The 55,321-nt window shown below is 65.9% G+C and carries 58 protein-coding genes (2 of these 58 running past the window's edge); 24 read left to right on the top strand and 34 right to left on the bottom strand.

What is annotated here, in order from left to right:
- From AB0J47_RS10135 to AB0J47_RS10105, 7 genes are all read left to right on the top strand, one after another.
- Positions 1-209: the 3' end of an SDR family NAD(P)-dependent oxidoreductase gene (locus AB0J47_RS10135; protein ID WP_364342934.1), read on the top strand. The gene continues 559 nt to the left of window position 1, outside the view; the window shows 209 of its 768 coding nt (coding positions 560-768); the start codon falls outside the window, past its left edge; its stop codon occupies positions 207-209.
- Complete coding sequence (locus AB0J47_RS10130) at positions 209-1,447, top strand: CaiB/BaiF CoA-transferase family protein (protein WP_364342931.1); 1,239 nt, start codon at positions 209-211, stop codon at positions 1,445-1,447. Before AB0J47_RS10135 ends, AB0J47_RS10130 begins: the two co-directional genes overlap by 1 nt.
- Positions 1,441-2,274: an enoyl-CoA hydratase-related protein gene (locus AB0J47_RS10125; RefSeq protein ID WP_364342928.1), complete on the top strand. Its 834-nt coding sequence runs from the start codon at positions 1,441-1,443 to the stop codon at positions 2,272-2,274. The genes AB0J47_RS10130 and AB0J47_RS10125 overlap by 7 nt, the downstream gene beginning before the upstream one ends.
- The gene (locus tag AB0J47_RS10120; protein WP_364342925.1) at positions 2,267-3,412 is read left to right on the top strand and encodes a thiolase family protein; all 1,146 of its coding nucleotides are present in this window, start codon (positions 2,267-2,269) and stop codon (positions 3,410-3,412) included. Before AB0J47_RS10125 ends, AB0J47_RS10120 begins: the two co-directional genes overlap by 8 nt.
- Before the next feature lie 11 nt (positions 3,413-3,423).
- Positions 3,424-4,572, top strand: coding sequence for an acyl-CoA dehydrogenase family protein (locus AB0J47_RS10115; protein WP_364342922.1), 1,149 nt, complete (start codon positions 3,424-3,426; stop codon positions 4,570-4,572).
- A 93-nt stretch (positions 4,573-4,665) separates the two neighbouring features.
- Complete coding sequence (locus tag AB0J47_RS10110) at positions 4,666-5,286, top strand: TetR family transcriptional regulator (RefSeq protein WP_364342919.1); 621 nt, start codon at positions 4,666-4,668, stop codon at positions 5,284-5,286.
- 77 nt (positions 5,287-5,363) lie between these two features.
- A complete protein-coding gene (locus AB0J47_RS10105) occupies positions 5,364-5,789 on the top strand; it encodes a hypothetical protein (protein ID WP_364342916.1) in 426 nt (141 codons plus the stop codon).
- A 47-nt stretch (positions 5,790-5,836) separates the two neighbouring features.
- On the opposite strand, the gene AB0J47_RS10100 is transcribed toward AB0J47_RS10105, so the two are convergent.
- From AB0J47_RS10100 to AB0J47_RS10080, 5 genes are all read right to left on the bottom strand, one after another.
- Positions 5,837-5,974: a hypothetical protein gene (locus AB0J47_RS10100; protein WP_364342913.1), complete on the bottom strand. Its 138-nt coding sequence runs from the start codon at positions 5,972-5,974 to the stop codon at positions 5,837-5,839.
- A gap of 57 nt (positions 5,975-6,031) precedes the next feature.
- Positions 6,032-7,045 (bottom strand): NADPH:quinone oxidoreductase family protein, encoded by a 1,014-nt coding sequence (locus tag AB0J47_RS10095; protein WP_364342906.1) that lies wholly within the window; start codon positions 7,043-7,045, stop codon positions 6,032-6,034.
- A 1-nt stretch (position 7,046) separates the two neighbouring features.
- The gene (locus AB0J47_RS10090; protein ID WP_364342903.1) at positions 7,047-7,817 is read right to left on the bottom strand and encodes an enoyl-CoA hydratase-related protein; all 771 of its coding nucleotides are present in this window, start codon (positions 7,815-7,817) and stop codon (positions 7,047-7,049) included.
- Between the two features lie 229 nt (positions 7,818-8,046).
- Positions 8,047-9,042 carry a phosphotransferase family protein gene (locus AB0J47_RS10085; RefSeq protein WP_364343108.1) on the bottom strand — a complete coding sequence of 332 codons (996 nt, stop codon included), beginning with the start codon at positions 9,040-9,042 and terminating at the stop codon, positions 8,047-8,049.
- 29 nt (positions 9,043-9,071) lie between these two features.
- The gene (locus AB0J47_RS10080; protein WP_364342900.1) at positions 9,072-10,373 is read right to left on the bottom strand and encodes an acyl-CoA dehydrogenase family protein; all 1,302 of its coding nucleotides are present in this window, start codon (positions 10,371-10,373) and stop codon (positions 9,072-9,074) included.
- A gap of 85 nt (positions 10,374-10,458) precedes the next feature.
- Here AB0J47_RS10080 and AB0J47_RS10075 point away from each other — a divergent pair, with 85 nt between their 5' ends.
- On the top strand, positions 10,459-10,905 hold the full coding sequence (locus AB0J47_RS10075) for a VOC family protein (protein WP_364342897.1): 447 nt from the start codon (positions 10,459-10,461) through the stop codon (positions 10,903-10,905).
- Between the two features lie 10 nt (positions 10,906-10,915).
- On the opposite strand, the gene AB0J47_RS10070 is transcribed toward AB0J47_RS10075, so the two are convergent.
- The 13 genes from AB0J47_RS10070 to AB0J47_RS10010 all read right to left on the bottom strand — a co-directional run bounded on the left by AB0J47_RS10070 (position 10,916) and on the right by AB0J47_RS10010 (position 23,309).
- Positions 10,916-11,770: an ABC transporter permease gene (locus AB0J47_RS10070; RefSeq protein ID WP_364342894.1), complete on the bottom strand. Its 855-nt coding sequence runs from the start codon at positions 11,768-11,770 to the stop codon at positions 10,916-10,918.
- A 1-nt stretch (position 11,771) separates the two neighbouring features.
- Positions 11,772-12,614 (bottom strand): ABC transporter permease, encoded by an 843-nt coding sequence (locus AB0J47_RS10065; RefSeq protein WP_364343105.1) that lies wholly within the window; start codon positions 12,612-12,614, stop codon positions 11,772-11,774.
- A 4-nt stretch (positions 12,615-12,618) separates the two neighbouring features.
- Positions 12,619-13,272 carry a hypothetical protein gene (locus AB0J47_RS10060; protein WP_364342891.1) on the bottom strand — a complete coding sequence of 218 codons (654 nt, stop codon included), beginning with the start codon at positions 13,270-13,272 and terminating at the stop codon, positions 12,619-12,621.
- 30 nt (positions 13,273-13,302) lie between these two features.
- Positions 13,303-14,598 carry an MlaD family protein gene (locus AB0J47_RS10055; RefSeq protein WP_364342888.1) on the bottom strand — a complete coding sequence of 432 codons (1,296 nt, stop codon included), beginning with the start codon at positions 14,596-14,598 and terminating at the stop codon, positions 13,303-13,305.
- On the bottom strand, positions 14,595-15,707 hold the full coding sequence (locus AB0J47_RS10050; protein ID WP_364342884.1) for an MCE family protein: 1,113 nt from the start codon (positions 15,705-15,707) through the stop codon (positions 14,595-14,597). The genes AB0J47_RS10055 and AB0J47_RS10050 overlap by 4 nt, the downstream gene beginning before the upstream one ends.
- On the bottom strand, positions 15,704-16,813 hold the full coding sequence (locus AB0J47_RS10045) for an MlaD family protein (protein WP_364342881.1): 1,110 nt from the start codon (positions 16,811-16,813) through the stop codon (positions 15,704-15,706). Before AB0J47_RS10045 ends, AB0J47_RS10050 begins: the two co-directional genes overlap by 4 nt.
- Complete coding sequence (locus tag AB0J47_RS10040; protein WP_364342878.1) at positions 16,810-17,862, bottom strand: MCE family protein; 1,053 nt, start codon at positions 17,860-17,862, stop codon at positions 16,810-16,812. The genes AB0J47_RS10045 and AB0J47_RS10040 overlap by 4 nt, the downstream gene beginning before the upstream one ends.
- A 5-nt stretch (positions 17,863-17,867) precedes the next feature.
- Positions 17,868-18,905 carry an MlaD family protein gene (locus tag AB0J47_RS10035; protein WP_364342875.1) on the bottom strand — a complete coding sequence of 346 codons (1,038 nt, stop codon included), beginning with the start codon at positions 18,903-18,905 and terminating at the stop codon, positions 17,868-17,870.
- Complete coding sequence (locus AB0J47_RS10030) at positions 18,902-20,203, bottom strand: MCE family protein (RefSeq protein WP_364342872.1); 1,302 nt, start codon at positions 20,201-20,203, stop codon at positions 18,902-18,904. The genes AB0J47_RS10035 and AB0J47_RS10030 overlap by 4 nt, the downstream gene beginning before the upstream one ends.
- Before the next feature lie 18 nt (positions 20,204-20,221).
- The gene (locus AB0J47_RS10025) at positions 20,222-21,517 is read right to left on the bottom strand and encodes a cytochrome P450 (protein ID WP_364342869.1); all 1,296 of its coding nucleotides are present in this window, start codon (positions 21,515-21,517) and stop codon (positions 20,222-20,224) included.
- 22 nt (positions 21,518-21,539) lie between these two features.
- Entirely contained in the window at positions 21,540-21,875 is a 336-nt protein-coding gene (locus tag AB0J47_RS10020) for a 2Fe-2S iron-sulfur cluster-binding protein (RefSeq protein ID WP_364343102.1), read from the bottom strand.
- A gap of 370 nt (positions 21,876-22,245) precedes the next feature.
- A complete protein-coding gene (locus tag AB0J47_RS10015; RefSeq protein WP_364342866.1) occupies positions 22,246-22,962 on the bottom strand; it encodes a TetR family transcriptional regulator in 717 nt (238 codons plus the stop codon).
- Between the two features lie 35 nt (positions 22,963-22,997).
- Complete coding sequence (locus AB0J47_RS10010; RefSeq protein WP_364342863.1) at positions 22,998-23,309, bottom strand: hypothetical protein; 312 nt, start codon at positions 23,307-23,309, stop codon at positions 22,998-23,000.
- 300 nt (positions 23,310-23,609) lie between these two features.
- On the opposite strand from AB0J47_RS10010, the gene AB0J47_RS10005 reads away from it, so the two are divergent.
- The 6 genes from AB0J47_RS10005 to AB0J47_RS09980 are packed head-to-tail and all read left to right on the top strand — an operon-like array spanning position 23,610 to position 30,399.
- Positions 23,610-25,982, top strand: coding sequence for a xanthine dehydrogenase family protein molybdopterin-binding subunit (locus AB0J47_RS10005; RefSeq protein WP_364342860.1), 2,373 nt, complete (start codon positions 23,610-23,612; stop codon positions 25,980-25,982).
- Positions 25,979-26,854 carry an FAD binding domain-containing protein gene (locus tag AB0J47_RS10000; RefSeq protein WP_364342856.1) on the top strand — a complete coding sequence of 292 codons (876 nt, stop codon included), beginning with the start codon at positions 25,979-25,981 and terminating at the stop codon, positions 26,852-26,854. The genes AB0J47_RS10005 and AB0J47_RS10000 overlap by 4 nt, the downstream gene beginning before the upstream one ends.
- The gene (locus tag AB0J47_RS09995) at positions 26,847-27,332 is read left to right on the top strand and encodes a (2Fe-2S)-binding protein (protein WP_364342853.1); all 486 of its coding nucleotides are present in this window, start codon (positions 26,847-26,849) and stop codon (positions 27,330-27,332) included. The genes AB0J47_RS10000 and AB0J47_RS09995 overlap by 8 nt, the downstream gene beginning before the upstream one ends.
- Positions 27,329-27,994, top strand: a complete 666-nt coding sequence (locus tag AB0J47_RS09990) for an SRPBCC family protein (protein ID WP_364342851.1) — start codon at positions 27,329-27,331, stop codon at positions 27,992-27,994. Before AB0J47_RS09995 ends, AB0J47_RS09990 begins: the two co-directional genes overlap by 4 nt.
- A gap of 3 nt (positions 27,995-27,997) precedes the next feature.
- On the top strand, positions 27,998-28,834 hold the full coding sequence (locus tag AB0J47_RS09985) for a mycofactocin-coupled SDR family oxidoreductase (RefSeq protein ID WP_364342848.1): 837 nt from the start codon (positions 27,998-28,000) through the stop codon (positions 28,832-28,834).
- Between the two features lie 8 nt (positions 28,835-28,842).
- Positions 28,843-30,399 (top strand): MFS transporter, encoded by a 1,557-nt coding sequence (locus AB0J47_RS09980; protein ID WP_364342845.1) that lies wholly within the window; start codon positions 28,843-28,845, stop codon positions 30,397-30,399.
- 147 nt (positions 30,400-30,546) lie between these two features.
- Here AB0J47_RS09980 and AB0J47_RS09975 read toward each other — a convergent pair whose 3' ends face one another.
- Positions 30,547-30,930: a DUF427 domain-containing protein gene (locus AB0J47_RS09975; protein WP_364342842.1), complete on the bottom strand. Its 384-nt coding sequence runs from the start codon at positions 30,928-30,930 to the stop codon at positions 30,547-30,549.
- 15 nt (positions 30,931-30,945) lie between these two features.
- Positions 30,946-31,440: a hypothetical protein gene (locus AB0J47_RS09970; RefSeq protein WP_364342839.1), complete on the bottom strand. Its 495-nt coding sequence runs from the start codon at positions 31,438-31,440 to the stop codon at positions 30,946-30,948.
- On the opposite strand from AB0J47_RS09970, the gene AB0J47_RS09965 reads away from it, so the two are divergent.
- Positions 31,404-32,444, top strand: coding sequence for an aromatic ring-hydroxylating dioxygenase subunit alpha (locus tag AB0J47_RS09965; RefSeq protein WP_364342836.1), 1,041 nt, complete (start codon positions 31,404-31,406; stop codon positions 32,442-32,444). The genes AB0J47_RS09970 and AB0J47_RS09965 overlap by 37 nt on opposite strands.
- On the opposite strand, the gene AB0J47_RS09960 is transcribed toward AB0J47_RS09965, so the two are convergent.
- Positions 32,430-33,197 carry a tyrosine-protein phosphatase gene (locus AB0J47_RS09960; RefSeq protein WP_364342833.1) on the bottom strand — a complete coding sequence of 256 codons (768 nt, stop codon included), beginning with the start codon at positions 33,195-33,197 and terminating at the stop codon, positions 32,430-32,432. The genes AB0J47_RS09965 and AB0J47_RS09960 overlap by 15 nt on opposite strands.
- Positions 33,198-33,232: 35 nt before the next feature.
- Between AB0J47_RS09960 and AB0J47_RS09955 the strand changes: the two genes are divergently transcribed.
- Positions 33,233-33,928 carry a TetR/AcrR family transcriptional regulator gene (locus AB0J47_RS09955; RefSeq protein ID WP_364342830.1) on the top strand — a complete coding sequence of 232 codons (696 nt, stop codon included), beginning with the start codon at positions 33,233-33,235 and terminating at the stop codon, positions 33,926-33,928.
- Here AB0J47_RS09955 and AB0J47_RS09950 read toward each other — a convergent pair.
- Genes AB0J47_RS09950 through AB0J47_RS09940 form a run of 3 tightly spaced genes read right to left on the bottom strand, consistent with a single transcriptional unit; the run spans position 33,870 to position 37,069 of the window.
- Positions 33,870-34,715, bottom strand: a complete 846-nt coding sequence (locus AB0J47_RS09950; protein WP_364342827.1) for an SDR family oxidoreductase — start codon at positions 34,713-34,715, stop codon at positions 33,870-33,872. The genes AB0J47_RS09955 and AB0J47_RS09950 overlap by 59 nt on opposite strands.
- On the bottom strand, positions 34,716-35,942 hold the full coding sequence (locus tag AB0J47_RS09945) for an acyl-CoA dehydrogenase family protein (protein WP_364342824.1): 1,227 nt from the start codon (positions 35,940-35,942) through the stop codon (positions 34,716-34,718).
- The gene (locus AB0J47_RS09940) at positions 35,939-37,069 is read right to left on the bottom strand and encodes an acyl-CoA dehydrogenase family protein (protein WP_364342821.1); all 1,131 of its coding nucleotides are present in this window, start codon (positions 37,067-37,069) and stop codon (positions 35,939-35,941) included. Before AB0J47_RS09940 ends, AB0J47_RS09945 begins: the two co-directional genes overlap by 4 nt.
- A 202-nt stretch (positions 37,070-37,271) precedes the next feature.
- On the opposite strand from AB0J47_RS09940, the gene AB0J47_RS09935 reads away from it, so the two are divergent.
- The 3 genes from AB0J47_RS09935 (at position 37,272) to AB0J47_RS09925 (ending at position 40,413) form a co-directional block, all read left to right on the top strand.
- A complete protein-coding gene (locus AB0J47_RS09935; RefSeq protein ID WP_364342818.1) occupies positions 37,272-38,567 on the top strand; it encodes a cytochrome P450 in 1,296 nt (431 codons plus the stop codon).
- The gene (locus AB0J47_RS09930; protein ID WP_364342816.1) at positions 38,564-38,752 is read left to right on the top strand and encodes a ferredoxin; all 189 of its coding nucleotides are present in this window, start codon (positions 38,564-38,566) and stop codon (positions 38,750-38,752) included. Before AB0J47_RS09935 ends, AB0J47_RS09930 begins: the two co-directional genes overlap by 4 nt.
- 116 nt (positions 38,753-38,868) lie before the next feature.
- Positions 38,869-40,413 (top strand): acyl-CoA synthetase, encoded by a 1,545-nt coding sequence (locus AB0J47_RS09925; protein ID WP_364343099.1) that lies wholly within the window; start codon positions 38,869-38,871, stop codon positions 40,411-40,413.
- Between the two features lie 44 nt (positions 40,414-40,457).
- On the opposite strand, the gene AB0J47_RS09920 is transcribed toward AB0J47_RS09925, so the two are convergent.
- Positions 40,458-40,841 carry a MarR family winged helix-turn-helix transcriptional regulator gene (locus AB0J47_RS09920; RefSeq protein WP_364342813.1) on the bottom strand — a complete coding sequence of 128 codons (384 nt, stop codon included), beginning with the start codon at positions 40,839-40,841 and terminating at the stop codon, positions 40,458-40,460.
- Positions 40,842-41,091: 250 nt separating this feature from the next.
- Between AB0J47_RS09920 and AB0J47_RS09915 the strand changes: the two genes are divergently transcribed.
- Complete coding sequence (locus tag AB0J47_RS09915) at positions 41,092-42,537, top strand: MFS transporter (protein WP_364342811.1); 1,446 nt, start codon at positions 41,092-41,094, stop codon at positions 42,535-42,537.
- Positions 42,538-42,675: 138 nt separating this feature from the next.
- Here AB0J47_RS09915 and AB0J47_RS09910 read toward each other — a convergent pair whose 3' ends face one another.
- From AB0J47_RS09910 to fabG, 9 genes are all read right to left on the bottom strand, one after another.
- Complete coding sequence (locus AB0J47_RS09910) at positions 42,676-43,470, bottom strand: NAD(P)-dependent oxidoreductase (protein WP_364342808.1); 795 nt, start codon at positions 43,468-43,470, stop codon at positions 42,676-42,678.
- Positions 43,470-44,288 (bottom strand): NAD(P)-dependent oxidoreductase, encoded by an 819-nt coding sequence (locus AB0J47_RS09905; protein ID WP_364342805.1) that lies wholly within the window; start codon positions 44,286-44,288, stop codon positions 43,470-43,472. The genes AB0J47_RS09910 and AB0J47_RS09905 overlap by 1 nt, the downstream gene beginning before the upstream one ends.
- On the bottom strand, positions 44,288-44,791 hold the full coding sequence (locus tag AB0J47_RS09900; protein ID WP_364342802.1) for a DoxX family protein: 504 nt from the start codon (positions 44,789-44,791) through the stop codon (positions 44,288-44,290). Before AB0J47_RS09900 ends, AB0J47_RS09905 begins: the two co-directional genes overlap by 1 nt.
- A complete protein-coding gene (locus AB0J47_RS09895) occupies positions 44,791-45,765 on the bottom strand; it encodes an alpha/beta fold hydrolase (RefSeq protein ID WP_364342799.1) in 975 nt (324 codons plus the stop codon). Before AB0J47_RS09895 ends, AB0J47_RS09900 begins: the two co-directional genes overlap by 1 nt.
- Positions 45,762-47,420, bottom strand: a complete 1,659-nt coding sequence (locus AB0J47_RS09890) for an OB-fold domain-containing protein (RefSeq protein ID WP_364342796.1) — start codon at positions 47,418-47,420, stop codon at positions 45,762-45,764. Before AB0J47_RS09890 ends, AB0J47_RS09895 begins: the two co-directional genes overlap by 4 nt.
- 20 nt (positions 47,421-47,440) lie before the next feature.
- Positions 47,441-48,796: a cytochrome P450 gene (locus tag AB0J47_RS09885; RefSeq protein WP_364342793.1), complete on the bottom strand. Its 1,356-nt coding sequence runs from the start codon at positions 48,794-48,796 to the stop codon at positions 47,441-47,443.
- An 11-nt stretch (positions 48,797-48,807) separates the two neighbouring features.
- Entirely contained in the window at positions 48,808-49,002 is a 195-nt protein-coding gene (locus tag AB0J47_RS09880; RefSeq protein ID WP_364342790.1) for a ferredoxin, read from the bottom strand.
- 14 nt (positions 49,003-49,016) lie between these two features.
- Positions 49,017-49,877: a mycofactocin-coupled SDR family oxidoreductase gene (locus AB0J47_RS09875; protein WP_364342787.1), complete on the bottom strand. Its 861-nt coding sequence runs from the start codon at positions 49,875-49,877 to the stop codon at positions 49,017-49,019.
- Positions 49,878-49,938: 61 nt separating this feature from the next.
- Entirely contained in the window at positions 49,939-50,646 is a 708-nt protein-coding gene (gene fabG / locus AB0J47_RS09870) for a 3-oxoacyl-ACP reductase FabG (RefSeq protein WP_364342784.1), read from the bottom strand.
- 220 nt (positions 50,647-50,866) lie between these two features.
- Here fabG and AB0J47_RS09865 point away from each other — a divergent pair, with 220 nt between their 5' ends.
- From AB0J47_RS09865 to AB0J47_RS09850, 4 genes are all read left to right on the top strand, one after another.
- Positions 50,867-52,348 carry an aldehyde dehydrogenase family protein gene (locus tag AB0J47_RS09865; protein ID WP_364342781.1) on the top strand — a complete coding sequence of 494 codons (1,482 nt, stop codon included), beginning with the start codon at positions 50,867-50,869 and terminating at the stop codon, positions 52,346-52,348.
- Between the two features lie 76 nt (positions 52,349-52,424).
- On the top strand, positions 52,425-53,633 hold the full coding sequence (locus tag AB0J47_RS09860; RefSeq protein WP_364342778.1) for a CoA transferase: 1,209 nt from the start codon (positions 52,425-52,427) through the stop codon (positions 53,631-53,633).
- Positions 53,634-53,648: 15 nt separating this feature from the next.
- A complete protein-coding gene (locus tag AB0J47_RS09855; protein WP_364342775.1) occupies positions 53,649-54,821 on the top strand; it encodes an OB-fold domain-containing protein in 1,173 nt (390 codons plus the stop codon).
- Positions 54,818-55,321, top strand: the 5' portion of a protein-coding gene (locus AB0J47_RS09850; protein ID WP_364342772.1) for a thiolase family protein. 657 nt of this gene lie beyond the right edge of the window; only the first 504 of its 1,161 coding nucleotides appear in the window; its start codon is at positions 54,818-54,820; its stop codon lies beyond the right edge, outside the window. The genes AB0J47_RS09855 and AB0J47_RS09850 overlap by 4 nt, the downstream gene beginning before the upstream one ends.

The raw sequence follows: 55,321 nt of genomic DNA, 5'->3' as shown, positions 1-55,321 counted from the left end.
TGAACGCGCTCGCGCCGTTGGCTGCCACGCCGATGACCGAGACCATTCGCACCGGCGACAAGTTCGCGGCGCAGATGTTGAACCGAATTCCGTTGCGGCGCTGGGCCGATCCGGCGGAGGTGGCCGGTGCCTTCGTCTTCCTCGCCTCCGATGCCGCCTCGTTCGTCACCGGGCAGGTGCTGCCGGTGGACGGCGGCATGGTGATGTGATGCCGGGTACGGCGCAGGCGGGACCGTTGGCGGGGATTACCGTCGTCGCCCTGGAACAGGCGGTGTCGGCGCCGATGTGCACTCGCACACTCGCCGATTTCGGTGCCCGGGTGATCAAGATCGAAAATCCGGACGGCGGCGACTTCGCCCGGTATTACGACGATGTGGTCGAGGGGCAGGCGGCGCATTTCGTCTGGGTTAACCGCGGCAAGGAATCGGTGACGCTGGATCTGAAAAAGCCTGCGGGCGTGGCGATTCTGCATCGTTTGCTGGATCGTGCCGAGGTACTGGTATCGAATCTGGCGCCGGGTGCGACCGACCGGCTCGGTCTCGCACCGGCGGATCTGGCCGAGCGGCATCCGGATCTGATCGCGGTATCCATCGACGGTTTCGGCTCGGGTGGGCCGCTGTCGCACAAGCGCGCCTACGACCTGCTGGTGCAGGCCGAATCGGGGGTGTGCGCGGTCACCGGGTATCCGGATGCCCCGGCGAAACCGGGCCCGCCGATGGCCGATGTCATCACAGGACAGTATGCGGCGCTGTCGATTCTGGCATCGATGTGCGGACGGCAGCGTCGAGGATCCGATGCGGGCGCGACGATCGCGGTCAGCCTGTTCGACACCATGGCCGACGTGATGGGCTATCACCTCACCTACGCCAGGCACTCCGGAATCGATATGCAACCGCTGGGTATGAGCTCGGCGGCGGTCGCGCCCTATGGCGCCTACCGAACCGCGGACGGACAGACCGTGGTGATTGGCACCACCAACGATCGGGAGTGGCAGCGGCTGGCCCGCGACATCATCGACCGTCCCGACCTGGCCGACGACGAGGGCCTGCGCACCAATCCGGACCGCTGTAAGCGGCGCGACATCCTCGACGAGGCCATCGGATCCTGGTGCGCCCGACACGATCTCGCGCGGATTCAGGAACTCGCCGACGCCGCCGGGATCGGCAACTCCCGCTATAACCTGCCCAGCGAGGTTATCGCCCACCCGCAACTGTCGGCCCGCGATCGCTGGCGCAGCATCGACACCCCATCCGGCCCGATCCCGTCGCTGCTGCCACCGGCCATTGTCGACGGTTTCGATCCGCCCATGGGGGCGGTTCCCGGTCTCGGCGAGCACACCGACGCCGTGCTGTCCGAGATCGGCTGCGGCGGTGCGGAAATCGACGAACTTCGCGCGGCGGGTGCAATCGGTCCGGCATATCGCCAACCCGCGGAGCGGGCATGCTGAGGTCGCTGCTGACCGAGGATCGTGACGGCGTCCGAACCTTGACCCTGAACAGGCCACATCGCAAGAACGCGATCGATGCCGAACTGTGGCAGGCGCTGGCGGATGCGCTGCGGGCCGCCGCGGTCGATCGCTCCGTGCGAGCACTGGTGCTCACCGGGGCCGGTGGTGCTTTCTGTTCCGGCGCGGACATTTCGGTGCCCGATAACGGACATCCGGTCTATCGCATGCGGGCATTGACCGATGTGGCGTTGCTGCTGCACGAACTGCCGATGCCGACGGTCGCGAAGGTGAGCGGTATTGCTGTCGGCGCCGGATGGAATCTGGCGCTCGGCTGCGATCTGGTGGTGGCCACGCCCGAATCCCGTTTCTCGCAGATCTTCGCCCGCCGCGGACTTTCGCTGGATCTGGGCGGCTCATGGCTGCTTCCGAAACTGGTCGGGCTGCAACAGGCCAAGCGGTTGGCATTGCTGGGCGAAATGATCGACGCCGAACAGGCGCGGGAACTGAACCTGGTGACCTGGGTGGTTCCCGCGGACGAAATCGACGTCTACGTCACCGATCTCGCTGCGCGGCTGGCGGTGGGGCCGCCGGTGGCGCTGGCGCAGACCAAGGCGCTGCTCAATACGGGCGCCGATCACACCTTGCGCGAAGCGCTCGCGGGGGAGGCCGCCGCGCAGGGCCTCAATTTCGCGACCTCGGACGCCCTGGAGGCGTTCGCGGCCTTCGCCGAGAAACGGGAACCGCAGTTCGACGGTCGCTGGACCGTGCACAGACCACCGGTCCGCGGCGCGGACCGGTCCGAACAGGGGAGTACAGCAGATGCGTGAGGTAGTCATCGCCGCAGCGGTGCGGACCGCGATCGGCAAACGCAATGGCGGACTGTCGGGTACGCATCCCGCCGATCTGTCGGCGATCGTGCTCAATGCGCTGGCGGGCCGCTCGGGCATCGACCCGGCGGTCATCGACGACGTCATCTGGGGTTGTGTCTCCCAGGTCGGCGACCAGTCCAGCAATATCGGGCGCTATGCGGTGCTCGCCGCGGGCTGGCCGGAAACCATTCCGGGAACCACGGTGAACCGGGCCTGCGGATCCAGCCAGCAGGCCCTGGATTTCGCCGCGCAGGCGGTGGCCTCGGGGGCGCAGGAGGTCGTGGTCGCGGGTGGCGTCGAGGTGATGAGCCGGGTGCCGCTGGGTGCCGCGCGCGCCGACGGCATGCCTTATGGCCCGAAAGCTCTTGCCCGCTATGACGATTTCTCGTTCAACCAGGGCATCTCCGCCGAATTGATCGCGCAGAAATGGGGTTTCGACCGGACCCGGCTCGATGAGTTCTCGGTGCTGTCACACGAACGGGCCGCCGCCGCCCAGGATCGCGGCGCGTTCGAGGAGCAGATCGTCGCCGTCGCAACCGATTCCGGGACGGTGATCGCCGACGAGGGCATCCGACCCGGCAGCACGGTCGAGAAACTGGCCGGGCTGAAACCCGCCTTCCAGGCCGATGGCGTCATCCATGCCGGTAACTCGTCGCAGATCTCCGACGGCGCCGCGGCGCTGTTGGTGACGACTGCGGAAAAGGCGCGCGAGTTGGGGCTGACGCCACTGGTGCGGTATCGGGCCGGCGCGGTCACGGGTGCCGATCCGGTGCTCATGCTGACCGGTCCGATTCCGGCCACCGAGAAGGTATTGCGCAAGGCCGGTATCGGTTTGTCGGAGGTCGGCGTCTTCGAAGTGAACGAGGCATTCGCCCCGATCCCGCTGGCCTGGCTGGCCGAAACCGGGGCCGACCCGGACCTGCTCAATCCGCTGGGCGGCGCGATCGCCCTGGGCCACCCGCTCGGCGGCTCCGGCGCCGTACTCATGACCCGGATGATCCACCACATGCGCGACAACGGAATTCGCTACGGCCTGCAGACCATGTGCGAGGGCGGCGGCACCGCCAACGCCACCGTCGTCGAACTCGTGCACTGAAGGAGCCGACCGTGCGCCGAGACATTTTCACCCCAGACCACGAGGCATTCCGGCAGCTGGCCCGCGAATTCATCGATAAGGAGGTGGTGCCGCACTACCCGGATTGGGAGCGGGCCGGGCAGATGCCGCGCGAAATCTTCGAGCGGATGGGCGAACTCGGCTTACTCGGCACCGCGATCCCCGAGGAATACGGGGGTGGCGGCGTGCGGGACTACCGCTTCAATGCCGTGCTGCAGGAGGAGGCCTACCGCGCCCTCGTCACGCTCAGTACCGTCCGCACCCAGATCGACGTGATCCTGCCCTACTTCTTGGAATACGCCGATGCCGAACAACGCGACCGCTGGTTTCCGGGTCTGGCCAGCGGCAAGCTGCTGACCGCGATCGCCATGACCGAGCCGGGCACCGGCTCGGATCTGGCCGGTGTGCGTACCACCGCGGTTCGCGACGGCGAGGAGTACATACTCAACGGCGCCAAGACATTCATCACCGGTGGCCTACTCGCGGATCTGGTGATCGTGGTGGCCCGCACCTCGTCGGATCCGGACAACCGGCGCGCGGGCCTGAGCCTGATCGTGGTGGAAAGCGGCCGAACCGGATTCACCAAGGGCCGGGTCCTGGACAAGCTGGGCTGCAAGGTACAGGACACGGTGGAGTTGGCATTCGACAATGTGCGGGTCCCGGTGGCGAACCGGCTCGGCGCCGAGGGACAGGCGTTCTCCTATCTCGGCCACAATCTCGCGCAGGAGCGGATCACGGTCGCCGTGGGCTCGGTGGCACAGGCCAGGGCCGCGATCACCGCGACCATCGAATATGTGCAGCAGCGCAAGGTTTTCGGCCAGCCGGTGGCGGCGTACCAGAACACGAAATTCGAGCTGGCCGCGCTGTCGACGGAGGTGGAGGCGGCCCAGACGATGGTCGATCGGGCGGTGCTGGAATTGGTCGCGGGACAGCTCTCGGGTGCCGATGCCGCGCGGGTCAAGCTGTTCTGCACCGAGGTACAGGCGCGGGTGGTCGACCGCTGCTTACAACTGTTCGGCGGCTACGGCTATATGACGGAATATCCCATCGCCCGGCTCTATGCCGATGCGCGTGTCGCCCGCATCTATGCCGGTACCAGTGAGGTGATGAAAATGATCATAGCCAAATCTCTGGGGCTGTGAGCCAGCGCAAAAATCGGGCCACCTGAGACCCTTGTCACAGTGTCGGAACCAACCTACTGTGTCTTCAGTAGGTTGATCGAACGAAGGAGTTCGGTGTCCGATCCCGAAACCGGTAGCCCGCGGCCATATGAGACGTTGCTAGCCAAGGGTGAGCACCGCAAGCTGCAGATTCTCGCCGTCGCACAGCGACTGCTCACGCGCAACGGCTGGCGTAATACGACGCTGGCGCAGATCGCGCGGGAGGCCGGAGTCAGTACGGCCGGGGTGCTCCATCACTTCGAGTCCAAGGAGCAGCTGCTGCATGCGGTACTCGAAGCTCGCGACACCGACGACGAACTCCATTCCGACCGCCGACGCGATCTGATCGAGCAGCTCGAAAACGTCGTCGACCGGTTCCGGCGCTCGCCGGATCTGGTCGGCATGTTCACCGTGCTGCTCGTGGAGAACCTCGACCCGGATGCGCCGCTGCACGATCGCCTGCTCGGTCGGTACCGAGCCGCCGTCGCCACCATTGCCGGCGGCATCCGACGCGGCCAACGCGCAGGCCGCTACCGCACCGATCTGGACCCTGCCATCAAGGCTGTGGAGATAGTCGCATTTCTCAACGGGATGGAAACCTCATGGCTGCTCGACCCCTCGATACCACTGAACCGGGTCTTTACGGAGTACGTCCGCTCGCTCGAGCGCGAGCTCATGCCCGCAAGCACCCTCTGAGATATCGGCTGGCGGTCATCGCCCCCGATGTCGCCGACGTGGTGCGGTATTCCGGCGGTTGGCTATTCGATCGGGCGATGGCCGGATGGGAGGTGACGGTCTGTGTCGGCGCCGCCGCCGATATCCGACCGCTGCGGATCCTCGGGGCAACCGTGCTGGATCTGGAGAGCTCGCTGGCATCGCTATCGGATGTGAGCGTATGGCCGAACGGAATCGCAGTCGCCGCAAAGGTTTTCGAGACCGATCCGCGGGTCCACCAGGGCGTGCTGAAGAATATCGAGGAGCGGTCGCTGGAGGTGACCGTCTGGGGTGCGGACTGTCCGGGCGAACTCGATTGCCGCACCGAGGGCGTGCAGCACCGACTGAGCGTGGCCGCGCAAGCGTTCAAGGCACGGGCGCTGGCGGCCTTGGCGCATCCGGTCGACGCACTCGAGGCTGTGGAAATGTTCCGCTGCAGTGAAACCCCGGATCACTTGTCTGCGGATCTGCTTCCGGTGGGGTGAGCTATGGCCGAGCGCCCGGTGCACTCGTACCGGGCGCTCGTGACGGCTTACGCCGAGACATCGAGCGGGACCTGGTTCGAGCGCGCCATGGGGGCGACTCCATCGACGAGTTCATCGCATAGGCGCGCCTCACCCACGGGTACGGTGGCTTCGGCGCAGATATTGCCCCACGATGATCCGGTCATGAGCGACGTGCGCCGCAACACCATCTCCGCTGCGTCTCGATCACGTCGTCGACCCGGTTATAGTGGTTCGAGTTGGTGGTCAACAGGTTTGGCTGCCTCGGATGATGCCTTCGGATCGAGCAGGATTTTGCCAATGGCCTGCCCGTCGGCGACCCGCCGTAGTGCGGTGGCGGCCTCGGTGAGCGGATACACCGCGCTGATGTGCGGGAGGACGCGGCCGGTGGTCAACAGTTCTCGCAGTTCGTCCTCGTTGCGGCGGAATTCGGCCGGGTCCAGGTCTTGGAATTGGAAGCCGAGTATGTGAATTCCCTTGACCAGCACCAGATTCAGTGGGATCCGTGGAATCTCGCCGGAGGCGAAGCCGACGGTGACGAATCGACCGCCGCGGCGTAGCGACCGCAGCGCGGGCTCGGACAGTCGACCACCGACCGGGTCGACGACGGCATGGGCGCCGTCGGGCAATGCCTCTTTCAGCGCCGCGCGCAGGTCTGCGCTGGTGTGGTCGATGAGCTGGCTGGCACCGTGAGTGGCTGCGGCGCTGAGCTTTTCGGCGCAGGAGGCGACCGCAGTCACCTCGGCACCCAAACGGACCCCGAGCTGTACGGCCGCAAGCCCAACTCCGCCACCTGCCCCGAGTACGAGCAGCCGGTCCCCGGGCTGAACCCGGGCTACCGAACGCAGTGTGTGATACGCCGTCCGGTACGCGACGCCGAACGCCGCCGCACAATGGTCGTCGACTCCGTCGGGGATGCGGCCGAGTCCAGCGGCGGGCACGGTTACCTCTTCTGCGAACGCCCCGACGATTCCGGTGCCGGTGACCCGGTCACCGATGGCGAATTCGGTGACGTCGTCGGCGGTTTCGGTGATGGTGCCGGCGAATTCACTGCCGGGCACGAACGGTGTCGGCACCTTGATCTGATATTCGCCCGCGACCACAAGGACATCCGGAAAGTTGACCGCGGCAGCGCCGACCCGCACTCGAACCTGTCCCGATTCGAGTGCGGGCGACGGACGGTCTTCGATGCGCACGACCTCCGGCGGCCCGTAGGCCGGGCAGATCACCGCGCGCATATCACCGGCCTCGCCAGTTCGGCGTGCGCTTCTCGGCGAACGCGCGTGCGCCTTCCTGGGCGTCGTCGCTGCCGAATACCGATGCCTGCCACTTGCCGAGCCGTTCGGTGGCTGCGGCGGCATCCGAAACCGCAAGGCGAGCCAGCTCTTTCGAAGCGGCCAGCCCGAGCGGTGCGTTGGCGGCGATGCGCTCGGCCATGGCCAGTGCGGTCGAGAACACCGCATCCGGTTCGGCTACCGCGTTCACCAGCCCGATCCGTTCGGCGCGTTCGGCGTCGATGAGATCGCCGGTCAGCAGCAACTCCAGTGCGATGCCGAGGGGGATCCGGGTGCCGATGAAGGTACCGCCGCCACCCGCGAACAGTCCGCGCTTGACCTCGGGGAAGCCGAATTTCGCCGCCGCGGAGGCCACGATCACATCGCAGCCCATCAGTAGTTCCAATCCGCCACCGACGGCGCTGCCATTGGCCGCGCCGATCACCGGCACGCTCACCTGTCCCTTGGTCAGCCGCCCGTAGGCCTCGGCTTCCGCACCGCTGCCGAAATCTTCGCCACTGGCGAAGGCGCGCAGGTCCATTCCGGAACAGAAAGCGCGATCACCGGTGCCGGTGAGCACGACGGCCCGCACCAGCGGATCGGCTTCGGCCGCAATGATCGCCGCACCGATTCCGCGCATCATGGTGGCGGTCAAAGCATTTCGCGCATCTGGACGATTGAGCCGAACGACCATGACCGGGCCGCGCCGGTCCAGCAAGAACTCCGCGTCGCTCATGGCTGCGCCTCCCTGGCGCTCGGCTCCGAAATGACCAACAGGTCGCCTGCGTTAATCGACAGTGCCGCGCCCGGATACCTTGCTGCGCCGCCCTCTCCGGTTGCTCGTCGAGCGTAGTGATACTGCGGTCGAATGCGGCGTGGACGATCACTACTCGGGTGCGTTCGACGGCACCCTCCGAACCGAGGCTCGATACCGCAGAAGCTATCTCGACGCGGTACTAGCTCGCTCATGACCTGTACTCCGTACTCTCGGCCAATTCGGCTGCGGCGCGCATAGTGTCGAGCACAATCGGGCCGAACGCCGACAGCTTGATATCCCCCTTGGCGCGTTGGAAACCGCGCTCGAGCACGATCGCCAGCTTCCACTTGGCCAGGATCAGGTAGTAGTCGATATCGTCGACCTGACGCCCGGACACCTCCGCGTAGTGCGCGAGCATCCGCTCACGCGAGGGCATGTACTGCATATTGGCGTAGCCCTTGGTAGCCACGGCCGGGTCGCTGGTGTCCTCCGGCCACCCCTGCAGCATCCAGCCGAGATCGAGCTTCGGGTCGCCGACCGTACCCATCTCCCAGTCCACCAGCGCGGCCAGCCGCGCCGGGCCGCCGTGCTGGAACATCACATTGGCGAACTGGTAGTCACCGTGCATCAGGCCCGGGATGTAGTCCAGCGGGCGGTGGGTGCGCAGCCACTCGGTGGCCACATCCATGCCGTCGAGCGTGCGCGCGCCGTCGATCTTGTCGTAGAAGTTCAGCCACCGCGACACCTGCCGCTCGTGGTAGCCGTCCGGACGGCCCAGATCCTGCAGACCTTTCGCCTGCCAATCCACCTTGGACAGCAATGCGATTCCCTCGGCCAGCTGGTAGCCGAGTCCGGCCCGCGCCTGTAGGTCGGAGTCGAACGGCTCCGGCCAGATGCCGCGATGGTCCATCGGCGACCAGCCATCGACGAAGCCCATCAGGTAGAAGGTGCGTCCGAGCACCGAGGAGTCGGTGCAGACTCCGACGGCGGCGGTATGCGGGACATCGGTGCCGTCGAGGGCCTCGATGATCCGCCACTCGCGCAAGATGCCCGCGTCCCGGTCTGCGGGCGCCTCGGCGGGTGGGATACGCAGGACACTCAGGTGTTCGCCGCGACGGATCTGATAGATCTCGTTCTGGGTGCCGCCGGACAGAAAGCGAGTTTCGAGAGGTTCGCCCTTACCAGGCAGACCGTGGCCGTCCATCCAATCGGCGAGCCGGGTGGTATCGATGCTCACTGGTTCCCTACTTCATGCTCGAGATATTCGGCGAACTTCGCCCGGGCGGCTTCCTGCTTTCCGGGAATCCATTCGGTGGGCCACATGCCGTCGGTGGGCTGGTAGTCGCGCAGCACTTGCTTGGCGACGGTGGTCTTGTGCACCTCGGTCGGCCCGTCGGCCAGTCCCATGACACCCGCTCCGTGGATCATCCGGAAGAACGGCATCTCATTGGTGGTGCCCAATGCGCCGTGCACTTGCATTGCGCGCCAGGCGATATCGTGCAGCACCGTCGGCATGACGATCTTGGCCGTGGCAATGTCCTTACGGACCTTCTTGTAGTCGTTGTACTTGTCGATCTTCCAGGCGGTATGTAGTACGAACAGCCGGAACTGGGCCAGCTGGGCATAGGAATCGGCGATATAGCCCTGGACGAACTGCTTATCGGCCAACCGGCTGCCCGCAGTGGTACGCGACAGTGCCCGCTCGCACATCATGTCGATGGCCTTCTGCGCGAGTCCGATGGTGCGCATCGCGTGGTGGATGCGGCCGCCGCCGAGACGGGTCTGCGCGATGACGAAGGCCTGGCCCTCGCCGCCGAGCAGGGATTCGGGGGGCACGCGCACGTTTTCGTAATGGATGAGTGCGTGGCTGCCACCATTCATCGGCTCGCCGTAGAGGCCGACATTGCGCACGATCTCGATACCTGGGGTATCGGTAGGTACCAGGAACATCGACATCCCCTGGTACGGGCTCACCTCCGTATTCGTCACGGCCATGACGATCAGGAAGGCGGCGGTTCTCGCATTGGAGGAGAAGAACTTCCAGCCGTTGATGATCCAGTCGTCACCGTCGCGCACCGCCCGGGTCTCGAACCGGGTCGGATCGGCACCGGCCTGCGGTTCGGTCATCGAATAGCTGGAGAACAGCTCACCATCGAGCAGCGGCTGCAGGTAGCGCTGCTTCTGATCGGATGTTCCGTAGTGGGCGATGATCTCGGCATTGCCGGTATCGGGCGCCTGGCAGCCGAAAACTATCGGCGCCCACGAGGAACGGCCCAGAATCTCGTTGAGCAGCGCGAGTTTCAGCTGGCCGTAGCCTTGGCCGCCCAACTCCGGTCCCAGATGCGTGGCCCACAGGCCCTGTCGCCGCACCTCCTCCTTGAGCGGCTGGATCGCCTTGCGCCGCGCGCCGTCCAGCGGCACGAATTGCTCGTGCTCCCAGACGAGGTCGAGCGGTTCGACCTCCGCGCGCACGAACTCATCGGCCCAGTCCAACTTCTTCTGGTACTCCGGATCGGTCTCGAAATCCCACGCCATTGCATCTCCTCTCGTTCGGTGAGAATATCCTTCTCGTGATCAAGAACGCAATTCTTTGTGCGGGAGCGGAACCGGAGGTTCGATTGTGAAGGCCGAGGATCAGTTCCATATCGGGATCGTGGCGACGGACTTCGAAGCCACCGTGGCGACGCTGTCCGCGGTGCTCGCCAGCGAGTGGGGGCCCGAGATCGGCGGGCCGGTGGCGGTGCACCTGCCCGACGGCGAACAAGCCGTCGTGGAGTTGAAATGTCGGTACTCGACGACCGTGCCGCGGTTGGAAGTCGTCCGCAGCGTGGCGGGCACGCTGTGGGAACCGGTGGGGGAGGCCGGGATTCATCACATCGGCTACTGGTCCGACGATGTGGCCGCCGACACCGCCGAACTCGTGCGCCACGGATACGTCACCGAGGCCACCCGGCCCGCCGACGCCGGGCGGCTGTTCTTCGCATTTCTACGCGGCGCCAATGGTTTCCGGGTGGAACTGGTCGATCGGGCGGCGGAACCGGACCTGGCCCGGTGCTGGGCGCCGTAACGACGGGCGATCACCCGCTGATTCGGGCCCCCGAGTCGAACCCCCACAGTGCCAGTGTCATCAGCAGGTTAACGCAGATCATGACGGTTATGCTGGCCCGCATCGCGCGACCGGCGGCGATACCGACGCCCACCGGACCGCCCGCGGAGTAGTAGCCGAAGAAGCACTGGATGGTCGTGGTGATCACGACGAAGACGACGGCCTTCGTCAGCGAGTACACGACATCGGTCGCACTGAGCACCATGCGGAAGTAGTGGTCGTAGGTGCCGGGTGATTGGCTGCCCGCGATGCCGATGGCGAACTCGACCGCGACGAAATTCATTGCCAGACAGACGAGATAGAGCGGGACTATGGCGGCCACCGAGGCCATGAGCCGCGTCGTCACCAGGTAGGGGATGGACCGGATGGCGAGTGTTTCCATCGCGTCGATCTCCTCGGCAATGCGCATGGCACCGAGTTGGGCGGTGAATCTGCAGCCGGCCTGTGACGCGAAGGCGATGGACGCCATGATCGGCGCCAGTTCACGGGTCGACGCGGTCGCGGAGACCAGACCTGTCGCCGGGCCGATGCCGAGCAATTTCAATGCGCTGTAGCCCTCGATCCCCACCAGTGCGCCGCCGCTCGCGCCGAGCACGACAATGATGCCCGCCGTACCGCCGCCGACGATGAGAGACCCGTTGCCCCAGGTGATGTCCGAGATCAGGCGCAGTAGTTCCCTGCGGTAATGGCGCAGGACGATCGGAATGGAGGCGAGCGCGCGCAGGAAGAATATGGCCATATGCCCGAGGCGCATGGCGCCGTGCAGCGGTGCGTCCGCAACGCGGAGCACCTGCCCGATGTGCAGCGGATAGTACGGTGCGGCCATCTCAGAGCGCCTGCCGTGGGAAGAGCATCGTGTACATCTGGGTGAAGCCCACGTTCACCACCATGAGCAGCACGATCGAGGCCACCACGGTGGCATTGACCGAATTCGCGACGCCGCCGGGACCGCCCTTGGTGCTCAATCCCTTCTGGCACGCGACGACGGTCACGATGAGCCCGAACACCACCGCCTTGACCACCGCAAGATACATATCGCCGATGCGCGCGAACGAGGAGAAGGTGGCGATGAAGCTGCCGGGCGTACCGCCCTGGACATAGACATTGAACATATATCCGGCGAGGAATCCGACGAACGCGCTCAGCCCGGTCAGTCCGACCGCGACCAGCACCCCGGCGGCCACCCGCGGCACCACCAGCTTGCGCAGCACCGAAACGCCCATCACCTCGAGCGCGTCGATCTCTTCTCGGATGGTGCGGGAGCCGAGGTCGGCGCAGATCGCCGAGCCGACCGCCGCCGCCAACAGCATCGCGGTGACGACCGGTGCGGCTTGCCGGATGACCGCGAGACCGCTGGCCGCACCGGCGAGCGAGGTCGCACCGACCTGACCCGCGATCAGCCCGAATTGAATCGATAGGGTCGCGCTGATCGGCAAGGCCACCGCGACGGTCGGCAGATATGAGGTTTTGATCATGAAAGCGGCCTGCCGCACGAACTCCTTGAACGCGAAACGGCCTGTCGCGATGTCGATTACGAGATACTGCACCGCACGCACACCCAGGATGAACTGGGCGCCTACGGTATCCAGCGAGGCGACCGGATGACGGTTCAGATAGCCGCGGCCCCAGTTCCTTATCCGGGTGACCGACGGTGCGGAGGATTGATCGATCACATCACACCAGATCCACTTTGCTGGCCAGCCAGCTGTCGCCGACCCGCTCCATGGTCATGACCATGCGGCTGCGATCGATCCGTGGATCTGGGCTCACCGAGTTGGTGACCTCTTGATCGATGAACAGCATTACCTGGACGCGGTCCTTGGTCGCCGACTTGATGCTGGAGTCCACGATGCGCCCCTTGCTGATGGCCTTGTGCTCGACCAGCAGTGTCTTCAATTGGTTACTGGATTGGGTGTATGTGTCTTTGAATTCGCCGGTCGCGCCATTGATGACAGCGGCGAAATTCTGGTCGATATTCTGCGAATCGATGCTCGTCAGCGTGACCGCGTAGGTCTGCGCGGTGCTCGCGGCCTGCCGGGCCGCGGTATCGACCTGGCTGCGGTCGTGCAGTTTCCAGCCGAGCACGCAGGCAAGCACCGAGGCAGATACCGCGACGAAGGCGGTCGCGCCGACCACCGCGCGCGGCACCCAAGGACGCCGCCAGAAGGGTGATGTGGCGTCCGCGCCCACGGGCGAGTCCTCGGCTACCTGGTCCGAATCGCTTGTCTCGGTGGCTGTTTCCTTCTCGGGCACGGATGGGTTGTCGGTGTCCGAGCCCGAGTCGGTTGTCTCGGTAGCGTTTTCGGTCTCCAGCACTGATTTCTTCATCGAAACCTCCTGGCCTTCGTTGTTGGTTTGCTACTTCGGCGGTACATATGCCGGAACGTATGCACCGCCGTACGGTGTCGGGATCGACAGCGGCCCCTGCGGTGTCGGATCGGCGGTCGCCAGCGGATCGACTCCGGGCGGGGGGTGCGCGGTGTCGTCGCCCGGGGGCCGTGGCGCGTTGCGGGCTCCGCGCGGTAGGAGCGTCGGATCCGGGTCGGTGCAGTAGGCGTACAAGTAGGGTTCGGGATGGTTCGCGACGGTGACCGGCAGGCGCGGCAGGTCGTAATCGCACTGCTTTCGTGGATAGATGCTGGCGATCGCCCAGAGCGCGCCGTCGTGGAATGCGGTGCCCAAAGCGTCTGCGGTAGAGCCGGCCCGCTGCGTGGGGAAGAACAGATTGTTGATCGCCGGTACGTGCACGTATGACATCTGGGCCACGGTCGCGAGATTGCCGAGCAGTTGGACCATGGTCGGGGAGTTGTCGGCGATGATCTGGTCCATGGTCCGCAGCGCCTCCGGCCCGACGTCGAGCAGGGTGTCGAACCCGCCCGTCATCGAATTCACGCCAGCGGCAGTGCGTTCGAGATCGGCCGCGGTAGCCGCCAGAGCCGGTCCGAGCTCGCGTGCGGTGCCGAGCACCACCTCGCTGGTGCGCAGCAGACTGACAGTCTGCGGAAGTACCGCACCGAGTGTGGTGATCAGGAAGGTGCCACCATCGATGATCGCCGCCAGCTTCTCCGGCGCCGCCGAACTCGCGCCCAACTCGTGCACGATCGCCTGCAGTTTGTCGGGATCGAGTTGTGCGATGGTGCCGTTGAGGTCGCCGAGCAACTGTGCCAGCTGCACCGGCACTGCGGTCCGGTCCTTGCCGATGACCGCGCCGCCGGCTAGATAGGGGCCACCGGAGTTGGTCGGAACGAAATCCAGGTATTGCTCACCGGCCATCGACAATCCGGCCACCCGGATCGCACTGTCGGTCGGGATCCTGGTGCCTGCCTCGATCGACGCGACCGCGACCACTTCGCCGTCGACGATGTCGACCGAAGACACGCGGCCGACGCGGACACCGCGCACGGTGACGTCCCGGTCGGGCAGCAGACCACCGGATTGCGCCAGGTGGACCCGGATCTGGTAGGTCGACGCAAACGGGTTCAGCTCGAGCGATCCGAACAGGACATACGTCGCTCCCGCTATCAGCGTGGCCACCAGGGCGACCAACGAGACGACGAGTCGATGACGGACCAACCGGTCGGTGACTGCGAGGACCGCGCCCGCCGCCGACTCCAGACGGACGCCGAAGGCACGATTCGGGTCCGGGCGGTTCATCGTCCCGGTCCGATCACTCGGCCGTACAACCGGCCCAACGAGTACGCCAACGAACCGGCGAAGTTCTCCCAGTCGGTCTGGCTCGGCACCCGGGCTTCCGGATTACCCGGGAAGTTCGGGTCGGGTGCCGCTCCGAGCGCTATCTGATAGATATCGGCGTCGGCGGTGGCGGCTGCGGCGTTGGCTATCTTGCCACTGACGATGGCTATGGTGTGGTTCAGTGGGGCGAGGTTGGCGTTGGGGTCTATCGCGGCGGTGTTGAGTCCGGCGGCGAGATTGTTGAGGTCGGTAACCAGGCTGCGCTTTCCGGTTCCGTTGATCGACGGAAACTTCGCGAGCTGGCCGGCGATCCGATTCAACTGGGCTGCGAGATCCACGATGTCCTGGGTGCTGGCGGCCACAACATCCAGGGCCGGGCTCGCGGCGGCCACCACATCGTTCACCACCGACTGTTGCGCGGCCACGGTGGCGGTCAGCGTTGCGGTGTCCTGCACTACCGCCCGGATCTGGTCCGATCGCGCCGAGAGCGTTCGGACCAATGTGGTCGTTTGGGCGATCAGCTCACCCATGCGGTCGCCCCGCCCACCGAATTCGGCGCCGAGACCGTTGATCACCTTCGTCAGATCTCGGATCACACCACCGTTGACCAGCAATGCCGCCCGGGCGAGTACTTCCTCGATGGTCGCCGCCGCCGAGGTCGACGATTGCGCAATGCTGTCCCCATCGTGCAGCACCGCGGCACCGGGAGCCGGATTCGGTGGCGGATCGAGTGCGACGAATACATCGCCGAGCGGTGTGGCCGACCGCAATTCGGCGGTCGTGCCCGTCGGTAGCAGCACCTCGGATCGGATCCGCAGGGTGACCACGGCGGCGTAATCGCGTGCCGTCATGGACTCGACCTCTCCGACATCGGCGCCGTCGACCTTCACCTTGGCCTTGGTCGGGAGGTTGAGCGCGTTGGCGAAGGTGGCCGTCAGCGTGAACGTGTGCGATCCGACCGATGGCGCGGGCAGCGGCATCCGATCCAGCCCCATCGAACAAGCGCTCGCCGGTACCGCGCACAGCAGCACGACCGCGGCACTGGTGAAAGTTGCTTTCCTGGTAATCATTTCGGCAAACCCGCGATTCCGGCCAGCATGGCCACGATGCCGAAGTCCGGCCCCATATCGGACAATTTCCCGGTGTTGCAGCCGAGCTGTTTCAAGTCGAGCAGGTTGCACACCTGCTTCACCATCTGCCCGTCCAGCACGATCTTGTCCACATTCACGTGCACCCGACCGGCGCCCACGTTCTGGTCGATCACGGCATGGGCGTTGTCTACGACCAACGGGAACAGATCCATGAATTCCGCGATGTTGCGGTTGTAATCCGACAGACTCTGGAAGATGACGTTCGCACCGCTCGCCGTATTCGACAGGGCGCCACGATTGCGCTGCATGAGATCGGTTGTCCCGGTGAGGATTTCGTTCAATTTCGCGCCGGTGTCGCCGGTGCCGAGATTTTGTTCGGCGAGCAGCTCACTCAGCTGGCGGACCCCGCCGCCGAACTCGCGGATCGTCTCGTCGTTGCGCGCGGCCGCGGCGGACAGCGAGTCCAGATTGTGCACCAGAGTGGTTATCGCGTTCTTGGTGGCGGCGCCATGATCGTCGCCCATGCGCAGCGCTCGGGACAGCTGGTCCAGCGCGGCCTTGATCTCATCGCCGTTATCCGTTGCCACCGCCGCGCCGACACCGACCGCGTCGGCGATCGGGCCGTGCCCCTGCCCGTCGCCCTGCAGTGACGTGGACAGCTTCTCCGCCATGGCCAGCAGACTGTCGAACTCGACCGGCGTCTTCGTGCGATCGGTACCAAGCGTCGCCCCGGCCGCCAGGGTCGGTCCGCCGCGGTAGACCGGGGTGAGCTCGATGTGCCGGTCGGTCAGCACCGAATCCGAGACGGTCACCGCCGTGACATCGGCGGGAATCCGCACCGAGGCGTCCACCCGCATCGTCACTTCGACATGCGCGCCACGTTGCTCGACGCGGTCGACCTTACCGATCCGCATGCCGAGCACATCCACCGGATTACCGACGAAGACACCGGCGGCGCTGTCGAAATGCGCTGTCACGGTGATGGTTTCGTTCAGCCGGGACAGCGGAGCGCCGGCTGCCCCGGCGATCAGCGCGGTGGCCGCGAGTACCAGAACCAGCTTCACGGGACGGGGTAACGATCTCATCGACAGTCCTCCGAATAGGGGGGCAGCTGGATCTTCGCGCGGCCGACCAGCGCACACATGAAGGAGTCGATGAACGCTCCCGAGGACGCGTTGGCCTCCAGTTCCGGCCCGGAGCCGCTCAGGTCCGCCCAGCTGCGCCAGGGCACCGGCAGGATCTGCAATATGTTGCGCAGCAGGTCGTCGTGCCGGCTGAGCATCTGAACCAGCTGGCCGAGGTTGTCGAGCAGGGATTGAATTTCGGGCTGGTCGTCCACGACGATCGGTTGCAGCGTCCGCACCACATTGCTGGTGGCTGCGATGAGGGCGGCAATGGCCTGCCGCTTGGCCGCGACCTCCCGCAGCAGGTCGCGGCCCTGGTCGAACAGCACGCCCAGGCCGGCCCGTTGATTCTCGATGACGGTGGTGAGTTGGCTCGTGCTGGTCAGCAATGTGCCGATCTGCCCGCGTCGTTCCGCGATCACACCCGAAAGGGTGGTGACGTTCTGCATCACCGACGGAACCAGCTGTGGCAGCCCCTGTAGCTGGGTGGACAGTTCGGTGAGCGCCTGGCCGACCTTATCGGCATCGACCTGAGTGAAGGTGGTCGTGGCATCGGCCAGGGCCGACTGCAGATCATAGGGAACATTGGTCTGCGCCAAGGGGATTCGGCCATTCGGCAGCGCACCGGAACCGGCCGGTGCGAGTTCCACATACCGATTGCCCAGCAAGGTGGTGAGTTTGATCGACGCGGTCGTGGCCGGGCCGAGCGCGACATTGTCGGCGATGCTCAGCGTGACCGTCACGTGTTCACCGGCCAACCGCAGGCCGACCACATGGCCGACCGGCACGCCCGCCACCGTCACCTGATCGCCGGCACCGAGCTGCGCGGCCTGTGCGAAATCCGCCTCCAGACGTCGCTCACCGATATCGAGCGAATTGACCACCAGTGCGGCGGCGACCGCGACTACCAGCAGCGCGATCGCCGCGAATCCGAGCCAGGGCCTGCTGAGTTCTTCGAGTTGCCGACGCGCGATTCGGGTGCGGCTGTTGTGATTCCACGGTATGCGCATGCGCCTCACCTGCACTTGGAGGTGTGTTGGGCAACCCCGCCGGGGGATACCGCGTCGACTATTTGCGGAATCAGCGGTGTCAGGCCCGGGACTAGCGACACGGTCACATCGCAGATGTAGGCGTCGACGTAGCCGCCTTCCTGCGTGATGCGGGCCAGTCCTTTGAGAACCAGTGGCAGGTTGTAGCCGAGGTATTCGAACTTGCCCTTGTTGTCCAGGAAGTGCTGCGTGAATCCGGGTTCCCGAGTCAGGAATTCGACCAGGGTGGGCTGGTCGGCAGCCACGATCTCCGACGCTCGGCCGACCACCTTCGCGATCTGGTCCACGGAATCGAATAGTGCTCGCTGCTGTTGTTGCAGGCCCTCGAAGACGGCTCGTGTCTGGTCGATCACCGTGGTCAGATTTCCGCTCTGCTGGGCCAGATTGCCGACGATGGTGGCCAGATTCGAGATGACCTGTCCGAGCACCTCGTCCGGCCCGGCGAACGATTCGGCCAGCCGGGTCGTCTCCGCGATCAGCGTGGTGATCGAGCCGTTGTCGCCCTGCAAAGCCTTGATCAGGGCAGCGGTGATGTTGTCGACCGCGGTCCGGTCCAGTGTGCCGAACAACGGCTCGAAACCGTTGAGCAGCTTGGAGATATCGAACGACGGCTCGGTGTGGTCGACCGGAATCTCGGCACCGGGTTTCAGTACGGTCGGGTCGCCGTGGTTGCCCATGGCTACACCGAGATAGCGCTGACCGATCAGGTTCTGATACGTCACCGATACGGTGGTGTTCCCGGTGAGCACCTGATCGCTGTGGATCCGGAAACCGACCCGCGCGAGCGTGCCCGCCAACTCGACCGATTCGACCCGGCCGACCCGTACCCCGGCCATCCGGACGTCATCGCCGACACGCAGGCCGGAGACGTTGGTGAACAGCGCGGAGTACTCGGTGGTCTCGCCGCCGATGCCGCGCTGCAGGGTGATCGCGACCGACCAGCTGAGCAGCGCCGAACTGATCAGGAAGGCGATCAGCACGAGCAGTGATCCGCGATAGCTCATCGGGTGCCTCCGCTCGGGTCCGGCGTGATCGAGACATTGGCGCCGCGGGCCAGCGGACCGAACAGAATGTCCGCGGCGGCATTGGGATTTCCGCCGAGGATGTCCGCGATCTGCTCCTGTTCGGCGGGACTGCCGACTGACCCGATATCGCTATCGAGCAGCGAGGCCGGCGGTTGGAAGCGGCGCGGATCCAAGCCGGGCGGCAAACCCTCGGCCGGGGCGGGTGTCGCCGGACCGCTCGCGCAGTTGGGACCGGCCAGCTCGCCGTATCGGGGGCAGTCCGCCGCGGTGTACTGCCGGTTCGGTGTGAGCTGCACTATGACGCGCGGGGTAAGCCGTTGTGTCTGCGGATTCCACAACCCGTTGAAACGGGTGATCGTTCGCGTCAGCGAAACACTGATCTGCGGAAACTTGCTCGCACCGTCACCGAATGCGCCGAGGGCCGGTGACATATGCGTGGTGATTTCGATGATCTTGTCGGTGTTGTTGTCGAGTCCGGTGCCGACGGTGCCGAGCGTGTGCAGGCCGCCGGACAGCAGCGCGGTGAGTTTCGCGCGCTGCTGTGCGAGCGTCTGCAGCGGCAGTATCGCCTGATGCAGGGCGTCGAGCAGATCCGGTGCCGCCGACTGGAGTTCACGCATCGCCGCCGAGAGCGAGTCGAGCGTGGACGGCACCGCCTGCACCGAGACGACCTTGTCGAGTTCGACGACGATATCGCGCAGCCGTGCCGCCGCATTCTCGATGCCTGCGCCGCGCCCATTGGTGGCTTCGGCGAGGATCGCCAACATGCCCACCGCGTTATCGGTTTCGTCCCGACCGACCGCGGCGATGATCCGCCGCAGCTGATCGAGCGAGGTCTGCAGGCGCACGGTCGCCAGGCTGTGATCCTGGCTGATGCGGGCTCCCGAAGTCAGCACCGGTGCCGCACCGTTGTAGACGAGTTGTACCGAGGGCACCGCGAACACGTTGCTCGGCACCACCCGCGCGGTCACCGTGGCCGGAATCGTCTGCGCGAGGTGGGGATTCAGCTCGATACGGACATCGTTCATTCCGCTATCGGCGGCGGGCGTCACCGCCGTGACCAACCCGACGCGAACGCCTTGGAATTTCACATCCGACTTGGCGGGCAGCCCGTCGCCGACATTCGCCATGACTGCCGTCACCGGCACGGACTCGCGCAGTGCCCCCCGGGAATTCGCGACCATCAGTGTGGCGGCTGCCGCGATAGCGACGATGCAACAGACACCGGTCAACAGCAGGCGAACCGAGGAGGGGCCTCGGCCGTCTGGCTCGAACATGATCGACACGAAATCCACTCACTCTCGCGGGGCGGACGCGTCTCGTGGCGTGAATCGGATGTGCAGATCGGAGAGCCCGCGCAGGATGTAGGTCGGCTCGTAGCGGTAGCGGCGGTCGTCCGCGGGACCGTGCTCATCCGCATTGATCGTGATGTCCAGCATCCGATCCAGAATTCGTTCGAGCGATACCCGACCCTCCACCCGTGCCAGCGGACCTCCCGGGCAGGAGTGCACACCGCGTCCGAAAGCCAAGTGCTCGCGGAAGTTCGCGCGATCGAGGCGGAACTCGTGCGGGTTCTCGAACCGGTTCGGGTCGCGGTTGGCCGCACCGGGGCAGAACATGAGCGTGGATCCGGCCGGTACGTCGACCCCACCGACCTCGGTGGACCGGCGGGCGAGCCGGAAGCCGCTCTTGACGGGTGCGTGCATGCGCAGTGTCTCCTCGATGAAGACCGGGATGCGGCTGCGATCGGCACGCAGCGTCCGCTGCAGCTCCGGATCGTCACCGAGCACGCGGACCGCGGCGGCGAGCAGCTTGGCGGTCGTCTCCTGACCCGCGGCGAAAACGAAGGTCGCCGAACGGACCACATCGAGGACCTCGGGGGTCGACCCATCCGGATATTTCGCCAGCGCCAGCGAGGTCAGCACATCATCGCGCGGCTCGCGCCGCCGATCGCTGATGTAGGCACTGAACTTCTCGTCGAGCCACTCCAAGGGATTGATGCCCACCGCTACCTTGTCCAGCGAACCGACCTGGCTGCCGGGTCGCTCGGCACCGAGCACGACCCGGAACTCCTGGTGGTCCTGCTCCGGAACGCCGAGCAGGTCGGCGATTACCAAGAGCGAGAACGGTTTCGCGTAATCGGCGACGAATTCGGAGCGGCCGTTGGCCAGGAATTCGTCGAGCTGGCGGTCGGCCAGCCGCCACATGAACTCCTCGTTCTCCTTCAGCCGCGCCGGCGTCAACAGCCGGTTCAGCACCGACCGCGCATAGGTGTGCTCCGGCGGATCCATCGTGACCATGTGCTCGTACATGGGCAGTTGGGTGCGGTGCTGCTCGATCTGCGCGCTGATGTCTTCGCCTTCGGGCTGGAACGGCAGTGGCGGGAACGGGCCGCCCACCGCGATGCACGACGAGAACGTCTCGGCGTCCCGCAGTACCTCGGAGACCTCCTCGTATCCGGTCACCGCGAGGACGTTGTAGTGCGGCTCCCGGGTCACCGGGCACTTGGCGCGTAGATGGTCGTAATACGGATAGGGATCGGGCACGAGGGCCGGATCGGTGAAGTAGTCGATGGTATCGAAATCGGTCATCGTCGGCTCCTGGGTCGGGAGGTCATGGGTATTCCACAGTGATCGAGGTGGTCTGGGGAACGGCCTGGCAGGTGAGGATGTAGCCGGCCGCGACGTCGTCGTCGGTCAGCGCGTCGTTCACCTTCATCACGACCCGCCCATCGACGAGGGTGGCCATGCAGGTTCCGCAGTTGCCCGCCTCGCAGGAAAACGGTGGGGTCAGCCCGGCCCGGCGTGCGGTTTCGAGCACGGTATCGCCGGCTCGGCCGGGCTGTGACGTCGTGGCACCGTCCAAGTGAATTGTCACAATTCCATTGGCCACCGCCGCATTGTGAGGTAGCCCGGGTTCGGCGGGCGCGGGAGTGTGCGGGATCAACATCGATCGCGAAATCACTTTCGTGGGATTATGGGGCAGCGCATGCGGGGAAAGCTGCTCGAAATCGAATCCGAGTTTCCGATTCGATTTGCTACGCCGATGATTGTGCGCGTGGTCGCGGGCCGGGTCAATAGGTGCGAGCAAATATTTCTCGGCTGTCGATTCCTTTTTTCGGCGTCGCTGGAATGCACCTTCACCGCATGGTAATCGGAGGGTGCCTCGAATTAGGGAACCGAAAAATTCGGTCACCCGTATGGCCTAATTCTATTTCTGTTGAACGACCGGATTTCCGATCAGAAATACCACCCCCCGATGTGGCCTGGCCGCGGTGTCGCGGCGACTCGGCCGACGGTGTGGCTGTACTCGGGACCTGCTAGCCCGCGTTCGGTCGATGAGCGGCGTCGTCCTGCGCCGACGCGTCGGCGTCCCGGGATCGTTCTCGTACGAAAGGTGCGGTGATCGATGGATCCAGTACCAATGGCTGCCGCTGGTCGGTGGCGCTGCGCCGCTCGCGAACGGCCCGGTCCTGGTCTGTGTTGTCCGCGGTGAGGCGCCGCACGGTGCGCTCGAGTATCGGCAGGATCTCGTCGATGTCGAGGGTCTTGTCGGCGACCCGCGCGATCAGGGCGTAGATCACGTTGGTCAGTATCAGTCCGATGTCCTCGAGGTACTCGGGATCGGCACCGTCGAGGATCTGTCCGGCTACCGGCAGGACCGCGGCGAACCCGTCGACGCTCAGGCGCGCGCCGCCTGGAGCCGAGTGGGCCCGGTGGAACGCCTCGAGCATCGTTGGATTGCGCTCCCACGGCTCGAACACATGTCGCAGCACGCGAATCACGCCGTCGGCGATCGATTCCTCGGGGGTGGGCGGTGCGATGTCGGGATAGGTGTTGGTGGCCATCCACTCGTGGACCGCGGCGATGATCAACGCGTCCCGGGTGGGAAACAGCTTGTACACGGTCGCGAGGGATACGTGGGCGCGCCGCGCTACCTCGCGCAGTTGAACGGCGTCGTAGCCGTCGGTCTGCAGCAGTGCGAGCACGGTTTTGATGATCTTCTTCGACGGAATCCGTACTGCTGTCCGACTCACCCGAGAACTGTAACACGGTTATCATAGTAACCGTGTTACTGTCGCGATGGAACGCTTTCGGTGGGATGGATCGGCCGATCGGTGACGTGCGGCAGTCGGGTCGATCCGCCGCGACGGACCGCGACGATTTCGGTTCCGACGGCGACGGCGACGGCGGCCTCGGTCCGACCGCTCAGATCCAGGCCGGTAGGTGAATGCGGGCGAGCCGGCTCGGTGTCGGTGAGGCCCGGTCGGGGAGTGCTTCCGGTCACCCCGCCGACGGTCGCGATCGTGTATTGCGTATCGGTCGCGTGCCAGCGCAGTAATAACACGGTCGGTTCCCGCGTGATCGACCCGCTCGGCGACATTTGCGCGACGGCAGGTGCAGGTGAAAGAATCATAAGTGCCTGATAGGAGATCGTAATTCTCAGTCAAGACATATTGAACTCTTGACATCGTTGTGGATACGGTGCTAGACAATTCATCAGCAGCGATGAGCGGCTCCGAGGGGGCCGGATCGCGTTGATTCGAACGGATTGCGATGCCCTTTTTCTCTGTTCCCAGACTTTCGTTGCCGTAGTGCATATTTCTTCCGGTCGAGCGTTTCCCGACACCATTTATCCGGTGGTGGCGGAAACGCTCCGCACAGTGAATGGGAGGCCCGCCTGATGACAGATATCGGGATTCGTCAGGTGACCGAAGCGCCGCCGGCCGGATTCGTCGGCACCCGGGTCCCCAGGGTCGAAGACCTCCGGTTGGTGACCGGCGCGGGCAGTTTCGTCGACGATGTGCATCGACCGGGCATGCTGCACGCCTGCTTCGTGCGAAGTCCGATCTCGCGTGGTCGCATCGTCGGCATCGACACCGCGGCGGCCGCGGCGCTCGACGGAGTGTATGCCGTGTTCACCGCGGCCGACCTGAATCCGGAAGTGCACCAGTTCTCGTACTCGCTGGACGCCCCCGGACTGCCGCCGGTGCCGCGGCCGCCGCTGGCCGAGGGCGAGGTGCGGTTCGTCGGTGATCCGGTCGCCCTGGTGGTCGCCCTCGATCGGTATGTGGCCGAGGATGCGGTCGAGTTGGTGGTCGTCGATTACGAACCGCTCGAGCCGGTCGTCGACTACCGCACGGCACACGAAACCGCCGAACTAGTGCATGCGCAGTGCCCGGGCAACCTAGCCGGCGCGCTGAGCGGTCGTCCTGCGGCAGAGCTCGACCCGATCTTCGATTCCGCCGCATATGTGGTGCGGCAGCGGATCTTTCAACAGGCGTACGCGCCGGTGCCGATAGAGACGCGGGGTTTGATCGCGCAATGGTGGGCTCCCAGCGGGGAGCTGACGGTCTGGGCATCCACCCAGGTGCCGCACGAGATCCGCGGCTTCTGCGCGCGACTGTTGGGTATCGCCGAACATTCGGTGCGGGTCATCATGCGCGATACCGGCGGCGGCTTCGGGCTCAAGGCCGCGCCGTTGCGGGAGGACGTCTGTATCGTGCTGGCCGCCCGCAAGCTGCCGGTGGCGCTGAAATGGATCGAGGATCGGCAGGAAAACCTGATGGCGGGCGGTATGGCCCGGCACGAGCACGGCGATGCCAGCATGGCCTTCGATGCGGACGGCACCATTCTCGCCGCCGCCATCGACTACGTGCAGAATGTCGGCGCGTACCCGACGCCGTCACCGCTGACAGCCGCCATCCCGGTCGGCATGCTGTTCCCGGGTCCCTACCGGGTGCCTGCCGCGACTTTCGATGTGCGGCTTATGTATTCGAACACCGTGGGACGTGTCGCCTATCGCGGTCCCTGGCAGTTCGAGTCGGTGGCCCGCGAGGTGCTGTTGGATGCCGCGGCGCGCCGGATGGGGATGGATCCGGTGACGCTGAGACGACGCAATATGTTGCGACAGGACGAGTTCCCGATGTTCAACCCCAATGGCATGCCGTATTCCGATGTGTCGCCGTCCGAGACGTTCGAGCAGGCACTGGCCATGCTCGACTACGACGCCTTCCGTGACCAGCAGCGGCGCGCCCGAGCGGACGGACGCTATCTCGGGGTCGGCACCTGCACCTACCTCGAACCGACCACCGGCGGTACGCCGTTGCACAGCACCGAAGGCGCGACCATTCGGATCGAACCCTCTGGGAAGGTCAATGTGTATGTGTCGGGCGGATCATCGGGAAACAGCTTGGAGACCACCGTCATTCAGCTGACCGCCGATGCGCTCGGTGTGGACATCGCCGATGTCCACACGATTCAAGGTGATACCGCACTGACACCGTTCGGCGGCGGCACCGGTGGCAGCCGGTCGGGTTCCATGCTGGCGGGCGCGATCGCGGAGACGGCCTCCGTACTGCGTGAGCGGATGGTGGCGATCGCCGCGCACAAGCTGGGCGTGCCCATCGAGGATGTGGAGTTGACCCGCGGACAGGCGCGGGTCCGTGGCGTGCCCGATGCGGCGATGACGCTGGCCGAGATAGCCGACATCGCCTATTTCAACGGATACGACCTGCCGCCGGGAGTGCCTGCGGGCTTGGAGGCCAGCGGCCGATATCGGACGCCGCACATGATGATCTGGGCCAACGCGACCCATGTGTGCACCTGCGAGGTCGACATAGAAACAGGTGCGGTGACCTTGCTGCGCTACATCGTCAGCGAGGACTGCGGGCCGATGATCAACCCGGATGTGGTGGAGGGCCAGATCTTCGGCGGCACCGTCCAGGGCATCGGCGGCGCGCTGTACGAGCACCTCGCCTATGACGACAGCGGGAATCCGATCAGCACAACCTTCATGGACTACCTGCTGCCCACCGCGACCGAGGTGCCGGTCATCGAGGTCGGACATGTCGAGACATCGAGTCCCGGTCCGGGAGGTTTCAAGGGGGTCGGCGAGGGCGGCGCGATCGGGTCCGCGCCCGCCGTGATCAATGCAGTGGTCGATGCCCTGGCACCGTTCGGCGTGGAGGTCGGCCAATTGCCGCTGTCGCCCGCGGCGATTGTGGCACTGGTCGACCGGGCGCGCGCCGATGTAACCGGGACGGTGTCGGCATGAAACCCGCGCCGTTCGAATATCACGCGCCGATCTCCACCACGGCGGCCGTCGAGCTGCTCGCCGAACTCGGTGACGATGCGAAGCTCATCGCCGGTGGGCAGAGTCTGGTGCCGATGCTGGCATTGCGGTTGGCGGTCCCCGAGCATCTCGTCGACGTGCGCCGCATTGATCAACTGTGCGGTATCGAGTCGCGCGTGGACTCGGTGTGGATCGGTGCGGGGGCCACCCACACCACGGTCGGCCGGTCCGCGGAAGTCAACCGAGCGGTGCCACTGCTGGCACGGGCCACCCCGCTGATCGGTCATGCCCAGATCCGTAACCGCGGCACGATAGGCGGCTCGATCGCGCACGCCGATGCCGCGGCCGAATATCCGGCGGTGGCCATGGTTCTCGACGCGCGAATCGAGGCTCAATCGCCGCGCGGGCGCCGCACCCTGTCCGCGTCGGATTTCTTCACCGGCATGTGGAGCACCGAACTGGCCGCCGACGAACTGTTGACCGGGATCGTCTTTCCGGCGCGGCGCGGCCGGTGTGGTTTCGCGATCGAGGAATTCGCCCGCCGCAGTGGCGATTTCGCGCTGGCGGGTGCTGCCGTGGCCGTCGGCCTCGACGCCGACTCCCACATAGACCGGTGCGGTATCGGTCTTTTCGGACTCGGACCCACCCCGAGCAGGGCCACCGCCCTCGAGGCGGAACTGATCGGCCGCGACATTGCCGAAGTCGCTCCCGACGAGGTCGGTCACGCGGCAACGGAACCGTTGGACGCGGTGGCGTCCGATCTGCACGGCACGGCCGACTACCGCAAACGGGTCGGGGCGGTGATGGTGGCGCGCGCTTGGCGCCGCGCCGTTGAGGAGGCGAGTGATGACTGACATCGAAATCGAGGTGCGGGTCAACGGGCGGGCCCGGCGCCATCGGGTGCCACCTCGGCTGACGCTGGCCGACTACCTGCGCGAAATATGCGGGCTGACCGGGACCCACCTGGGCTGTGAGCACGGGGTGTGCGGTGCGTGCACGGTATTGCTGGACGGGCAGGCGGTGCGTGGCTGCCTGGTCCTGGCCGTGCAGGCCGACGGTGCGGAGGTGACGACCGTGGAGGGGATCGCATCGCCGGACGGCCGCCTGTCCCCGGTGCAGGCCGCCTTCCGTGACTGTCACGGACTCCAATGTGGTTTCTGCACACCGGGTTTCATCACCAGCGTGACCGCATTTTTGCAGGAAAGCCCAGATCCATCCGATGACGAGATCCGAGAAGCATTGTCCGGCAATGTCTGTCGGTGCACGGGATATCAGGGGATTGTGAAAGCCGTTCGTGCGGCCGCGGAATCGATCGCGAAGGAGTCCGCATGAAGTTCGAGAACACCTTCAGTATTCCCGCCCCCGCCGCACAAGCCTGGCGGGTGCTGCTCGACCTCGAGCGGATCGCCCCCTGCGTTCCCGGAGCGACCATCACCGGGCGCGACGGCGACGACTACCGCGGCAAGATCAAGGTCAAACTCGGTCCGGTCACCCTGTCCTATACCGGCACCATCAAGATCGCCTCTCAGGACGAGGCGGCCGGGATCGCGGTGCTCGAGGGCGGCGGGCGAGAGGCACGCGGCAACGGCACCGCGAAGGCGATGATCACCTGCCGGCTCGTCGAATCCGCTGGCGTGACAGAGGTTTTCGTCGAAACCGACCTGGCCGTTACGGGCAAGCCGGCCCAATTCGGCCGCGGCGCGCTCGCCGAGGTCGCCGGGACGCTCATCGGAATATTCGCCACCAATCTCGCGGCCGAGATCACCGCAGGGGCGCACACCGAACCCGAATCCGCTTCGGTCGATGCGCACAGCGCCGAATCCGACGTGGTCACCGAGCCACGCGTGTCCGCCGCACCGATCGATCTGCTCGCCGTCAGCGGAATGACCGGTGCGGCGCGCTACGGCGCGATCGCCGCCGCCGTGCTGCTGACCGTTCTGCTTTTGCTTCGCCGTCGGCACCGGGCCGACGGCGGCCACGAATCCAGGGAGTGAATGATGACCGGACGAGTAGAGGGCAAGGTCGCCTTCATCACGGGTGCAGCGCGCGGCCAGGGGCGTAGCCACGCCGTGAAACTGGCGCAGGAGGGCGCCGACATCATTGCCGTCGACGTCTGTAAGCAGCTCGACGGTGTCACCATTCCGATGTCGACACCGGACGACCTGGCCGAAACGGTCGCGCTTGTCGAGGCGACCGGCCGGCGCATCATCGCCGTCGAGGCCGACGTGCGCGATCTGGAGACCATGCAGGCCGTGGTCGACGACGGTGTCGCACAACTCGGTCGCCTCGACATCGTGGTGGCCAATGCCGGGTTGGCCAGCGATGGCGATGCGATGGACAAGATGAGCGAACAGACCTGGCGCGACATGATCGATGTCAATATGACCGGCGTCTGGATGACCACCCGGGTCTCGGTGCCGCATATCGTCGCGGGCGGTCGCGGCGGGTCGATCGTGCTCACCAGCTCGATCGGCGGCCTGCGCGCCGTCCCGAATATCGGCCACTATGCCGCTGCCAAGCACGGTGTCATCGGCATCATGCGCTCGCTGGCAATGGAGTTGGGGGACAAGAGCATTCGCGTGAACGCGATCTGCCCTACGAACGTGGCGACGCCGATGCTGCTGAACGAGCCCACCTTCCGCATGTTCCGACCGGATCTGGAGAATCCGACCGTCGACGACTTCATCCCCGTCGCGCAGATGTTCCACGTGCTGCCGATCGCCTGGGTGGAGCCGGAAGATATCAGCAACGCGGTGCTGTTCCTTGCTTCCGACGACGCCCGTTACATCACAGGGGTGGCGTTACCGGTCGACGGCGGCATGATGCTGAAGTAGGGCAGGCCATGGACTCCACCGCGACGCGGTTGTCCGTCATCCAGCGGTGGGCGCTGATGCTGTCCTGTGCGGCGGTGGCGCTTATCGTCGCCTCGATGGCCGCGCTCTACACCGCGTTGCCCGAGATTGCGGCGGCTACCGGCGCCACCCAGCAGCAGCTGACCTGGATCGTCGATGGCTACACCCTCGCGCTGGCCTGTCTGGTGTTGCCCGGCGGCGCATTAGGCGACCGGTACGGACGCCGCAGGATGCTGCTCACCGGTCTGGGGGTGTTCGCGCTCTTCTCCGCTGTGCCGCTGCTGTTGGACGGTCCGATATGGCTGATCGCGGCTCGTTCGGCGGCCGGGGTCGGCGCCGCGCTGGTGATGCCGTCGACGCTGTCGCTGCTCACCGCCGGATTGCCGGAGAGCAGGCGCGGCGTCGCCGTCGGGATGTGGGCCGGTTCCGTGGGTATGGGCGCGGTGGGCGGAATCCTCGTGTCCGGTGTGCTGTTTCAGTTCTGGACCTGGCTTTCGATCATGGCGGCGATGAGCGCATCCAGCGCGCTGCTTGCCGTCACCGGGTGCGTCATCCCCGAATCGATCGCATCGGCACGGCCCGGCATCGACCCGTGGGGCACGCTGACCTCGGCAATCGGCGTCGGCCTGATCGTGGCGGCGGCGACCGAGACGCCTCAGCTCGGCTGGTCGCATCCGCTGGTGATCGGTGCCGCCGTCGGCGGCATCCTATCGATCGGAGCATTCACGCTGATCGAATTGCGGGTGCCGGCGCCGCTGCTCGACGTCCGGCTGTTCGCCGACCGTCGATTCGGCACCGGGACCGCCTCCGTCGCAATTCAATTCCTGGTTTCGTTCGGCATGTTCATGCTCGTCGTGCAGTTCCTGCAATTGATTCTCGGCTACCGTCCGCTCATCTCGGCACTGGCCATGGCGCCGATGATGATTCCGTTCGTGACCATCTCGCCGATCTCGCCGTGGCTCGCCGAGCGATTCGGCTTGCGGCTGCAAACCTTCTGCGGTCTCGCACTGCTGGGTGTCGGGCTCCTGGCGGTCGCCCACTTGACGGTCGATGGCACCTATTTCGATGTCGTCTGGCCGCTGCTGATCGTCAGTCTCGGCATCAGCCTGTCGGCGGCACCTGCCACGACCGCGATCATGGCGGGTGTACCTGCCGACCAGCACGGCGTCGCGGCAGCCGTGAACGACGTATCGCGCGAGGTCGGCGCCGCGATCGGAATAGCCTTGGCCGGAAGCATTCTCGCCGCGGGTTACGGCCACCAGATCGCGACGATCCTGCCGATGCTCCCGCAACAGATGCGCAGTCCGGTCGCCGGCTCACTCGTCGGCGCACTGGCCGTGGCTGAGCATCTGGGCCCGCAAGCGCAACCCCTCGCCGACGCGGCCAAGGCCGCATTCGTCCACGGCGTCCGCCAAGCAGCGGCGATCCTCGGCGCACTGACCTTGGTCGCCGCAGTTGCCATCGGCCTATTGGCTCCGGGGCGGCGCCGTGGTCGAACCCCACCCACCGCCACCACGAGTTCCACTCAGGCGGCCGAACCCGACTAGCCCCGACTGTGCTGCAGCGGCAGACCGAGTGAGGCGAACTGCTGCAGAGCGCGGTACGGCCATCGACGCTCATCAGCAAAGCGGCCGCCGACCCCGAACCTCGGCCTCGTGCCCCACTCCCGATCGAGCGAATGAGCGGCCAGGGACTTACTGGATGACCGCAGGGGTGGCTACGCCCACCTCGACGCGGACTCGATCCTGATAGAAAGCGATGTGGCCGCTCAATATCGCGACCTCCGGATAGGGCTCGGCGTATTCCCAGGCGATCGGATCCGGGCCATCGGCCGGACGCCAGTAGCGCGCCGTGCCCTTGAACGGGCAGCGCGAGGTCTGCTCGTGGGGGACGAGCAGGTCGAAGCGCACATCGGATGCGGGCAGATAGCACACGATGCCGTGATCCTGTTCCGCGACAAGCAGACTCGCGGTCGACTCGGCGAATATCTGGTCGCCGTAGGTGACACGCACCAGATTGCGGATGCGCCGGATATCGACGCGATAATCCGGCCGATCGATATAGCCCGATGGCTCCACGAGGTCTCCTGTGGGTCAGAGCAGGGTATCGGGGGTCGCAGCGCGTGGTTGGAGGCCGCGCATCATCGCGTGCACGCTGTATGAGGCGACTACGGTCCCGTCTTCGGTATGAACCCGGCCTTCGCTCTGAGCGTGGCCGCGCCCAGCGTAGGTGACGCGGGTCGCGTACAGCAGCCACTTCGTCACGTCGACATCGTCGTGGAATGTGATGGTGGCCATGGTGATTCCGGTCGAGATCGACCGATGTGCCATCGCTTCGCCGAAACCCGCGTGCGGGCGCAGCGCGGCGGCCACCGTCCAATGGGTACTGGACTGGGTCAGCAGCGCGGCATGCAGGTAGTCCTGCTCCGGTGCGTCGCGGAATCGCGTCCAGACGAACAACTCCGGCGGGCCGACCCGATTCGGATCCGGGTCGTAAGCGTCGTCGACCACCCGCATATCGCGACCGTCCACCTCGGTGCCCGTAATCGCGAGTGAACGCAGCCGAGCAGGCGGGTCTACCCGGGGCATCGGGGCCGCCACGCGGCAACAAGCTGGTCTGGGACGACTATCCCGGGCAGGAGACAGCCGGTACCTGCCGACAGTTCACCTGCAAGTACCACGCCTGGCGCTACAACCTCGCCGGCGAGGCCACTTTCGTACAGCAGGAGCAGGAGTTCTTCGACTTCGACAAGGACCGGTTCGGTCTGAAGTCGGTGCGCTGCGAAGTGTGGGAGGGCTTCGTCTTCGTCAATCTCGATGACGATGCCGCGCCGCTGACCGACTATCTCGGCAAGTTCGCCGCAGGACTGGCGGGCTACCCGTTCGGGAAGATGACCGCGATGTACAAGTACCAGGCCGAGGTCGGGAGTAACTGGAAGCTCTACGTCGATGCCTTCGCCGAGTTCTACCACGCGCCCATCCTGCATGCGAAGCAGTACGTGGCCGGGGAGTCGCAGAAGCTGTCGAACTTCGGCTTCGAGGCGCTGCACTACGAACTGGACGGGCCGCACGGCATGGTGTCCTCATGGGGTGGCATGGCGCCGCCGAAGGATCTGAATATGGTCAAGCCGATCGAAAGGGTATTGCGCAGCGGCAATTTCGGCGCCTGGGATCGCCCGGACATTCCCGCGCTGGACAATCTGCCACCCGGACTGAACCCGACCCGGCACCGGGCATGGGGCCTGGACTCCTACGTCTTCTTCCCGAATTTCATGATCGTCGTGTGGGCGCCGGGCTGGTACCTGACGTATCACTACTGGCCGACCGCCTACAACAAGCACATCTTCGAGGGCACCTGCTATTTCGCCCCGGCGCGCAACGCCACCGACCGGTTGCGGCAAGAACTGGCCGCCCTCACGTTCAAGGAATTCGGCCTGCAAGACTGCAACACCCTCGAGGCCACCCAGACCATGCTCGAATCACGGGCGGTCACCGAGTTTCCGCTCAATGACCAGGAGATCCTGTTGCGGCATTTGCACAAGCAGGCTGCCGACTTCGTGGCCGGGTACCGGGCGCGGTCACGAAACGGATGACTGGACCAACCGCTCTCGCAGCGCGGTGAGAGTCGAGGGCGACAACCCGGCCCTGGTACGCAGGTAGCCCTCAATACTTCCGTGGTTTTCCCGAAGCGTGGTGAGCATGGTGGCCATCGCCAGCCGCGGTGCGCCGAAGACCGCGCGGTAGCGCGCGGGGTCGACATCCTCGGGCAGGCGCGCGAGCAGGCGGGGCAGGCGCCGCTCGGTGAAGTGGATGGCGCTCAATTCGTAGTCGTCGAGAATTGTCGTCTCGTCGACGCCGAGCGCCGCCAGCAGTAATGCGGCGGCGACGCCGGTGCGATCCTTGCCCGCGGTGCAATGGATCAGGGCCGGGGTACCGTTCGCGTCGGCTAAGTCAGAGAGTATCCGCCCGAATATCTCGGCGTCGAAATCGACCATACGGCGGTACATTTCGGCGAGGAAGTCGTCGGGAATTTCCGCGGGCCGGGTGCGGATCAGCTCGGCGTTGGCCCGGGTGTGGGCCGCGGTGCCGCCGATGGTGAGCGGTATCCGACGCACGGTCGCGGGCAGCGCCGAGGGGGAGCGGTCGCGCTCCTCGTCGGTGCGCAGGTCGTAGGCGACGAGCAGACCGAGGCGCTCGACGATGGCGAGGTCGGCGATGCTGAGCCGGTGCGGAGCGTCGGAGCGATAGACCATGCCCCAGCGTGTGTATCCGCCGTCGACGGTCCGATAGCCGCCGAGATCGCGGAAGTTCGTCGCACCCTGCAGGGTGAGGACACGCTCGCGCATTTGCGCCGACTCCTATTTCTGAGAATACTCTTCTTGTGAGTGAGAATAGCCTTGCGGGTCCCGAGGTGGATGTGGTGGGCCGCATCGCCGCCAGGGCTCTCGCCAAACGCGAGGCGACCTATGCCGATGAGGTGCGCCGCCTGCTGGATGCCGCGATGGCTGTCATCCGCGCCAGCGGGACCGCGTCGCGACCGCGCGTAACCGATATCGTCGCGGCCGCCGGTCTGTCCAATGACGCCTTCTACCGGCATTTTCCATCGAAGGACGCACTCATCTCCGCCCTCATCGAGGATGGCGCCGAGCGCCTGGTGCGCTATGCCGCCCGTCGAATGCGCAAAGCGGATACACCGGAAGACCAGGTGCGCCGGTGGGTCGAGGCGGTGCTGTCCCAGGCGGCCGATTCCACAGCGACGTTGACCAGGGCGGTGCTGTGGAACGCCGGTGGGTCAGCTCCGGATATAGATGCCGGATCGCCGACGCCGAGCGATCGGCTCGCCACACTGCTGCACGGCGCTTTCGCCGAATTGGGCAGCCAGGACCCGCAATTCGATGCCGCGCTCGTCGCACACGCGACCGTCGGTAGTCTGACCGATTTCCTCTGGCGTCGGGTGGAGCCGACCGCCGCCGATATCGACCGCACGACCGCCTTCTGCCTGCGCGCGATCACCCCGATCAACTCTGGAGATAGCGCAGCGGAGCGTAATTGGCCCAACCGGTATCCGGCCAGTTGAACCAACCCGCCGATGCCGATGTGCCACCGTCGGGATGCAGGGTGGTGCCGGTGAGGTAGGCCGAAAGGGCCGAGGCGAGGAAGACTACGCAGTTCGAGACGTCGGTGACCTCACCGGGGCGCCCCAGTGGGATGGCGACCCGAGCCCCGGTCGGATCGGACATGGCTCCGTCGCCGTGTGAGAACCTGGCCAGGTTGGGGGTAGGTACGAAGTCCGGGGCCACGTTGTTGACCCGGATCCGGTCCGGTGCGAGTTCGATAGCGAGCGTGCGGCCGAACTGTTCGACGGCCGCCTTCGCGGCGGCGTAGACAGCGAAACCCGGTGCGGCACGGTGCGCTTCGATGGTGGTGATATTGACGATGCTGCCGCCGCGCCCACCGGCCTGCATCCGCGGCACCGCCAATGCGCAGGCGTGGAATACATGCAGCAGATTGGTGCGCAGCAGCGCGTCCCAGCCCTTCGGCGTGGTGTCGGTGAACGGGGCACGGAAGGTGCCGCCGACGACATTGACGAGTATGTCCAGCCGACCCCAGCGCTCGTCGACGGCGGCGAACAGTGCCGTCAGCGTATCGGGATCGCGGGCGTCACCGACCTGCACCAGGGCATCGCGATCGGCCATCGAGCGGCGCAGGGCCTCGGCGGCTTCTGCATCGAGGTCGAGGACCGCGGGCCGGACACCGTTGGCGACCAGATCCCGCACAATCGCCTGCCCGAGTCCGCCTGCGCCGCCGGTGATCACGGCTACCGTGCCATCGAGGCCGCCGCGTTGTTCGAACCATCTCGTCACTCAACGACTCCGTTCGACCTTGTTGAACGGCACGTCGCGGTCGGCGGTGTGTTCGCGGGGCATGCCGAGTAGCCGTTCGCTGATGATGTTTCGGGCCATTTCGGTGCTGCCGCCCGCGAGGCTCCAGGCATTGCGGAACAGATAGTCGATGCCGAGTTGGCCGATGCCAGGACCATCCGGATCGCCGGTCACCGCCGCCGCACCCGCGATCGTGACCGCGGAATCGGTTTGCAGCAAGGCATTTTCGGCACTGAACAGGCGAACGATGGACCCGGCCGCGGGCGGCAGGGCGCCGGTGCCGATGGCGTGCGAGACATGCGCGATGAGTTGGTTGCGGACCACGATCATGGCCCTGGCCGCCCCGATATCCTCACGCACCCGCGGGTCGTCGAGGCGGCCGGTCGCGCGAGCCAGGTCGACCAGCGTGGTGGCCTCCGCGCCGAGATGCGGGCGCTGGCCGCTGGTGTAGGGCGAGGTGCCGCCCATGGCGGCCCGTTCGTGATTCAGTAGCCGCGACGCCGCCGCCCAGCCGCCGCCGACCTCGCCGATCACGGCCTCGGCGGGTAGCCGGACATCGTCGAAGAACTCCTGGCAGAACTCGGTCGACCCGGTGACCTGTTTGATCCGCTGGATGGTCACTCCCGGCGTGGCGACCGGGACGAGGAACAGGGTGAGGCCGTTGTGCTTGGGCACGTCCCAGTCGGTGCGGGCCAGGCACAGTCCGTAGTCGGCGGCATAGGCGCCCGAACTCCAGATCTTGGAGCCGTTGAGGATCCACTCGGCACCGTCGCGATCGGCGCGGGTGATCAGCCCTGCCAGATCCGAGCCGCCACGTGGTTCGGATAGGAACTGGGCCAGGATCTCCGCACCGCGCAGCACCGCCGTCAGATGCGCGCGCTTCTGCTGTTCGGTGCCCAGCTCGAGCAGGGTAGCCGCGCAGATCGCGAGCGTGGGCACATTCAGCACCAGCGGCATCTCGTAACCGAGCGACTCCTCGGTGAAGGCCTGCTGGTGGGTGGGGGTGAGCCCTTGGCCGCCATAGGCTTTCGGGAAACAGATACCCGCGAAGCCGCCTTCGAAGAGGATGCGTTGCAGTTCGCGCGCGCGATCCCACACCTCGTCGTGGTCGGCGCCGGTGTAGGTCTGCGTGGTTGGCGGGAGGTTTTCCTTCAGCCAGCGCCGGGCGCGGTCGCGGAAGCTGTCGACTGGTTCGAGATCGGTGGTCATGCGGCGCTGCGGACGAGTAGGTCGGTGATGCGGCGATGATGTTCCTCCGGGGTCCCGTACAGGGCCCGACCGTAGGTGACGCGCCGCAGAAACAGATGCAGGTCGTGTTCCCAGGTGACGCCGATACCGCCGTGGATCTGGACGCAGTCCTGGACGATCACCGGCGCCTTCGTCCCGACATACGATTTGGCGACGCTGACGAATTCGGCTGCCGTGGACAGGTTTTCGTCGATTGCCGCGGCTGCTGCGCGCGTGGTCGCGTGGCAGGCCTCCAGCCAGGTCTTGTTATCGGCCATGCGGTGTTTGAGGGCCTGATAGGAGGCCAGCGGGCGGCCGAAGGTGTAGCGGTCGAACATCCAGGTCACGGTGGCGTCGAAGGCGCGCTCGGCAGCGCCGACCGATTCCGAGGCGCTGAGCGCAGCTGCGATATGCAGTTGCGATTGCGTTGCCGCGGTGGCGGTTTCGCCCTGTTGGACCACGGCATCGGCCTCGACGAAAACATCCGCGAACTCGACCCGGGCGGTACGGCGAACGAGGTCGAGCGTCCAGGTCGGGGTGACTGTCACGCCCGGGGTATCGGCGCGCACCAGGAGTTGGATCGGGCCGTTCGGGCCATGTGCGGTGACGAGGAACACCTCGGCGCGGTCACCGGCTTCGACGCGATCCTTCCGTCCGGTGATCCGGTAGCCGGTGCCATCGGGCTCGGCGCGGGTGTCCGGGGCGGTGAGATCCAAACCGTGGCCCGGCTCGTAGAGCGCCCATGCGGCGATGGCATCGCCACTGACGATCTCGGCGATCACATCGGTGAACCGATCGCCCGCGGCCGCCAGTCCGGCGAGTACGGCGCTGGTGGGAATCAACGGGCCGGGCGCGCATGTGCGACCGAACTCCTCGGCCACCAGCGCGAGTTCGGTCAGCGGCCGGCCGGAAATCGAGCCGCCGCCGAGACTTTCGGGCACCAGCATCGCCGTCCAACCCAACGCCGCACCCCGGCGCCACCACTGGTCATCGAAACCCGTTGCGGTATCAGCCAGTTCGCGGACCGTCTCGATCGGCACGGTGCGGTCGAGGAACTCGCGGGCTGTCGTCTGGAACAGCCGCTGATCGGCGGTCGGCTCGACACTCATGAATTTCGGTCCTCCGAATCAACCACTGAGCAACCTGCTCACCGGGCTGAGACGCGCTGGTCGGAAACCGCGCGCCGCCGGCTCCTATTTGACGGTCTCCGATACCGATGTGAGAATCGGATTCAACAGTTATTGAGAGTAGCATTCTCGCGTGCCGGTCGGTAGATCCGTGGCGAGCGCGCGGTGCCGAAGGGAGCCATCAGTGGTGAACGACTTCGAGGAGATGGACTTCTTTCTCGGGCGGGAGCTCATAGCGGATCCGTATCCGTACTTCGACGCCATGCGCGCGCAGTGCCCGGTGGCGCGCGAGAACCACCACGGCGTGTACATGGTGACCGGCTACAACGAGGCGCTCCAGGTGCTGAACGACACCGAGCACTTCTCCTCCTGCACCTCGGTGACCGGTCCGTTCCCTGGTTTCCCGGTGCCGCTGGAAGGCGATATCGATGCGCTGATCGCCGAGCATCGCGACAAACTGCCGTTCAGCGACCAGCTGCCGACCCTGGACCCGCCGGTGCACACCCAGCATCGCGGTCTGCTGATGCGTCTGATCACCCCGAAGCGCCTCAAGGAGAACGAGGACGCGATGTGGACGCTCGCGGACCGGATGCTCGACAGCTACCTCGCGCCCGGCCGCGGCGACTTCATCCGCGACTTCGCCGGACCGTTCACGCTGTACGTCATCGCCGACCTGCTCGGCGTACCCGCGGCCGATCAGGAGGAATTCCTCCAGGCATTGCAACGCGACCCGCACCGGGAGGGCTCCGCCCTCGGCAGTACCGAGGGTGAATCCATGCACCACAACCCGATCGAATTCCTCTACGGCAGGTTCGCCGACTACATCGAGGACCGTCGTCGCGAGCCGCGCGGTGATGTGCTCGGCAGCATGGCTACCACGATGTTCCCGGACGGCTCCGAACCCACGGTGCTCGATGTCGTCCGGGTGGCCGCGAATCTGTTCTCGGCCGGTCAGGAGACGACCGTTCGACTGCTCAGCTCCGCGCTGAAACTGCTCGCCGAAAAGCCCGAACTGCAGCGATGGTTGCGCGAGGACCATTCGCGCGTACCGAATTTCGTCGAGGAGGTGCTGCGCATGGAGAGCCCGGTCAAGGGTGACTTCCGGTTGTCGCGGATGCCGGTCGACGTCGGTGGGGTCGACGTACCCGCCGGTAGCACCTTGATGGTGGTGAACAGTGGCGCCAACCGGGATCCGCGCCGCTTCGACGATCCGTCGACCTTCGATCCCGAGCGTTCGAATGCCCGCACCCACATCGCTTTCGGCCGTGGCATCCACACCTGCCCGGGGGCGCCGCTGGCCAGGGCCGAGGCCCGCGTGGCCATCGAGCGGCTGCTGGACCGCACGACCGATATCCGCATCGACGAAGCGGTGCACGGCGCCGCCGACGCACGCGCGTACGAGTATGTGCCGACCTTCGTCCTGCGCGGCCTGACCGCGCTGCATCTGGAATTCGATACCGCGGAAGGTGGTACCCGATGAAGGTCTCGGTCGATTCCGACCGCTGTCGCGGACACGGTGTGTGCCTGTCGTTGTGCCCGGAGGTGTTCGCCCTCAACGACGACGGGTACGCCGAAGTGCAGACTCCCGAGGTTCCGGCTGACTCCGCCAGTGCCGTCCTGGTGGCGGTGTCGGCCTGTCCGGAGCATGCCATCACCGCGAGTTGATCGGCGCAGCTGACCGGCATCTCGAGGAAGAGCGTTATTCTATGGCCGAGAATCACATTGCCGAGCCAGGCGATCCCGTGGCGGGCGACGTTGGTGTGCGGACCACAGCGGCACCGATGACGCCCGGCTGGCATGCCGGTCGGGTACCGGATCGCCCGGCGATCGTGCTGGCGGCCAGTGGTGAGGTGGTGACCTACGCCCAGTTGGAGCAGCGGTCGATCCGGTTTGCCAGGGCCCTGCGCATGCGCGGGCTGGCGGTCGGCGACCACATCGCGATTCTTATGGAGAATAATCGCCCGTTTCTCGAGATCACGTGGGCGGCGCAGCGCTGCGGTTTGTACTACACCGCGGTCAACCGGCATCTGAAAGCCGGTGAGGTGCAGTACATCTTGGACGACTGCGGCGCCACCGCGCTGGTGACCAGCGAGTCGATGGCCGAGGTGGTGGCCGAACTCGACCTCTCCGCCATCCCGGTCCGGATCGTGGCGCTGGGGGAGCTTGTCGGTTTCGAGCAGTACGAGGATGTGCTGACGGCGACATCGCCGCATCCGCTCGGCTCCGACGAATGCGAGGGCCGGGAGATGCTGTACTCCTCGGGAACGACCGGGCAGCCCAAGGGAGTTCGCAAACCGCTGCCCGGCGCTCCGCTCGGCGATCCGGATTCGGCGCCGGTGCAGATCGCGCGGGGTCTGCTGGTGAGCGGCGCCAGCGCGGATGCGGTGTATCTGTCGCCAGCGCCGCTGTATCACGGTGCGCCGCTGGTGTTCTCGATGTCATGGCATCGAATCGGCGCGACCGTGATCGTGATGGAACGCTTCGAACCTCGGCAATGTCTGGAGCTGATCGAGCGTCATCGGGTCACGCACGCGCAGATGGTGCCGACCATGTTCGTGCGCCTGCTGCGGTTACCGGAGGCCGAACGCGAACGCTACGACATCTCCAGTCTGGTCGATGTGGTGCACTCGGCGGCCCCGTGCCCGGTGCCGGTGAAGCGGCAGATGTTGCAGTGGTGGGGGCCGATCATTAGTGAGTACTACTCCGGGACCGAGGATGTCGGAAACACCTACATCAGTGCCGAACAGTGGTTGGCACATCCGGGTTCGGTGGGCAGACCGGCGCTGGAGTGTCACATTGTCGGCGCGGATGGCGAGGAGTTGCCGCTCGGCCAAGTCGGGGTGGTGTATTTCGGTGGGGGACGGCCGTTCGAATACCACCACGATGCCGCGAAGACCGCGTCGGTGACCCATGAGAAGGGTTGGCGCACCCTCGGCGATGTGGGTTATCTCGATGCTGAGGGCTACCTATATCTGACCGATCGGCAGGCCCACATGATCATTTCCGGCGGGGTCAATATCTACCCGCAAGAGGCCGAGAACGTCCTCGCCGCACATGCCGCGGTCGCCGATGTCGCCGTGCTCGGCGTACCGGACGAGGAAATGGGCGAGGCGGTGAAAGCCGTTGTCCAACTGGTCGACCCGCCCGCCGCCGGTGCCGAAATCGCGGCCGAGCTGATCGCCTACTGTCGTGCGGAATTAGCCGCCTACAAATGCCCGCGCACCGTCGATTTCGTCACCGAATTGCCTCGTGATCCCAGCGGCAAGCTCTATAAACGCCAACTACGCGCCCGGTACTGGAAAGGCCACGACACGCTGGTCAACTGACCCACCTGCCGGCCGGGCGGCCACTCGACGCGTGGCGATCGAGATCAAGCGGAGCTGGTGGCTGGGGCGGCTGATGCCGCCATGGTTTCCACCTGATCTTGATCGCCGGCGGCTCGCGAGTTGGGGCGGGGCCAGGTCCGTCCGTGTAGGCGCTCGATGTCGCTGTTGAAACGTTCTAGGTAGCAGGCGAATTCGGCGCGGTCCTCGGTGGTCCAATCCTGTGTCACCGCTGCCAGTACGTCGATGATGCCCGCGCGCTCCTGGTCGAGGCGCTGATCGCCGGCAGCGGTGACGCGGAACTCGCGTGCGATACCGCCCGCCGGATCGGGGATGCGTTCGACGAGCCCGGTGTGCAGCAGTGTGGCGGTCTGCCGATGCAGCGTCGACACATCCAATCCCAGTGCGTCGCTGAGCTGACGCAGCGACATCGGGCCCTGGATCCGCAGTCGGCTCAGTAGCAGATACGAGCTGCGCTCCAGGGGGTCGTCGGTGCTGCGGGCTCGGTCGGTAGTGGCCGAGTAGCAAGGTCTCGAACTCGATCAGTTGTATGCGCTTGTCCATGCCTTCCTTCCCCGGATATGTGCATCGCACACAATGCGTGTATTGTTCACGCGTAATGCATGCTACACATTTAGTGTACGATACACGCTAGTTGTTGTGAGTCCGAGGGAGATTTGCGTGGACAAGCCTGATTCCGCCGTCCGGCCGGGCGCCATCCTGGCGGTGCTGGCATATACCGGCATCGTCGCGTCGCTGATGCAGACGCTCGTGGTGCCTTTGCTCGGCGAGTTGCCGCAGATTCTGAATTCCTCGGCGGCCAATACGTCCTGGGTAGTCACGGTCACCCTGCTGGTGGGTGCGGTCGCCACCCCGGTCGCCGGTCGCCTCGGCGATATGTTCGGCAAGCGTCGGATGGTGATCGCCTCGACCGTGCCGCTCATCGTCGGCTCGGTGGTTTGTGCCATGGCGGGTTCGTTGCTGCCGATGATCATCGGCCGCGGCCTACAGGGACTCGGTTTCGGCACCATCCCGCTGGCCGTCGCGCTGCTGCGAGATGTGTTGCCGCCCGAGCGACTCGGCTCGGCCATCGCGCTGATCAGCTCTTCGCTCGGCATCGGCGGCGCGCTCGGTCTGCCCTTGGCGGCGGCGGTCACCGAGTACAGCAACTGGCGGGTGCTGTTCTGGGCCGCGGCGGGGTTGGTCGCGATCGCCACCGCACTGATCACGGTGATCGTTCCGGAGGGTATTGCCGAAGGGCCGTCGGGTCACTTCGACGGACTCGGTGCGGTGCTGCTGGGGGGAGGTCTGGTGTCGCTGCTGCTCGCCGTGTCCAAGGGGGCGACGTGGGGTTGGACGAGCGGCAACATTCTCGGCCTGTTCGGTGCCGCCGTAGTGCTGCTGCTGGTGTGGGGTTGGTGGGAGCTGCGGACTGTCGAGCCGCTGGTCGATCTGCGGGTAACTGCGCGGCCGCAGGTGCTCGTCACCAATCTCGCAACGGTCGCTATCGGTGTCGGTATGTACGCGTTGCAGCTGAGTGTTCCGCAGTTGATGCAGCTGCCCAGCTCACTCGGCTACGGTCTCGGCCAGTCGATGATGGCGATGGGTCTGTGGATGGCGCCCGCCGGAATCATGATGATGCTCATCTCCCCGGTCGGCGCGAAGCTGTCGGCATTGCGCGGTCCGAAGTTCACCCTTGTCGTCGGTGCCGTCGTCATGGCCATCGGCTACGGCGCCGCGCAGGTTCTGATGGGCAGCACCTGGGGCCTGCTGATCGTGAACATCATCTGCAGCTCGGGTGTCGGTTTCGCCTACGGCGCCATGCCCGCCCTGATCATGGGTGCGGTGCCGCAGTCGGAAACCGCTGCCGCCAATGGCTTCAACACTCTGATGCGCTCGATCGGCACCTCGACCTCCGCGGCGGTAGTTGGCGCGGTGCTCGCACAGCTGACCGTCACGGTCGGCGGTCACAGCATCCCCACCGAGAACGGCTTCCGGGTCGCGTTCATGATCGGCTGTGGCGTATCGGTCTTGGCGGCCTTGGTCGCCATGGCGATTCCGGTTCGCCGTGCGCTGGCTGTCGGTCCGGCCGAGCAGCCCGAAGCGGAAGTCCCAGCACGGGTCTGATAGCTCAACCGTGCAGCGTGGCGCGGTGGGAACGGCGCCCCGAACCTGCACCTGCAGCAGGTTCGGGGCGTCGCCGCAATGGTTGCGGGGCGTCACGCAGGTGCTCGACAGGCTCGGGGCGTCGCGTCGGATGTGGTGTCAGTGCCGCTGGTCGATGGCCGTGTCGAGCAGGCCGAGATCGGTGCCGAGTTCGGCGGCGATCGATCGGACCGCCGCGACATCCTTACCGACGAATTCGCCGACCGATGCGCTGAATTCGGCGACCGACCCCCGCCCCGCGACACCGGTCAGCGCGCGACTCGCCGCACTTCCGTGCGGCAGCGCGGACAACAGGGTGGTTTCCGCGACGCCGAGCCGCTTCCCGAGATCCACTGCCGCGGTGAGTATTCCGAGCTGAGCGGCGAATACGGCATTATTGACCAACTTGACGCGCTGGCCCGCGCCGAGCGGACCGACATGCAGAATCGGGTCACCGTAGGCGGCCAACACGGGCCGGATCCGGTCCACGGTCTCGTCCGGGCCACCGACGAAGAGGGTGAGCCGTCCGGCCGCGATATCAGGTGGGCCGCCGCTGACGGGGGCGTCCAGCACCTGGATGTCGTGCGAGGCAATGGCTTCGGCGGCAATGGCCGCGGTCGTGTGCGGACTGCCGGTGGTGTGCAGGACGAGAGTCGATCCGGATGGCATGGCGGCGAGCAACGGTGTGCCGAGACATACCGCGCGAACCTGTTCATCGGTGAAGACGCACACGATGACCAGATCGGCGTTGGCCCCGACGGCCGCGGCGGCGGATACCGCCTGCGCGCCGATCTCGGTAAGGGCCTGGCGTGCTTCGAGCGACCGGCCGAGCGCGCACACCTCATGTCCGGCTTGGACCAGCCGTTCCACCATGGGACGCCCCATCCGCCCGGCGCCGAGGAATCCGACGCGCATCAGCGCGGATGATCGATCATCGCGAGGGTCGCGTCCGCGGCGTCGAGCACGATGCCGGGTTCGACGCCCACGACTTCGGCCAGATTCGCGATCAGGCCGACATCCTTGCGCAGCAGCGGCCCGGCGTGCGCGGCGATGCGGTCCAGAGCGCCGCCCGCGGAGACGATACGACCGAGCGCGAAGCTGTCGGCGGTGCCGTGCGAGATCACCTCGCCGAGGCGGGAAGGATCGATACCGATCGCCGAACCGAGCGCGAGAGTGCTTGCCGCAGTGGCGAGATTCGCGGTGAACAGCAGGTTGTTGAGCAGCTTGGCGGTCTGTCCGGCGCCGAGCGGGCCCAAGTGGACAACGGGATCGGCGTAGGTCTCGAATATCGGGCGAGCGCGTTCGACGATATCGGCAGAGCCGCCGACCATCACCAGCAATCGGCCGTCGGCGGCCGCCGCGCCGCCACCGCTGACCGGAGCGTCGACGATCGAAATCCCCTGTGTCACAGCGATATCGGCGAGATCGCGGCAGGTGTCCGGATGCACCGTGCTGTGCACGGCGAGGATCGAGCCCGCGGACATACCGGCCAAGACGCCATCGGCACCGGTCACGACCTCGCGCACGTCGGCGTCGCCGACTACGCAGAGGCAGACGAGATCGCTCGCGGCGGCCAGTTCAGCGGGTGATGCGGCGACCTTCGCCGGCGTATCGGCGTACGCCTCGAGCGACGCCGTTCGCCGCGCCCACAATGTTGTCTCGTATCCGGATTCGACGATCCGGCGCGCCATCGGCCCACCCTGGCTGCCGAGTCCGATGAATCCGACCCGCATCACACTTCGCCTTTCGCTTCGGGTCGCCAGAACATGGCGAGCAGACCCGCGGTGGCGACCAGGCCGACACCGAGGGCGATGCCGCCACCGGTCCAGCCCGTTATCTCGATATCGGCGGCGTGATCGATGGACAGCCACCCTGGGCCGAGCAGTGCCAGCGCCAGCGAAACGACCGCGAGCACGAGCACATACTCGTACCCCTCTTTGAATACGAAGAATCCGTTGGTGCGGTGTGCCAGCAGACCCGCGACCGCCATCACCGAGATGACCGCCGCACACGCCAGTGGGGTGAGCAGGCCGACGATCAACAACACGCCCGCACCGATTTCGGTGACGACGCTCAGCCACGCGTGCAGGATGCCGCCGCGCAGTCCGAGACCGCTGAACCAGCGCGCGGTGCCCGCGATCTTGCCGCCGCCCACCCAGTGATTGACGCCGTGGGCGATCATGGTGCCTCCCACGACGAGTCGCACGAGTGCGATGGCCACGTCGACGACGTCCATCAGTTCGCCTCCTGTGTAGCGCCATTGAATTGTATTGCCGGGCTGGAGAATTCGCCGATGTTCCGGGAGACTGCGGTTTCTTCGACGAAGGCCAGTAGTCCGAGGTGGTAGGCGGCGGCTGTATGTCCCATGCTGAGGTTGTGTCCGCTGTTGGGTTGGATATTGAGCACAACCCGTGGCGCGGCGGTGAACCGGGCGGCGACTTCGGCGAGTGCCTCCGGATCGTTGCGCCACACCCGTTCGTGGTCGCCGACGGTGAACCGCACCGGAATCCGAACTTCGGCGGCAAGCGTCGGGAAGGTGACCTGCGGCCAGTCCTCGACCGAATTCCCTTCGTAACGTGGACCATACGAGCCGATCCGCGCACCACCGACCAACTCGGGCGGGTAAAGCCGGGCCGGGTACCACAGCAGTTCGGTGACTCCGCCCGGTACACCGTCACGACGCATGCGGCGGCGCCCCTGCGGATCCGGTCCCCACAGGATGTCGTAGGCCTCCTGCTGATGTTCCAGCCCGGTCCCCGCCAATTCGAGGCCGAGCAATTCGCGTCCGCGTTCGTCGGCCGCCATCCGCAGTGCCAGTTCGCTACCCGCGGAATGGGCGAGCAAGAAGGTGCCCGCGCCGTGGGGCCGCGACCCGAGATGCTGCTCGGCCGCCGCGTACATCAGATCGACACGGCGCTGTGGGTCGGCGAGTTCGTCCGCATGCGTATGCGAGCTGCCGTATCCGGGCCGGTCCAGGGCCAAGACGGTGTATCCGGCCGCGGCGGCCAGCCGCAGCAGTGACAGTCGCGGATGATCCGGGCAGTCGAAATACGCCGAGGTGGTGGCCCCGCCGTGCAGGGCCAGCAGCACCGCCCGTGGTGCCCGCGCCTCGGCCAACAACCCCGACATCGGGATGCCGTCGACCTCGGTCACGACCGGAATCGGTTCGTCCCCGGTCAGCAGTGAGAAATCGGATTCGGTAATCGTCATGAATCGCTCCGCAGCAGCATTGCCCCACCGGGGGTGAGCCCGCCGCTGGACACCACACCGATGCGGGCATCGGCGACCTGACGCGCACCGGCTTCACCGCGCAACTGCGCAATCGCCTCGTACAGCAGGCCCATGCCGTGGGTGCGGCCGTGCGAGAGCTGGCCACCATGGGTATTCAGCGGCAGCAGGCCGTCGCGGGCGATGTTCTTACCGCCGTCGAGGAAGTCCTTGGCCTCGCCGATACCGCAGAATCCGAGCGCCTCCAACCAGGACAGACAGTTGAAGGTGAAGCCGTCGTACAGCTCGGCGATGTCGACATCGGTGGGGCGCAACGTGGTTCGGGTCCACAGGTGCGCGGCTGGACCGAGCACCTGTGGTTCGTGGGTGAGGGTGCTCTGATCCCATTCGATCCGCTCGATGATCTGGGTGCCGACAGCCTCCACGAGAACCGGTGGTTTGGCCAGATCACGAGCCGTGTCCACGCTGGAGACGATGACCGCGATCGCGCCGTCACAGGGCACATCGCAGTCGTAGAGGCCGAACGGGGTGGTGATCGTGCGCGCCTCGAGATAGTCCTGCATGGTCAACGGATCTCGGTAGATCGCGGTCGGCTCGAGTTCGGCATTGGCGCGCTGATTCAGTGCGATCCAGCCGAGGGTTTCGCGGGTGGTGCCGTAGCGGTGGAAATGCCGTTGTGCGTTCTGCGCCAAGGTATGTGCCGCCGAGGTGGCGCCGAAGGGGGCCATCCATCCGGGTGTGCGCCCCCCGGAGGGCTTGATCTTGCCCGTGCGCATCAGATCGTTGAAGGTGGCTTCCCATAGGGTGCGGAAACACAGCACATGCCGGGCCAGCCCGCCCGCGACCGCCAGCATCGCAGCGATGACCGCCCCACCGGGGCCGAAGGTTTCGATGCCGCCGTTGTACCAGGTCGGCCGGATGCCGAGGGCGGACTCCAGCGCAGTGACACCGCCCTCGCTGAATCCGCCCATATTGCCGCCGCCGGGATAGGTCGACAGGCCGTCGATATCGTCCAGCGTCAGTCCGGCATCGGCGATCGCGCGTTCGCAGGCCTGGATGGTCAGCCGCAGCGGTGGGACCTGCAGCCGCCGCCCGATCGCCGACCTGCCGATACCGGTGAGTGCGACCCGGTCCTCGAACTTCTCCGGCCGCACCATGGGCCGCACGTGCCGCCAGAACTCTTGTGGCGCAATATCGTCCACGGGCAGCGGAGCCGGTTCCGGCTGCGTTTCGACGGGCCGGAACAGCGGCAGCCAGATGTCGTCGTCCTGTTGGAAGACCACCTCGAGTCGCATGCCGAGGACCAGGTCGTCCGGATCGCAGTCGATCACATTGGTGGTCAGCCGAACTCGCGGATCCTCCTCGATCGCGACCTGCGCCACCACATAGGGCGCGGGCAGTCCCGGCACCCCGAAACGGTGGTTGACGGTGAAACCCGCGAGTGTGGCGAAGCCGGAGACGGCACGCACTCCCATCTCGTGTCCACGGCAATACCGGCACACCGGCTGCGGTGGATGGATCAGTGCCGCACAGGATTCACATTCCTGTATGCGCAGCGTGCCATCGCTCCCCGAAGTCCAGAAGAACTCGTTTTCGAGGGTGAGCAATGGCAGTGGACGTCCCGATGCTTCGCCCATATCGCCTCCTCGCTGTGTCGTCAGATCTGGGCGTCGCCCTTGCGCACGGTGACCGGTTCGGCCAGTCGTTGCTCATCGCAGACGCGCTGCAGTTTCGCCAGGGTTTCGTCCAGTCCGGCGCCCAGCCGAGGACCGGGGGTGAAGCCGGCGGGTAGATGCCGCATGCCCTGGATGACGCCGATGGTGTCGTAATGTACGGCGTCCGCGGGATCGCAACGATAGTCCGGCATCCGGTCCAGCACCGCGAGCAGCATTCTCTTGAACACCATGCGCGCCATATTGGAGCCGATGCAGCGGTGTACGCCGAGGCCGAAACTGTAGTGACGATTGCCCCGCCGTTCCATATCGATCTCATTGGGGTTGTCGAACACCTCGGGATCCCGGTTGGCCATCGCCCACGACAGCCACAGCCGCTCACCTTCGGCGAACCGCGTGCCCGCGACCTCGCAATCCTGGGCGAAGGTACGGCCGTCACCCGGTGCGGGGGTGAAGTAGCGCAGGAACTCCTCGGTCGCCGAATCCAGGATGAGATCGCGTTCCCGGCTGAGCAATTCGCGCTGATCCGGATTCTCCGACAGCCATTCCAGCGCGTGCGCGGTGAGCGCGGTGGTGGTGTCGAAGCCGCCGCCGATAATGAGGCTGAGCATGCCGAGGGCGTCCATATCGGAGATCGGCTCGCCGTTCAGGGTTGACTCGGCGACCGCGTGCAGCATTCCCGGACGCGGATTCTGTTTGACTTCGACGTAATTCGTCAGCAGATCCAGACCCATGGCGCGGTGCATCTCGGCGATGCGCGGGGTGTCCGGTGAATCCGGTGGCGTGTATACCGAGGCGTGCGCCGGTTCGTTGTAGATGGTCCACTTGTCCAGCGGGATGCCCAGCATCGCGAGGGTCAGCACCGCGGGCACGATATTGGCCAGCTCGTCGACGAAATCGATGGTGCCGCTTTCGATTTGCTCGTCGATGCTGGCGCGCACGATTTCGTCGACGAACGGAATCCAACGCTGCACCGCCGCGGGGGACAGGTACGGATTCAGCGTCGAGCGCAGTTCCCGCTGTTCGGGCGGGTCCATTTCCAGGATGCCCGCGCGGATACCCTGGCCGCGTTCCGGGGTCGGAATGGAAATCCCCTTGTAGCCACGGCGTTCCCCGTTGGGGTCGTTGTCATTGGAGATGTGCGGGCAGCGGGCCAGTTCGAACACTTCGCGGTTACCCGCGGCCACCCAATGCCCGCCGTAGGTTTCGGTCCAGGCGACCGGGCACTTGCTCTGCATCTGCTGGGTGATGTCGACGAATTGTTCGCGATATTGCGGAGTGTGTCGATCGAAATGAAATTCCGGCCGTCTGCGCTCGGCGTCGGATGCGATGTCGGTCATCGGCGGTTCCTCTATTCGGTGCTGGAGATCGCCCGTTCGGGGCAGGACCGGACGGCCTCGCGCACGTTGTCCTGCTGATCGGCGGGAACGTCTTCGCTGACCGGTGACGAATGTCCGTCGATTTCACTGAGCTCGAACACTTTCGGGGCGATCATCGCGCACAGCGTGTGCCCCTGACAGCGCTCGGCATCGACTCGAACCTTCACGGTATTTCTTCCCTTCAGACGCGGTAGTCGTACCACTTCAGATAGCCGCCGGCATCGACGCGCAGCTGGGTACCGGTGATGAAACGGGACTCGTCGGAGGCCAGGAACAGCACCGCGTTGCTGATCTCCTCCGGCTCGACATAGGGGACCGGCATGGCCTGCTGCACGAAGAAGGCGGGTTCGGCGTCGGCACGGGTGGGATGTTCGAGATCCGGGCGGAACGACCGGTACATCGGCTCGCTGTGCAGCATGGGGGTGTCGCAATTGGTCGGGTGCACGACATTGGCCCGAATACTGCTTGCCGCCAAGTGGGTGGCTATCTCGTGGATGTATTGCGACAGAAGGCGTTTGGCAACCATATAGGCGACACCGCCGGGATCCTTGCCCGGCTGATCGACCTTCGAAAAGTCCATCAGTGCCGCGGTCGAACCAGTGGCGATGATCGATGCGCCTGCGCCGAGATGCGGCAGCGCCGCCTGTACGGCATTGATGACGCCGATCAGGTTGGTATCGATGACATCGGACCAGGCCTGCCATTGCGGCTCGCCCTTCATACCGGCGATACCGGCTTGCGCCACCACGATGTCGAGATGGCCGAATTCGGCGATACCGCGCTCGATTACCGCGGCGAGTTGCGGTCGGTCGCGCACGTCGGCCTGTTCGGCGATGATGCGCCGTCCGGTCTTCTCGACGAGGCGGGTCGTCTCCTGCAGATCCTCCGGGCGCGATAGCGAGTACTGGATGCTCTCGATATCACGGCAGATATCGACCGCGATGATGTCGGCACCCTCCTCGGCAAGTTTTACCGCGTGGCTGCGGCCCTGGCCTCGCGCGGCTCCGGTGACGAAGGCGACTTTGCCCTGCACACGTCCCACGGGTCTTCCTTTCGGTCCTACTATTTCTGGGCTGCGCCACCCGTGCCGGGCACGGACGGGTTCAGGTATTACGGCCGCCGTTGACGCCGAGGATCTGCCCGGTGATGTAGCCCGCGTCCTCGGAGATCAGGAACGAGCACGCGGCGGCGATATCGGCGGGTCGCCCGACCCGGCGCACCGGGGTGCGTTGGATGTGCTCCTCGATGGTTCCGCCGAGCAGCTGCTTCTCCTCGGATCGGCGCAGCATGGGGGTGTCGATAAAGCCCGGCGGGACCGCGTTGACGGTGATTCCGTACGGACCCAGTTCCAGGGCAAGCGATTTGGTGAGGCCGTTGAGTCCGGATTTGGCCGCCACGTACGCCGCCATGAACGGCTGGCCGGAGTGGGTGCTCGAGGAGGAGATATTGACGATGCGACCCCAGTTCGCGGCCGTCATATCCGGCAGTACGGCCTGGACAGTGTGGAAGACGCCGTGCAGGTTGACGTCGATGATGTGCTGCCACTCCTCGAAGGTGAGGTTCTGGAAGCGGCGGTACTTCTCGATTCCGGCGGCATTGACCAGCACGGTGATCGGACCCAGCTCGGCGCGCACATCGGTCAACGCCGCGGCGATCTCGTCCGGTTTCGTCACATCGGCTTGATAGGCGAAATCTTCCTCGGCGGCCGGGTTCAGGTCGAGGGTGGCGACGTGCAGGCCGTCAGCGCGCAGACGCTCGACAATCCCGAGGCCGATGCCCGAGGCGCCTCCGGTGACCACAGCGGTTTTCACGCAAGAATCTCCCTTCCGAATGCTGAGAACCGTACTCTCGCGCTGATCGTATGCGCAAGACTTCCCGGGTGCTGCCGGGAATCGGCATGTGAGGGCTGATGGTCATCCGCGCGCAACGGGGTGTTGCCCATTTCGGAATGTTGCTACAGTCGCGCAAGCGTTGAACGTATGATTCTCCAATAGCGAGAATGAAGTTTCCATTTGCTGTCGAGGAGACCGGATGTCAGTGCAAGAACAAGTGGCCGCCCGGCCGGAGCAGGTTCCGGCTCGGCGGCTGCTCGTCGACGGACAGTTGATCGAGACCGGGCGCACCCTCGCCTCGCTCAATCCGGCGACCGGCGAGGTGTACGGCTACGCGCCGGAGGCGGGCCTTACCGAGACCGACGCGGCCATCGCCGCGGCCCGCCGGGCCTTCGACACCACGACCTGGGCCACCGACGCCGCCTTCCGCGCGCACTGCCTCGAACAGCTCTACCAGGCGTTTCGCGATAACGTCGAAGAACTCCGGGCGCTGACGATCGCGGAGGTCGGCGCGACGAGGCAGCTCACGCACGGTAACCAGCTCGAAATCCCCTTCGAGATCGTCCGCTACTACGCCGAATTGCTGCCGAAGTTCACCTTCACCGAGGAACTCGACGACGTCGAATTCCGCGGTCAGCGCCATCGGCGCTGGGTCGAGAAGGAGGCCGCCGGTGTGGTGGCAGCGATCGCGGCCTACAACTATCCGCACCAGCTCGCATTGGCCAAACTCGCGCCCGCGCTCGCGGCCGGATGCACGGTGGTGCTCAAGGGCGCACCGGATACGCCGCTGGCCACCCTCGCGCTCGGCGAGATCATCGCCCGCCACACCGACATTCCCGCGGGTGTGGTCAATGTGCTCACCTCCTCGGATGTTGCTGTCGGCGAACGGATGACGACCCATCCCGATGTCGACGTGGTCACCTTCACCGGTTCTACGCCGGTGGGACGCAAGATCATGGCCGCGGCAAGTGCGACGCTGAAGCGGGTATTCCTGGAGCTCGGCGGGAAGTCGGCGGCGATCCTGCTCGACGATGCCGACTACCGGACGGCGGCGCAGTTCGCGGCGTTCAGCATTGTCAGCCACGCGGGCCAGGGCTGCGCGCTGACATCCCGGCTGCTGGTGCCGAGCAAGGACCACGACGCGATCGTCGAGACGGTCGCGCAGAACTTCGCGCATGTCCGTTACGGCGATCCGAGCGATCCGAAAACCTATATGGGCCCATTGATCAGCGAACGTCAGCGGGACAAGGTCGACGGTCTGGTGCAGCGTGCGGTGGCGGCGGGTGCGAAATTGGTCAGCGGTGGCGAGAAGGTCGACCCGGGCTTCTTCTATCAGCCGACGCTGCTGGCCGGCGTCGATCCGGACAGCGAAATCGCCCAGGAGGAAGTCTTCGGGCCGGTGCTCGCGGTGATCCCGTACGAGGATGACGACGATGCCGTACGGATCGCGAACAACTCCATCTACGGCCTGTCCGGCGGCGTCTTCAGCGCCGACGAGCAGCGGGCGCTGGCGGTGGCGCGGCGCATCCGCACCGGCACCATGAGCATCAACGGCGGCAACTACTTCGCCGCCGACGCACCCTTCGGCGGCTATAAGCAGTCCGGTATCGGCCGGGAGATGGGAGTCGACGGGTTGACGGAATTCCTGGAGACCAAGACCTTCGCGGCGGTGGCGCGATGAGCGAGCGCAGCGAGCGAACAATCAACACAGCCGGGCGACCGCTCGTGACGCCGCCGAGCGCTAGCGAGGCGGCGGCATGAGCGGGCCACTCGACGGGATCCGCGTCCTCGAGGTCGCGATGTACGGGTTCGTGCCCTCCGCGGGCGCTGTGCTCTCCGACTGGGGTGCGGACGTGATCAAGGTCGAGCACGCGGTCACCGGTGACCCGCAGCGCGGGCTACGCCAGATCGCCACCTTCAAGGTCGAGGGCGAACCCAATCCCAATGTGGAACATGCCAATCGGGGCAAGCGCAGTATCGGGATCGATATGTCGGTGCCGGAAGGCCGGGCAGTAATCCACGACCTGGCCAAGACCGCGGACGTATTCCTCACCAGCTTTCTGCCGCAGCACCGAAGCAAGTTCGGCATCGATGTCGACGACATTCGCGCGGTGAACCCGGCGATCATCTACGCCCGCGGCAGCGGTCTCGGCCCGCGCGGCGCGGAGGCCGACAAGGGCGGCTATGACATGACCGCCTACTGGTGCCGTGGCAGTGTCGCCGCAACCATCACTCCGCCCAATATCGACGGACTTATTCCCCCGCCCGGACCCGCGTTCGGCGACACCATCTCGGGAACCAATCTGGCCGGTGGTATCGCCGCGGCGCTGCTGAAGCGGGAACGCACAGGTGAGCCATCGATCGTGGATGTGTCACTGCTGAGCAGCGGGCTGTGGTCGATGGGCCACACCATCGCGCTCTCGGCGTATATGGGTGAGCCGCTGCGGGCGTTTCCGACCGGATCACACGGTTCGCCGTCGAATCCGCTGTCGGGGTTGTATGCAACCAAGGACGGTCGGTATCTGTCGCTGGTCATGTTGCAGCCCGGCAAATTCTGGGCCGACGTATGTCGACATATCGATCGTCCGGATCTCGCCGAGGATCCGCGCTTCGCCGATGCCGCGGCTATCGCGACCAATACCGCTGTGGCCGTGGAGATCCTGCGCGAGGTATTCGCCACCCGCACACTCGCGGAGTGGACCGAGCGTTTCGCGACCCTGTCCGGTCCTTGGGCTCCGGTGCAGGACGCACTCCAGGCCGTCGACGATCCGCAGGTGCAGGCGAACGAATATGTCCGCAAAGCCGGTGAGCTGCAGCTGGTTTCGAGTCCGGTGCAGTTCGATCTGACCGCACCCGAGCTGCGTCCCGGCCCGGAGTTCGCCGCACAGACCGATGAGGTCCTGCTCGAACTCGGCCTGGACTGGGACCGCATCATCGCGCTCAAAACCGCGGGTGCGATCACGTAATTCGTTGGAGTACCCATGACATACATCGCTTCGATAGGGACCTACCTGCCGTGCTGGGGCGCCCAGCGCCACCGGGTGCTCGGTGACGACGAGGACGCGATCACCCTGGCCGTGGAGGCCGGTCGGGCCGCGCTATACGATGCCGGTCCGGTGGAACGGGTGGTCGTGGTCAGTCGCGATCTGCCGCTGGTGGAAAGCAGTAATGCCGCGGTCCTGCTGGCAGGGCTGGGTTTGGATCCGGAACTGGAGGTGATCGAGCGGCTCGGCGGCGCGCCCGCCACCCTCGACTCGCTCAGTTCCGCCCGGCCGCGCACGCTGATCATCGGGGTGGATACCGAGCCCGCGGGCGCGGCCGCGGCGTTGATCTCCGATCGCGGCCTACAGGTACGCACCGCCGCCAGGGTGGCGCGCAGTCTGCCGGTGCGCACTCGCAACGCCGTTGGAGCCGTGCACGATTACGGCGATCCGCGACTGCTGCACACGCGTGGCCTGTTGGCCTCGTTGGCGGCGGCTTGGCTCGATACGCCGGTAGCGGTGGCCGGGGTCGAGGATAAACAGGCGGCCGCACTGTGTCTCGGCAATCCGCCGTCGCTGCCGACGGTGGGCGCCAGCGCCGGGCTGTTCGCGTTGGCGGCCATGGCGGAATGGGGTAGCACCGGTTTGCTGGTGGGAGTGGAGCAGGCCAGTCTGTCCGGCATCACGGTGGCCGCTGGTACGGCCGTGCTGCACCGGCGCGAGTCGACGGCCAGGATGCTGCCCGAAGGCGACCTGTGGCCCGGATCCGAGATTCCGATCTCGCTGGCCGCCTACGAGCGCGCATTCGAGGCGAAGGTGCGATGGGAGGCCGGAAAGCACTCCGGCAGTGACGATCTGGACTTCCCACCGCGCTATCGGGTCGCCGCGGACGGCGGTCTGAGCACCGATTACACCCTGGTGCCACTGCCACGCACCGGCAGCGTGTACACCGAGGCCACCGTCGCATTGCCGGTGCCGGGTCTGAAGAGTCCGTACACGCTGGTGATTGTCGAACTCGATGACGTCGGGGTGCGGGCGCTGGCGAAGGTGACCGGCGCCGACCCGGGCACCGTGGCGATCGGGGACCGCGGCCGCATGGTGCTGCGCAGGGTCGCGGTGCGCTCGGGGGTGCCCGACTATGGCTACGCATTCGAACCGGAGGTCGTGCTATGAGGGAAGTGGCCATTGTCGGCGCGGGCATGACACCCTTCGCCGAACATTTCGCACTCGGCGTCAAGGATCTGGTGCCGATGGCCTTCGCCGAATGTGCCGCCAGCATCGATAAGGGCTTGGCCACCTCCGATCTGCAGGCGGCCTGGTTCGGTGCGATGGGGAATACCGACGGCTTCCCTGCCGGGATTGTCGCTGATGCGCTCGGCCTCCCGGATCTGCCCGTGACCCGCGTCGAAAACTCCTGTGCGACAGGCAATGACGCGGTGCGCAACGCCCTGTTCGGCATCGCCTCCGGTGCGTTCGACGTGGCCTTGGTGGTCGGTGCGGACAAATTGCGCGAGACAGCGCAGAAGGACATGCTGTGGGAATGGGAGGCAATGGCGCGCGATATGGCCTGGGACTACCCACTCGGCCTGATCGCGCCCGTCGGATTCGCGCTGCACGTGGCCCGATATCTGCACGAATCGCCCGCGACCAGAGAACATTTGGCCATGGTCGCG

The organism is Nocardia sp. NPDC049737 (genome assembly GCF_040674755.1).
Lineage (GTDB): Bacteria > Actinomycetota > Actinomycetes > Mycobacteriales > Mycobacteriaceae > Nocardia.
Note: the sequence above shows the minus strand (reverse complement) of the source record. Positions and strands in the feature narration are given on the sequence as shown.

What these genes read in the sequence shown, in the direction of transcription:
- AB0J47_RS10130 (WP_364342931.1), top strand. Translation starts at nt 209, where the DNA reads ATGCCGGGTACGGCGCAGGCGGGACCGTTGGCGGGGATTACCGTCGTC.
- AB0J47_RS10125 (WP_364342928.1), top strand. Translation starts at nt 1,441, where the DNA reads ATGCTGAGGTCGCTGCTGACCGAGGATCGTGACGGCGTCCGAACCTTG.
- AB0J47_RS10120 (WP_364342925.1), top strand. Translation starts at nt 2,267, where the DNA reads ATGCGTGAGGTAGTCATCGCCGCAGCGGTGCGGACCGCGATCGGCAAA.
- AB0J47_RS10105 (WP_364342916.1), top strand. Translation starts at nt 5,364, where the DNA reads ATGGCCGGATGGGAGGTGACGGTCTGTGTCGGCGCCGCCGCCGATATC.
- AB0J47_RS10100 (WP_364342913.1), bottom strand. Translation starts at nt 5,974, where the DNA reads ATGACCGGATCATCGTGGGGCAATATCTGCGCCGAAGCCACCGTACCC.
- AB0J47_RS10095 (WP_364342906.1), bottom strand. Translation starts at nt 7,045, where the DNA reads ATGCGCGCGGTGATCTGCCCGGCCTACGGGCCGCCGGAGGTCGTGCGC.
- AB0J47_RS10090 (WP_364342903.1), bottom strand. Translation starts at nt 7,817, where the DNA reads ATGAGCGACGCGGAGTTCTTGCTGGACCGGCGCGGCCCGGTCATGGTC.
- AB0J47_RS10085 (WP_364343108.1), bottom strand. Translation starts at nt 9,042, where the DNA reads ATGGACGGCCACGGTCTGCCTGGTAAGGGCGAACCTCTCGAAACTCGC.
- AB0J47_RS10080 (WP_364342900.1), bottom strand. Translation starts at nt 10,373, where the DNA reads ATGGCGTGGGATTTCGAGACCGATCCGGAGTACCAGAAGAAGTTGGAC.
- AB0J47_RS10070 (WP_364342894.1), bottom strand. Translation starts at nt 11,770, where the DNA reads ATGGCCGCACCGTACTATCCGCTGCACATCGGGCAGGTGCTCCGCGTT.
- AB0J47_RS10060 (WP_364342891.1), bottom strand. Translation starts at nt 13,272, where the DNA reads ATGAAGAAATCAGTGCTGGAGACCGAAAACGCTACCGAGACAACCGAC.
- AB0J47_RS10055 (WP_364342888.1), bottom strand. Translation starts at nt 14,598, where the DNA reads ATGAACCGCCCGGACCCGAATCGTGCCTTCGGCGTCCGTCTGGAGTCG.
- AB0J47_RS10050 (WP_364342884.1), bottom strand. Translation starts at nt 15,707, where the DNA reads ATGATTACCAGGAAAGCAACTTTCACCAGTGCCGCGGTCGTGCTGCTG.
- AB0J47_RS10045 (WP_364342881.1), bottom strand. Translation starts at nt 16,813, where the DNA reads ATGAGATCGTTACCCCGTCCCGTGAAGCTGGTTCTGGTACTCGCGGCC.
- AB0J47_RS10040 (WP_364342878.1), bottom strand. Translation starts at nt 17,862, where the DNA reads ATGCGCATACCGTGGAATCACAACAGCCGCACCCGAATCGCGCGTCGG.
- AB0J47_RS10035 (WP_364342875.1), bottom strand. Translation starts at nt 18,905, where the DNA reads ATGAGCTATCGCGGATCACTGCTCGTGCTGATCGCCTTCCTGATCAGT.
- AB0J47_RS10030 (WP_364342872.1), bottom strand. Translation starts at nt 20,203, where the DNA reads ATGTTCGAGCCAGACGGCCGAGGCCCCTCCTCGGTTCGCCTGCTGTTG.
- AB0J47_RS10025 (WP_364342869.1), bottom strand. Translation starts at nt 21,517, where the DNA reads ATGACCGATTTCGATACCATCGACTACTTCACCGATCCGGCCCTCGTG.
- AB0J47_RS10020 (WP_364343102.1), bottom strand. Translation starts at nt 21,875, where the DNA reads ATGTTGATCCCGCACACTCCCGCGCCCGCCGAACCCGGGCTACCTCAC.
- AB0J47_RS10010 (WP_364342863.1), bottom strand. Translation starts at nt 23,309, where the DNA reads ATGTCGCCGAGCGGGTCGATCACGCGGGAACCGACCGTGTTATTACTG.
- AB0J47_RS10005 (WP_364342860.1), top strand. Translation starts at nt 23,610, where the DNA reads ATGACAGATATCGGGATTCGTCAGGTGACCGAAGCGCCGCCGGCCGGA.
- AB0J47_RS10000 (WP_364342856.1), top strand. Translation starts at nt 25,979, where the DNA reads ATGAAACCCGCGCCGTTCGAATATCACGCGCCGATCTCCACCACGGCG.
- AB0J47_RS09995 (WP_364342853.1), top strand. Translation starts at nt 26,847, where the DNA reads ATGACTGACATCGAAATCGAGGTGCGGGTCAACGGGCGGGCCCGGCGC.
- AB0J47_RS09990 (WP_364342851.1), top strand. Translation starts at nt 27,329, where the DNA reads ATGAAGTTCGAGAACACCTTCAGTATTCCCGCCCCCGCCGCACAAGCC.
- AB0J47_RS09985 (WP_364342848.1), top strand. Translation starts at nt 27,998, where the DNA reads ATGACCGGACGAGTAGAGGGCAAGGTCGCCTTCATCACGGGTGCAGCG.
- AB0J47_RS09980 (WP_364342845.1), top strand. Translation starts at nt 28,843, where the DNA reads ATGGACTCCACCGCGACGCGGTTGTCCGTCATCCAGCGGTGGGCGCTG.
- AB0J47_RS09970 (WP_364342839.1), bottom strand. Translation starts at nt 31,440, where the DNA reads ATGCCCCGGGTAGACCCGCCTGCTCGGCTGCGTTCACTCGCGATTACG.
- AB0J47_RS09960 (WP_364342833.1), bottom strand. Translation starts at nt 33,197, where the DNA reads ATGCGCGAGCGTGTCCTCACCCTGCAGGGTGCGACGAACTTCCGCGAT.
- AB0J47_RS09945 (WP_364342824.1), bottom strand. Translation starts at nt 35,942, where the DNA reads ATGACCACCGATCTCGAACCAGTCGACAGCTTCCGCGACCGCGCCCGG.
- AB0J47_RS09940 (WP_364342821.1), bottom strand. Translation starts at nt 37,069, where the DNA reads ATGAGTGTCGAGCCGACCGCCGATCAGCGGCTGTTCCAGACGACAGCC.
- AB0J47_RS09930 (WP_364342816.1), top strand. Translation starts at nt 38,564, where the DNA reads ATGAAGGTCTCGGTCGATTCCGACCGCTGTCGCGGACACGGTGTGTGC.
- AB0J47_RS09925 (WP_364343099.1), top strand. Translation starts at nt 38,869, where the DNA reads ATGACGCCCGGCTGGCATGCCGGTCGGGTACCGGATCGCCCGGCGATC.
- AB0J47_RS09920 (WP_364342813.1), bottom strand. Translation starts at nt 40,841, where the DNA reads ATGTCGCTGCGTCAGCTCAGCGACGCACTGGGATTGGATGTGTCGACG.
- AB0J47_RS09910 (WP_364342808.1), bottom strand. Translation starts at nt 43,470, where the DNA reads ATGCGCGTCGGATTCCTCGGCGCCGGGCGGATGGGGCGTCCCATGGTG.
- AB0J47_RS09905 (WP_364342805.1), bottom strand. Translation starts at nt 44,288, where the DNA reads ATGCGGGTCGGATTCATCGGACTCGGCAGCCAGGGTGGGCCGATGGCG.
- AB0J47_RS09900 (WP_364342802.1), bottom strand. Translation starts at nt 44,791, where the DNA reads ATGGACGTCGTCGACGTGGCCATCGCACTCGTGCGACTCGTCGTGGGA.
- AB0J47_RS09895 (WP_364342799.1), bottom strand. Translation starts at nt 45,765, where the DNA reads ATGACGATTACCGAATCCGATTTCTCACTGCTGACCGGGGACGAACCG.
- AB0J47_RS09890 (WP_364342796.1), bottom strand. Translation starts at nt 47,420, where the DNA reads ATGGGCGAAGCATCGGGACGTCCACTGCCATTGCTCACCCTCGAAAAC.
- AB0J47_RS09885 (WP_364342793.1), bottom strand. Translation starts at nt 48,796, where the DNA reads ATGACCGACATCGCATCCGACGCCGAGCGCAGACGGCCGGAATTTCAT.
- AB0J47_RS09865 (WP_364342781.1), top strand. Translation starts at nt 50,867, where the DNA reads ATGTCAGTGCAAGAACAAGTGGCCGCCCGGCCGGAGCAGGTTCCGGCT.
- AB0J47_RS09860 (WP_364342778.1), top strand. Translation starts at nt 52,425, where the DNA reads ATGAGCGGGCCACTCGACGGGATCCGCGTCCTCGAGGTCGCGATGTAC.
- AB0J47_RS09855 (WP_364342775.1), top strand. Translation starts at nt 53,649, where the DNA reads ATGACATACATCGCTTCGATAGGGACCTACCTGCCGTGCTGGGGCGCC.